The organism is Paludibacterium sp. (genome assembly GCF_019232825.1).
Taxonomy (GTDB): domain Bacteria; phylum Pseudomonadota; class Gammaproteobacteria; order Burkholderiales; family Chromobacteriaceae; genus Paludibacterium.
Window position 1 is genome coordinate 54,399 of the sequence record NZ_JAFAND010000043.1, and the last position, 47,910, is coordinate 102,308.

Here is a 47,910-nt window from a genome sequence, read left to right on the forward strand (position 1 = left end):
ACAGCAGCCATGCTATCGGCGCCGCTCATGGCGCGCACGCCGTCGGCGCGCAACGAATCCAGGCTGACGTTGAGCCGGCGCACGCCGGCTTGACGCAACGGTTCGGCGAACCGGCCCAGTTGCGTGCCGTTGGTGCTGATGGACAGATCGGCGATGCCCGGCAATGCCGCAAGGCGTGCGGCCAGATCGGGTAGTTGGTGGCGCAGTAGCGGCTCGCCGCCGGTTAGGCGTATGTGATGCGTCCCCATGCGCGCGAACAGTCCCACCACGCGGGTTATTTCATCAAAAGTCAGCCAGTGCGCCGGCGTCTCGAAGTCCTTGAAGCCTTTAGGGATGCAATACTGGCAGCGCAGATCGCAGCGATCAGTCACCGAGACACGCAGATAATCGATAGTGCGGCCAAAACGATCGCTCAGCATAAGGGGCACCATAAGTTTATCTGATGATATTTTAGATGATTAGCATTTGCAGTTGTATACGGCTAAGGCAAAATACAGATCCTGTCTGAAAAGGATGCGGGATGAAGCTATTCGAAGAATTCAAAACTTTCGCCATGCGGGGCAATGTGGTCGATCTGGCCGTCGGTGTCGTGGTCGGCGGCGCATTCGGTACGATCGTCAAATCGCTGGTCGACGACGTCATCATGCCGCCGATCGGCTTATTGATCGGCAATGTAGATTTCACCAACCTGTTTTTCGTACTCAAACAAGGCACGAAGCAAGCCGGCCCCTATGTATCGCTGGCCGCGGCCAAGCAAGCCGGCGCGGTCACGCTGAATATCGGCCTGTTCGTCAACGCGATGGTGAGCTTCACCATCGTGGCGTTTGCCATTTTTCTGCTGCTCAAGTTGATCAACCGGCTTAAGCGCGAAGAGGCGTCGCAGCAGGCCTTGCCGCAAACCAAAACGTGCGACTTCTGTAAATCCGAGGTGCACGTCGAGGCCTCGCGCTGTCCGCATTGCACCTCTCAGCTCGGCTGATGGCCTCTAGGGCCAGGCCCTAGGCGGCTCGCCGACGTAGTGCGCGCGCGGACGTATCGGCCCCCCGCTCGCGCGCTGTTCCAAGATGTGCGCAATCCAGCCGACACAACGACCGAGCGCGAATAAGCCAAAAGCCGCGCCACGGGGCAGGGCGAGCGCGCGGCTTAGCGCCACGAGCGCGAAATCCAGCGAAGGCGAGAGTCCCGTCAGGCTCGACATGGCGTTGACGATGGCCTCGGCGATCGGGTCGTGGGGCAGTCCCGCCAGGATTTGAGCGGCGCGCGGGTCGCCCTGCGGATAGAGCGGATGTCCGAATCCCTCAATGGCGTCGCCTCGCGCCAGGCGGGCGCGCAGCACCTCGGCGGCATCACTGGCCGATATCTCGTTGAACAGCGCCGCCACCCGTGCCGTGGCACCGCCGTGCCGTGGCCCGGACAACGTGGCGAGCGCCGCGATCAGTGCCGCTCGGGTGCTGGCGCCGGTTGCGGCGGTACAGCGGGCGGCAAAGCTTGACGGATTGAGCTCATGGTCGGCGCACAGCACCAGCGCCATCCGCAATCGATCCGCTTGCCATTCATCAAGTTGCCATGCCCGCGCGCACAGGTGATGGATGGGCAGGCCCGCGTCCTGTCGACCGCAAACGCCGAACGCCATGGCGCGCAATGCGGCACCGCTGCGTTCGGCCTGCCGCGCATCGCTTCCTGGCCCCACATCCTCTTCCAGCCGCTCGCTCACGTGAACAAAGCGGTTTAGCAGCCACTCGGGCGAGTCTTGCCGCGCCAAGCCCTCGTCCGGCCAAGGGCTGTCGCGGCGCAAGGCGCTCTGCGGCAGTTGCCACAGCAGGGCTGCCGTCTCCTCCAGGCTTGCCTCGCGCGCTAATGTCGCGGCGTTCTGGCCACGGTAATACAGCCGTCCTTGATCGATCAGCGTAATGGCCGAGGGCATCACTGGCAGGCCCCAGTCGAGCGTGGCCTGGGCCACCGCACGCGGCGCGCGCCCTTGTTGGCGCGAGGCTTTTAGCGCCATGACCTCGTGCGCCGGATAGCGCCGTTCGCGCGGGGTGTCCCCCGTCTCGGTGGTCAATAATCCGCGGCTGACATAGGCGTAGAGCGTCTGCCGCGTCACTCCCAGCAACTCGGCGGCTTCTTGAGCGGTTAACGTCTGCGCCATGGCGTGTCCCAATAGGTTGATTAATTCAATCAATATTGACTATATATCTGCAATGCATAAAGTGAAAGCATCTCGTCACGGAGTTTTTGCTATGCAGCATGTTTCTTCGACACGATTCGAGCAATCGGAATGGTTCTTGCAACAAGCCTGGGCGGCCTTGCGCGGCGCGTCCGCGCGCTGTGCCGCCGTGCGCTTTGGTGAAGACGGCGCGCTACCTTCGGTTTTTGCCACGAGCGACCTGGCTGCGGGCAGTGTCGCCGTCGCCGCGTTGGCGTTGGCGGAGTGGCGCGCGCAGGTCGTTGGCCTGCCCGAAGCGGTCGTGGTGGACCGCCGTTTAGCCTCCCTGTGGTTCGCCAGTTCGCTACGGCCGATAGGATGGGCCTTGCCGCCGGTTTGGGACGCCGTGGCGGGCGACTATCTCGCCCAGGACGGCTGGATTCGCTTGCATACCAACGCACCGCATCACCGGCAGGCGGCGTTGGCGGTACTGGGCGTCGCCGGGGAGCGCGAAGCCGTGGCGCGCGCGGTGCGAGGCTGGTCTGCCGACGCGCTGGAATCCGCGGTGGTGGCGGCCGGGGGATGTGCCGCCGTGATGCGCGACCACGCGGCGTGGCTGCGCCACCCTCAAGGGCGGGCGGTGGCTGACGCGCCGCTGGTGTCGGTGCGGCGCTTCGATGCCGCTGTCGCGCCGCGCCATCCGGCGGGGGATGTCTCGCGGCCATTGGCGGGGATACGGGTGCTGGATCTGACGCGCATCATTGCCGGGCCGGTGGCGACCCGTTTCCTGGCCGCAGCGGGCGCCGACGTGCTGCGCATCGATCCGCCGCGCTGGGAGGAGCCTGGCGCCGAACAGGAACTGACAGTCGGCAAGCGCACCGCACGGTTGGATTTGAAAACAACAGAGGGGTTGTCCACGCTCACCGCGTTGCTGGCCGACGCGGATGTGCTGATTCATGGTTACCGCAGCGATGCGCTCGATCGGCTCGGCTTGGACGAGGCGAGCCGGCGCGCAATCAACCCGTCTTTGGTCGAGGTGGCGCTGGATGCCTATGGCTGGGAGGGGCCTTGGGCGATGCGGCGAGGCTTCGATAGCTTGGTGCAAATGAGCTGCGGCATCGCCGAGGCCGGCATGCGCGTATGGGGGCGGGACCGTCCCACTCCTTTGCCGGTGCAGGCGCTGGACCATGCCGCCGGCTATCTGGTCGCAGCGGCGGCGCTGCGCGGCCTCACCGAGCAGCAGCGTGACGGACATGGGTGGCTGGCCCGCACGTCATTGGCGCGGGTGGCCGAGTGGTTGCAGTCGGCAGGGCAAAAAACGGGCGATCTGGCGGCATTTTCCAGCGAAACCGCATTGGATCTGACGCCGGCGCAAGAGATGACCGGCTGGGGGCCGGCGCGGCGATTACGCATGCCAGCGGCCCTGCCGGATATCCAATGGTGTGCCATGCCGCCGGCTCGCCCCTTGGGGAGCGATCAGCCAGTCTGGCCGGCCATGAGCCCCTGCAGCCAGTCGATGAATAGCTGAACGCGGCGCGGCACATGACGCCGATGCGGATAAACCGCCCAAATCGGCATCGGCGACGGATGCCAGTCGGCCAGGACTTCCACCAGCGCGCCAGTGGCAATCAATTTATCGACGTCGTGCGCCGGTATCTGGATGAGCCCCATGCCGGCCAGCGCGCAGGCGACATACATCTCGGCGCTATCGACCGTCACCCGCCCTGGCAGGTCGAGATGATGCTCGCGGCCCGCTTGCTGCCAGCTCCACGGGCTGACCTTGCCGGATGGCGATACGGCATAGTTGACCATCCAGTGCCGCGATAAGTCGCTGGGGTGCTGCGGTGTGCCATGCTGCGCCAAATAACCAGGGCTCGCGCAATTGATCATCGCCATTTCGCCCAGGGGCCGCGCGACCAGCGAGCTGTCGACCAGTGCGCCGACGCGTAACACGCAGTCGACGCCTTCGCGTACCAGGTCGACTTGCCGATCGCTGCTGCCTAGCTCCAGCGTCAGTTCGGGATGGTCGGCCAAAAAACTAGGCAGCGCAGGCGCCAGTACGTTGCGGGCAAATCGGCTGGGCGCTTCCACTTTCAACCGACCGGTTAGCGGCGCCTCGCCACTGGCGAAGTGGCCTTGAAGCTCGTCTAGTTCAACGAGCAACTGCCTGCACCGCTCCAGCGCCGTTTCGCCATCCCGCGATAATTGCACCCGGCGCGTGGTGCGGTGGAACAGCCGAGTGGCCCACTCAGCCTCCAGTTGTTGAATGGCGGCGGAGACGGTGGCGCGCGGCAGCGCCAGGCTATCCGCCGTGCGCGTGAAGCTCCCCGTTTCCGCCACGCGGACAAATACGCGCATGGCATCGAGTCGGTCCATGGGCTCCCTTCTTGTCTGACTGATTGTGTCGTTTATTTGGATTATTGTTGGTGATTTGAATATCTCATAAAGGTATTGTTACCTAAATGGGTTGCTTGCAACACTAAAACAGCAAGGAGGGCACGATGGGGCGAGGGCGATTGGAGGCGTTCAGCGATGGGGTGTTGGCCATCATCATCACCATCATGGTGCTGGCGCTCAAAGTGCCGGAGCAAAGCGGGTTGGCGGCGCTTAATGCCTTGTGGCCGGTATTGGCCAGCTATGTATTAAGTTTCGTCTACGTCGGCATCTACTGGAACAATCATCACCATTTGGTTCACGCCGTGCATCAGGTGAACGGCAGGATCATGTGGGCCAACCTGCACCTGCTGTTCTGGTTGTCGCTGTTGCCGTTCATGACGGCCTGGGCCGGGCAGAGCGGGTTCGCCGCCACGCCGATGATGCTGTATGGCCTCGTGTTGTTCATGGCGGGCGTGGCTTACTGGCTGTTGTTGCACAGCATTCTCGCCAGCGCAGGCTGCGACTCCGTCCTGGCGCGCGAAGTCGGTCACGACGGCAAGGGCATGGCTTCACAAGTGCTCTATCTGTTTGGGATAGGGTTGTCATGGCTGCATCCGTGGGCGGGCGGGCTGCTCTACGGCGCTGTGGCGTTGCTGTGGCTGGTGCCTGACCGGCGCATCGAGCGCGCTTTGGCGCGCGATGCCGGCACGGAACCCGCTGCGCGGAATGGGGGGCGCTCTGTCTAGGGGGGGGGCTATGGATGCATCTGGGCTGAATGCATATCAAGCGGTAGAATAAACGCGTATATAACTCGTTCTAGGCAAGGTGTATGCAAGGCTATCAGCTGACGTTTTTCAGTCCGGATGACCGATTGGTGCATGGCCGGCCGCTGGCGCAGTGGTTGCTCGAACAGGTGCGTGATGTCGGCGTGCGCGGCGCAACGCTGATCGGCGCCGACGAAGGCTTCGGTCGTGACGGCCGCATCCATGCCAGTCACTTTTTCGAACTTTCCGGCCGGCCGCAGGAGATTACCATGGCACTGTCGCAAGAGGAGGTGGATGCCGTTTTCGCCTTGCTGGCGGACCATGGCGTCGACGTGTTCTACGCACTGACGCCGATCGAGTACGGTATGTCGTCGCAACGCGGACAGTGAGCCTGCGCATGCATTTGGTCCATTACGCTCGGGCGATCCTTGCCGGCGAAATCGCGCATTGCGACAAAAAGACCGAAGCGTGGCGCGACCAGGGGTTTGATGTCGAGCGCGAGACCGCGTCGTACCGCTTCGACGATGGCGTGGTTATCCGCCGAACCGTGGAGCGCGACCGGTTTCCCAGCGAGTTGGCCTGCGCCGAATGTTGGATTACCTATGAAGTGCTGACGCAGGGCGCCGAGACGGTGATTCCGGCGAATAAAACATTCGGCAACGCCTGCCGCGAGACGTTTTGGCTACGGTACCATCTGGCCGGCGACTGACGGCTGACGCAAACGGATGAGGCGCTGATTGGCCGAGCCTCGCCAAGGCAGCGTCGTCGGCTGGTCTTGATGGAAGCGGCCGTCTATCAGCACATCCACCCATTGCAGAATCGGCAGGTCGCGCACCGCGGCATGCTCGTAACCGGTCCACAGCCAAATATCCTTGTCCGGGTAGCGCGCCTTGAACCGCTGGCAGAGATCCAGAATGGCCGGGCGATTGTGCGGAAAAAGCGGATCGCCGCCGCTCAAGCTCAAGCCGTCGTGACGAGCGCACAGATCCAGAATTTTGTCGCGCACCGCCTCGGTAAATGGCGAACCGGCCTTACGGTTCCAAGTCGAGCGGTTGTAGCAGCCCGGGCAGGCGTGCAGGCAGCCGGTGACGAACAGCGTCAACCGGATGCCTTCGCCGTTTACCAGGTCGTCGGTGTAGTAGCGGTCGTAATTCATGCCACCGAGGGGGTCGCCAAGTGTTTTACCCGGCGCATCACTTCTTTCTGCTTGCCGGCGTTGAAGGGGCGCGCGTTCGGACTGCCCAAGTAGCCGCACACCCGCCGCGTCACCGACAGCGAGGCGCTGTCGCGGTTGCCGCACTGCGGGCAGGTGAATCCTTCCGCCGTGGCCTGCGCTTCGCCCATGAAGCCGCATTCGCCGCAGGAGTCGACCGGCGTGTTGGTGCCAAAGTAGGGGACGTGCTCGACCGCGTAATCCCAAATCCGCTCCAAGGCCTTGAGGTTATGCTGCATATTGGGCAGCTCGACGTAGCTGATGTGGCCGCCGCTGGCGAGCTCGGCGTAGCCCTGCTCGAAATCGACTTTCTCGAACGGGTTGACCTTGCGTTGCACGTCCAGGTGGAACGAGTTGGTGTAATAGCCCTTGTCGGTGATCTCCGGCACCATGCCGAAGCGGGCCTGGTCGAGTTTGCAGAATCGGTGGCAGAGCGATTCGCTCGGCGTGGAGTAAAGCGAGAAACCAAATCCGGTTTCCTGGCGCCATGCTTTGGTCGCCTCGCTCATGCGGCGCACGACGCCATGCAGGAAGTCTTGCGACGCTTTGTCGTCGGCGGGGTGGCCGCCGAACAGCACTGTGCCGACTTCGTGCAGACCGATATAGCCGAGCGAAATCGAGGCGCGGCCGTCTTTAAACAGCATCATGATGTCGTCGTCCGGCGCGAGCCGGGTGCCGAAGGCGCCTTCGGTGTACAGAATCGGCGCGATGTTGGCTTTGACGCCTTCCAGTCGGGTGATGCGCGTCATCAGCGCACGGAAGCACAACGCCAACCGCTCGTCGAGCAAGCGCATGAAGTGCTCGCGGTCGCCTGCGCTTTCCAGCGCGATGCGAGGCAGGTTCAAACTCACCACGCCCAAGTTGTTACGGCCATCGAGCACTTCCTGCCCGGATGGGTCATGCCAAGCCGAGAGGAAGCTACGACACCCCATGGGCGATACCGGCACGCTCGAACCGGTGATCTGGCGATTGAGGCGGGCGGAGATGATATCCGGGTACATGCGTTTGGACGCGCACTCCAAGGCCAGTTGCTTGAGGTCGTAGTTGGGATCTTGCGGCCGCAGATTGATGCCTTCGTCCAGGAACATCACCAGCTTGGGGAATACCGGCGTCACGCCTTCCTTGCCCAGGCCGCGGATGCGCACGCGCAAAATAGCCTCCTGGATGGCGCGCGCCTGCCAGCTCGTGCCCATGCCGAAGGAGAACGTCACGAACGGCTGCTGGCCGTTGGAGCTGAAGAGCGTATTGATCTCGTATTCGCACGCCTGAATGCCGTCGTAGGTTTCCTTCTCGGTGCGCTCGCGCGCATAGCGTTCCGGCTCGGGAATCCGATACTGCTGGGCGATGACCAGATTCTTTTCGTAGCTTTTCTGAACGTACGGCGCCAGGGTCTGATCGATGTTGGGGATGGTGGTGCCGCCATACTGGTGGCTTGCCACCTGGGCGATGATCTGGGCGGTCACGGCGCAGGCCACGCCGACCGACTTCGGGCTCTCGATCTTGGCGTTGCCGAGACGGAAGCCATTTTGCAGCATGCCCTGCAGGTCGACGAGACAGCAGTTGGTGAACGGCAGAAAAGGCGAATAATCCAAGTCGTGATAGTGGATGTCGCCACTTTGATGTGCGCTCAGAATGTCCTTGGGCAGGAAGGTGCTGGCGAATTGCCGCGAGACGATCCCCGCCATCAGGTCGCGCATCACCGGGAAAACGTTGGCGTCCTTATTGGCGTTTTCGGTGGTGGCTTCCTCGTCGGTCTTATGAACGAGCCCCATCAGCTTGGCATGCAGCGCCGACCCTTGCGCGCGGATCGTGTCTCGTTCGTGACGATACTCGATGTAGACGCGGGCAACATCGGGATAGTGACGCATGAGCGCGTCTTCGACGCTTTGCTGCAAGGTGGGGATATCGATCAATGTGTGCGGCTGAGCACGGCAGGCGAGTTCGATTTCATCGGCGATACGACCGGCCAGTTCTCGCGGCGTCGGATACCCGGCGGCCTTGGCGGCACGCAGGCAGGCATCGGCAATTTTGCTGGCATCGTAGGGAACAATGGCGCCATCGCGCTTTTTGACCTGAAGCATGTACGGATTCTCTTGTTTTGCTGTTTTGTGCGCCGTTGGTCCGCCGCGGCGGTTGGCGCGGGATTCTGAGGCCGTACTCTAGGCCAAATCGTCGCCATGTGGGAAAGAAAATTTGCAAAATGTAGAGTCCATGTTTGCGTTCAATCAAGATATAGTGTTTTTCGCCGCGAGCGCCCGGCAGGTGCCTCAAACGAAAGAAATGAGGTGGCGCGTTTTGGGTATCATGAACACCTTAACTGCCCGCGTGCGGCGGGCGAGCCAATAGGAACAGCAAAATGTTTACCGGGATTGTGCAGGGCACGGGCGAGTTGGTCGCCCTGGAGGAAAAGCAAAATTTCCGCCGTCACGTCATCCGCATGGCGCCGGAAATGCTCGAGGGTTTGGTGCCGGGGGCGTCGGTGGCGCACAACGGCTGCTGCTTGACGGTGACTTCGGTCGAGGGCGACCGCGTCGCCTTCGACTTGATGCAGGAAACGCTGCGCGTCACCAATCTGGGCGCGTTGCGCCTGGGCGATCGCGTCAATCTTGAACGTGCCGCGCGCTTTGGCGACGAAATCGGCGGCCATGCCATGTCCGGCCATATCTTCTGCCAGGCGACGGTCGTCGACGTTGTGCGTTCGGCGGACAATCTCACCCTGTGGTTCGAGTTGCCGCTTGAGGCCATGAAATACGTATTGACCAAGGGGTATATCGGCGTCGATGGCGCCAGCCTGACGATCGGCGCGGTCGAGGCGCGGCGTTTTTGCGTGCATCTGATTCCCGAAACCCTGCAGCGCACCACGCTTGGCGCGCGTGCACCGGGAGAGCGGGTGAACATCGAAATCGACCCTCAAACCCAAGCGATTGTCGATACCGTCGAGCGGGTTTTGGCTCGGCAACAATCCCAAGAGAACGTATAAAAAAGGATAACTCGCATGGCAATCTCCATGGTGGAAGATATCGTCGCCGACATCAAAGCCGGCAAAATGGTCATCCTGGTCGATGCGGAGGATCGCGAGAACGAGGGCGATCTGGTCATGGCGGCCGAGTTCGTGACGCCCGAGGCGATCAATTTCATGGCCAAGTTCGGCCGCGGCCTCATTTGCCTGACACTAAGCGCCGAACGTTGCCAACAGCTGAACTTGCCGTTGATGGTCAGCCGCAACGGCGCCTCGCACGGCACGAACTTTACCGTATCCATCGAGGCGGCGACCGGCGTGACCACCGGCATTTCCGCCGCCGATCGCGCCCGCACGGTGCAGGTGGCGGTGGCGCACAACGCACGCCCCGCCGATCTCGTGCAGCCTGGACACATTTTCCCGCTGATGGCGCAGCCCGGCGGCGTGCTGGTGCGCGCCGGCCATACCGAAGCCGGCTGCGATCTGGCGCAACTGGCCGGTTTGACGCCGGCGTCGGTCATCTGCGAGATCATGAATGACGATGGCACCATGGCCCGCCTGCCGGAGCTCATGGCGTTCGCGGCCGAACATGGCATCCGCATCGGTACGATCTCCGATTTGATTCACTACCGCAGCCGCACCGAAAGCGTGGTCGAACGCGTTGGCCAACGCGCCGTCGACACCCCGTTCGGCAGTTTCGATCTGCATGTTTTCCGTGACGTGCTGACGCATGCCACGCATTTGGCGCTGGTGAAGGGGGAGCCCGCTTGCGCGCACGAGACGCCGGTGCGCGTGCACGAGCCGCTATCGGTCATGGATCTGCTCGATCCGCTGTCCGGCCCCCATTCCTGGACGGTGCCTAACGCGCTGGAATATATCGAAGAGCAGGGGTGCGGCGTGGTGATCTTGCTGCACCGCGCCGAAACCAGCGAGGATTTGCTTGCGCGCGCGTGGCCTCAGGGCACGCCGGACCCGCAGACCTGGGATAGCAAGACCTTTGGCATCGGCGCGCAAATTCTCAAAACGATCGGCGTGGGCAAGATGCGCCTGATGTCCTCGCCCCGTCCATTGCCGAGCATGGCCGGGTTCGATCTGGAAGTGACGGGCTTCTGTCAGCCGCAACACGGCATGACGGAAATGGATTAAAATGGATTGTTCTGCGCATAGAACACGAGGTTGAACATGCTGGAAAGCATCCATCGCATCGCCCCGAACCTGACCGGCAGCGGCCTGAAGGTCGGCATCGCCATGAGCCGCTTCAACGAAAACGTCTGCTGCGGACTGCGCGATGCCTGCCTGGATGAGTTGGCGGTATTGGGCGTCGCTCCGGCCGATGTGACGTTGGCGACGGTGCCGGGCGCGTTGGAAATCCCCCTGACGCTGCAGACCATGGCGAAGAGCGGCCGTTTTGACGCGCTCATCGCGCTAGGCGCGGTTATCCGCGGCGAAACGTATCATTTCGAGCTGGTCTCCAACGAAGCCGGCAGTGGACTCACCCGCATTGGCCTAGATAGCGGCATTCCCGTGGCCAACGCCGTGCTGACCACCGAAAATGACGAGCAAGCCGAAGTGCGCATGCTGGAAAAAGGCCGCGACGCCGCGCGCGTGGCGGTGGAAATGGCTCGGCTGCAGCAGGCGCTGCGCTGAGAACGTGTAGGTCATAGACAAGGCCGTCGGCGGGTAACGCGGACGGCTTCGTTCTTTACAAGGAATTGCATTGATGAAAACTGCCCGTCGCCGTGCGCGCGAATTCGTGGTCCAGGGGCTGTATGAATGGACGATGAATCCGGATCGTGCCGCCAGCACGATCGAAAAGCACTTGCGCGAAAATGAATATTTCGCCAAGGCGGACGAAACCCTGTTTCGCTCCCTGATGTACGGCGTTCTGAAAGATGCCGCTCAACTATCCGCTCTGGTTGCTCGTTACTATGAACGCGCCCCGGAGGATGTCAGCCCGATCGAACGCGCAGTATTGCTGATGGCGGCTTTCGAGCTGACGCAGCATTTGGAAACGCCTTATCCGGTCATCATCAACGAAGCGATCGAGATTACCAAGACATTCGGCGGCACCGATGGACATAAGTTCGTCAATGGCGTGCTGGACAAGCTGGCGGCCCAAGTCCGCGAAGAAGAGGCGGCACGCCGCTCGTAGTGATCGCGGTTCCGTCGCGCTGAGGGGCCGCCTGCAACCCTTTTAATGCCACCCGCCTTTGGGCGGGTGTTTTTACATCATCCTGGCCATGAACGAATTTGACTTGATTCGCCGCTATTTCACGACACCAGACCCCGATGGGCAAGTCGTGTTGGGCATCGGCGACGATGCGGCCATCCTGCGGCCAAGCCCGGGGGGCGACGTGCACGTCTCGGTCGACACCCTGGTCAGCGGGCGTCACTTCTTTGCCGATGTCGCGCCGGCGGCGCTGGGGCACAAGACGCTCGCCGTCAATCTGTCGGATATGGCCGCCATGGGAGCGCGCCCCCGGTGGGCGTTGCTGGCGTTGACGCTGCCGCAGGTGGATGAAGATTGGCTTTCGGCCTTTGCCTCCGGCCTGTTCGCCCTCGCGCGCGCGCATGATGTGGCATTGATTGGCGGGGATACCACGCGTGGTCCGTTGACCTTGTCGGTGACCGTGATGGGGGAGACCCCCGTAGGGACGGCCTTATGCCGCCACGGCGCACGCGCTGGCGACGATGTTTGGGTGAGCGGCCGGCTGGGGCTGGCCGCGCTGGCGTTGCGGCATCGGCGGCTGGACGAGCCGCCCCCCGCGGATGTGTTGGCCGATTGCCGCACACAACTGGAGTGGCCGCAGCCGCGCGTGGCGCTGGGGCAGGCGTTGCTGCCACTGGCACATGCCTGCATCGATGTTTCCGATGGCTTGATGGCGGACCTCGGCCACATTTTGACGCGCTCAGGGGTGAACGCTGAAATTTGGTTCGACACGCTGCCGACGCATCCGTGGATGGCTGCGCGGCGCTTGGCGCTGGCCGATTGCTTGGCAGCGGGCGGCGACGACTACGAGCTGTGCTTCACCGCCCCCGTCGCCGTGCGCGACGACATCGCCGCGCTGTCGGCCCTTTGTCCGGTGACGCGCATTGGCCGGGTGTTGCCCGAACCGGGGCCTGCTCGGCTCTTGGATGCGTCCGGTAACGACATTCATTTGGGGAGTAGTGGATTTGACCACTTTCAAGATCAAGCCTGACCTGAAGTTCATCACCAGCCACCCGGCTTATTTCATCGCCTTTGGTTTCGGCAGTGGGCTCATTCCCTGGGCACCGGGCACCTTCGGCACTTTGGCGGCGTACCCGTGCTACTGGCTGCTGCGGCTGGCGGGCATCGACGGCTTGTGGTTGGCATTGCTGTGCCTGCCGCTGTTTCTGCTCGGCGTCTATGTCAGCGAAAAAACCGATCGCGCGCTGGGCGTGCACGATCACGGCGGCGCCAACTTCGATGAAGTGGTGGCCATGCTGCTGATTCTATCGGTGACGCCGGCGAATTGGCTTGCCTGGATCATCGCGTTCGCGGCATTCCGCTTGTTCGACATCGCCAAACCCTGGCCGATTCGCTGGATTGACGAGCGCGTCCATGGCGGTTTGGGCGTGATGCTGGACGACATCGCCGCCGCGATACCTTGCATGTTGTTGATGTGGGGGCTCGGCTATTTCCATATAGTTTGAGCAATGACAAGTGACAAACTTGCTGGTGTGAATTAAAAACAAAACAGACAAGCGGGTGTTTCCCAGAGGCTGTCGTGGAAAAAACCGATTACAGCAATATCCCCGACTGGACACTTCACTTTGACCGTGCCAAAGACGCGTGGCTCGCGCTTTCCGTTGATGGCACGGTACGGCAATTCAACCCGCTGGTGCCGCCGCTGCTTGGCGTAACCCCGTCCCGGCTGGCCGGCAAAAAACTTTCCAAACTACTCAAACGTGCCGATTCGACGGTGCCACGCAGCGATGCCGTGTTCCGTGGCATGCTGTTTGTTCTGCAAAGCGGTCGCAAGGCCGGCGCGATCATTGCGCTGGAGGAGATGCCTTGTGCGTTGCCGAATTGGCACGGCCGCTTGCTGCGCTTGGCCGACGTCACCGAATTGATCGAAGCGGAAACCGGCCGGACGCGCAAACTCGACCGGTTAACCGCTCTGGCGGATATCATGACCCTGGCGGAATCGGACCGTCAGCGCTGGCTCGACGAGGCGATGGAACTGGGGGCGCGCACGCTGGGGCTCGAACTCGGCATGACGAGCCGCATCCATGACGATACTTTTGTGCTGCTGGCGCATAACGCGCCAGGCATTTTGCAGTATGGCCAAATGTGGCCATTGGGGCAGACCTATTGCAGCATCACCGTTCTCACGCACGACGTGCAGGCCCTATCCCCGTTCAAAGACTCCGAGTGGGGGAAACACCCCTGTTATCAGGTCTTCGGCTATCAATCCTATATTGGCGCCCCCTTGTGGGTGCATGGCGAGCTGTACGGCACGGTCTCTTTCTGCTCCAAAGTCTTGCGCCCCGACGGGTTCGATCATAACGACAAAGTGTTCGTCAAACTGTTGGCGCGCTGGATTGGCGGCGTCATCGAGCGCATGAACGTCGAGGGGCGGTTGCGCGAATCGCATGGCGAGCTGGAAGAGCAGGTGGAGCTGCTTGCCATGGCCGAGAAAGTGGCGAGACTGGGGCACTGGCGCCTGGATATGCAGCTGCGCACGCTATTGTTGTCGGAAGAGGCTCAAGGGTTTCTGGGCTTGCCGACGCGCCCCGATTGGGGGCTCGGCGAATTCGAGGCGCTGATCGCCGCCGACGATCGCGGCGCCTGGCGCGATCAAATCAACGCCTGCGCGCGCGACGGCGCTCAGATTGGGCTGGAGCTGCGCATGATCAATGCGGACGGCTACACCCGCTGGCTGTCGTTGCGCGGCATGCGCCTGGAGCAGCACGACCAGCATCAGCTATTCGGCGTCATGCTGGACATTACCGACACCAAACAGGCGCAAGAGACGATTCTGTTCCAGGCCAGCCACGATTCGCTGACCGGATTGATCAACCGGGTATTGTTGTTCGACCGGCTTGGGCAGGAAATCCGCCGCTGCCAGCGCAGCGATGGCCATTTTGCCGTGCTGTTCATCGATCTGGATTATTTTAAGCAGATCAACGACCGTTATGGCCATGAGGCCGGTGATCGCGTGCTGGTTCAGGTGGCCAAGCGCCTGGTCGCGGCGTTGCGTAAATCCGATACCGTCGGCCGTTTCGGCGGCGACGAGTTCATCGCCATTGTTCCCGGCCTCAATAGCGGCGAGACGGCGGCCCTTTTGGTGCGCAAGATCCTGCGCCGGCTGGAGGCGCCGATCTTGTTCGGCCGTGACGAGCTGTTTATTTCCGCAAGCATCGGTATCAGTTACTACCCCAGCGACGCCGCCTTGCCGCAAGACCTGATTCGCAAGGCCGACAACGACATGTATCGCGTCAAGGAGTCGCGCCGCGGCCTGCCCAACCCGTTATCCGCCGGCAAGCGGCGTTCTGGCCGCTAGCCGCCCACGTAGCGCCGAATCAGCACGTCCACCGCCGGCCCGACCTGTGTGCGCCATTGTTGGCGCAGCGTGGCCGGAAGCGGCGTGGCGGCATCGGTTGGCAGTGCAAGCAGGGCGGGCAGGTCCTGATCCAGTGTGTGCTGACCCTCCGTCGCCTGGCGCAGCAGCGCGTCGAGCTGATGCCAGAAGGTGGCGCCTTGGGTGTAGAACTGCGGATAAGCTGCCGCATCTCCCTCTTCGTGCCGCCGCTGCCAGTCCAATAGCGTGGCCGGCACGGGGCGGCTCGCGTCGATGAATTTGTCGCGCAGCGCCTGGATCTCGCGTTGCCGGCTTCCCAGTCGCGAGAGCGCCCGCAAAGCGTAAAACTGCGCCAGACTTTCGCCATACCACGCCGGATGATCGCCCGGACGGGTCAGCGCCGCGAGCTGATGAAACTGCTCATGCGCCAAGGTCATCAAGCTCAGACTGCTGCCACGAGGGTCGCCGGCGACATAACCGGAAACAAAGCTGCGATCGCCGGCGGCGCCCGAGGCGCGGCCACTTGCAGGGTTCATACCGAGCCAAACCACCAACAGGCGTCCCCCTCGCTCCACGCGCATCACTTCCGTCAGCCAAGCCATCGCCCGCCGCTGTAGCGCGATCAACCCCATGCGCCACACCGCTTCGGGGCGGTCGGCGACATGGGTGACGCGCACGCCTTGCGCCCCCACGGTGGTTCCCGCTACGTTGCCGAGCGCGAAGAACGCCGGCGGCGCGTCGCCATCCGGCAAGAACCAGGCGCTCGCCGCCGGCTCGCCGCCGCCCAGTACCGGCAAGTTGGCCGTCAGTCTGGCCAAGCCGGCATGCTTTGGCCGCAGCAGCGACGTCCCTTCCGATAATAGCCACCACGAACGGTCAGGAAAGTACAGGCTGCGCTGCCGCGCCGGGTCGGCCCCGTCGTCGCGCACCGTGTCGAAGCGGATCTGCCAATCCACACGGCGACAGCCGGCCGGTTTGACCCAGCCGCGATCCTGTTCGACGAGCGGCTCGGCGCCGCAACGCGGTTGAAGAATTTGATGGCTGAGCCCCCGTGTCACGCCCTGCGCGCCGAGCCACATCTCGCCGGCACCGTCCGCTGGCAATGTCAAACTCGCCTCAACCAAGTCTGGCGTGTCCGGATGAACCGCCAGCTGGTAAATCGCGGCAGGCGAGCCGGCGGCGGGCATGGCGCATGGCGCGGCGTCGAGCAGGGCAGGACACATAGGTGTGGCTTTCGAAAAAGGGATTTTGACCATCTCCGGTCCGATGAGGTTGCGCATGACCGCATCGGACCGTTCCGAAAGCGAAGGGTCCCTATGGCCGCGCAGAGGTGGGGTTTAGGGTCCGCTGGAAGAAGGCCAGCACTTCGGCATTGAACGTCGCGTGAAAGGCCGCACGGTCAAAGCCTGGCGCATCGGTGCAGATCTGCGGTATTTCCCGTGCCAGATCGGGTGGGCAGGGCGCCAGGAAGGCGAAATGCCCGCTACCGGGAACGTCGTGAAACTCGGGCGTCAACGGGAGATGGCTGCGCAGCGCGGCCACTTGCGCCGGCATCACGCCGTCGCCGCCATGCGCCGAAGCCCACAATTGCATGGGGATGCGCACGCCTTGCAACGTTTCGGGCGTGGGAAAGGCATTCAGCGGATCGGCCACGACCACGGCTTTGATGCGGGAGTCGTGCATCAGGCGTGGCGCCGCCCATTGCGGTTGGCTGGCCTCTGCGCAGATCGGCGCGCCGGGTTCGGGGCAAGGCAAATCGGCATGCAAAAAATCCGGGGAGCCGCCGGCGAGGACCAGCGCGGTATAGCCGCCGCGAGAAAAACCAAACATCCCAATGCGGCGGGAGTCGATCCTGGACGCGTCCGGAAAGGCGCCGAGCAGGTAATCGACCACCCGTTTGATATCCTCAGGCCGTTCGATCATCACGGAGATATCGCCTGAGCGACTGTGGTCGAGCGCATTGTCGCCGGGGTGATTGACGGCGGCCACGATGAAGCCGGCATTGGCCAGCGCCTCCGCCGTATCGTGGTGCCCGAGATTGGTGCCGGCGTGGCCGTGCGACATCACCACCAACGGCAGTGCCGAGCCCTCAATGGGACAATCGCGCACCGCCGGCAGCGAGAAGGGACCGACGACAATCCGATCTGCCGGCTGAGTGCAAGGACTCCATATCGCGACACGCATTGCCGGCCCATTGCCGTCCGCCGGCAAGGTGACAAAGCGCAGTCCGGCACCCAGCGCCGTGGCCGTCAGCACGGCAAGCCAGAGGAAAAGACCAAAGACAGCCAGGGATCGTTTCATCGCTTAATCCGCTTTGAAGCCGCCGCGCGCCATGCACTGGCGGTAATGGTCGTTCACGCGCGTGGCGAACCATTCGGTTGTCAGTCGGTGCGTGAATTTCGGACTGACGAGCACGATTTGCGGAATCATCTCGCGCGGCACGCGGCGGCCCGCCAACCGGTCGGCGGCGGCGAACACGCGTTGATAGAGCACGGTCTGCTCGAAGGTCGACAGTTTTTCCTGCTTCAAGTCGCGTACAATGTCGCCGCCGCTCATCTGCAACCGGCCGGTCATCGCCATGAGCGCCGTCTGGGTTTCGCTCGGCTGGCCGGAGAAGATGCGGTCCATCTTGTTCTTGTACAGCATCAAATCGCCGTCGAGCGCCAACTTGCGCCCGGCAAGACGCGCCACCGCAGCCTGGAAGGCGGCATTGCGACTGCTGTAGCGGCCGGCATTGTAATCGGCGAAGCGATAGATCATCTGATCGTACGGCGCGGCGTATTGCAACAGGATGGCCGTGCCGAAATACACGCTGCCACGCAGGCTGAATACTTCGTCGCGCAGGTTGCCGTAGCTGTACGGATAGGGCCACGCGCGGATCTGCGTTTGCGCGAACGCCACGCTCACCTGCATCGGACCGCCATCGCGAATCGGGTTTTTGTCCTGCAACATCTGTTGCCCATAAGGCAGCTCCCGCACCATGTCCTCGTACAGCTGGTTCATCTGCCGCTTGGTGCGCAGGCTGTTTACCCGCTCCTTGTAGCTGTGCCCGTCCGGCGAGGTTTTGAGCATGGCCGCGTCAATGACGAACTGCGGAATCATGTACTTCTTGCGGTGGTCGTCAATTTCCTTCCAAACGATGGCGGATAGGTTAGGCACCGGCGGGTCGGGATTGAAATCCGACTCTTGCTGCGCCACGGCCAGTACCGCGCAGAAATACTGCGGCGCATAAGGAATCTTTAGTTGGGTAAACGCTGCGAAAACGTTGTCGGACCAGGCTTTACGCGACGGAATACCGCGTGGCAGCAGGGTATCGAGCAACGCCCGTCCGGCTTGCGGGTTGTTGTAGTTCGGCTGGGGCGGCGTGGTGGGGCGGCTGGGTGCCGGCGGCGGCGTCACGGCGGGCTGTACCGGCACGGGGGCGGGTTCCACCGCCGGGGCGGAGGCGGGCAGTGGTGCGGCAACCGGCGCGGAGGCGCTGGGGGCCGGGGTTGGGGCGCTGGCGCAAGCGGTAAGAATCAGCGGGGCGGCAAGCAGGAAATAGGCGTGACGGAGCGACATGGCGGAGGCGATGAGTGCAAAACCCTATTTTACGTCCCCCTGTCCGGCTGTACAGCATAAGCCCTTGAGGCAAGACAATTCCACGGTCGTTATGCTATTGGCATTAATGTGGTGTTAAAATGTGTGTCTTATTGTGTACATTGATTAAGAAAACCGTTGACGTGTGAAATTTTCCCACGTATATTTGCTGCAACATTTAACTAATGTATTTAAAAGTCATATGACTTCGCATACTAACGAACCGGTTCAAGCCGAAGATTGCATCCACCTGGAAGGGGGACGCCATGCGGTATTGTTGTTGCATGGCCTGTCTGGCTCCGCCACCGAGGTGATGTTTGTCGCCAAGCACTTGAACCGCTGCGGCTATACCGTGCGTGTGCCGATTTTGCCCGGACATCAGACTTCGGTGCGCGATTTGGCCAACACGGCTTGGCAGGATTGGTATCGTACGGCTGAGGCGCATTTCGAGCAGCTGTCCAAACGCTATGCACGCGTTTCCGTGTCCGGCCTGTGCATGGGGTCCGTGCTTTCGCTCTATCTGGCGTCGCAGAAGGGTGAGCGCGTCGCCTCGGTGATCGCCATGTCCACCACGCTGGCCTACGATGGCTATTCGATGCCTTGGTACAGCTTCTTGTTGCCGCTGGTGCTGTACACGCCGCTGAAGCACGTCTGGTCTTATAAAGAGGGCGGCAACTACGGGGTCAAGAATCCGACCGTGCGCCGCCGCGTGGCCAATGCCATGGCGCAAAAATCGAAGACGTTCTATGACCGCACGCCGGCCACCAGCGTGTTGGAAATGCGTCGTTTGATTCGCGCCACCAAGAAGCGCCTGCCGCTCATCAGCGCGCCCGCGCTGATCCTGCACGCACAAGAGGACGAAGTCGCCAGTGTGCGCAATGCCGATTACCTTGAGCGGCACTTGGGCTCGGCCTATACCCGCAAGGTGGTGCTCGACGATTGCTACCATCTGATCACCGTCGACAACCAACGCGATGTGGTGGCGGACGAAGCCGTTAAATTCCTCTCCCAGCAGGATGAACATGCCCGCTGCGAGTCGCTGATTTCCCAAGCGCGCAGATCGCTGGGCGTGGGGGTGCGTCAAGCCTATCACATGGCGGCGTAAGCTGACGTAGCGGTTTATCGAAACAGCCCGATTGGCGATGCCAATCGGGCTGTTTCATTGTCGACTCAATCGTTGGTCGTATCGGCGCGATACATTCGCACGGGAATCGACTTCGACGTCGGCGTGTTGCTCAATACGCCGACGCTGTCGAGCGGCACCAGCGGATTGGCCTCCGGGAAGTAGGCGGCCAGGCTGCCTGGTGGAATGTCGTATTCCACCAAGAGAAAGCCATGCACGGTGCGTTCGATGCCGTCATCCCATATCGTGGATAAGTCGACCCGATCCCCTGGCGTCAAGCCCAGCCGGTCGATGTCCTGCCGGCTGGCGAACACCACATCCCGCTGGCCATAGACACCGCGATAGCGGTCGTCGAGCGCATAGATCGTGGTGTTGTATTGATCGTGTGCGCGCATGGTCATCAGGGTCAGCGCTTGTTCGCCGTGCTCTCGCCGGGCACGGTGGATCGGCGTATCCAGATCGAGTGGCTGGACGACGAATTGCGCCTTGCCCGATTCGGTTTTCCATACGCGATCGCGCGAGGCGACCCCCAAGTGGAAGCCGCCGGGCGCCGCTACCCGGCGGTTATAGTCTGCAAAGACATCGAACACGCGGCCGATATGGTCGCGAATCACCGCATAGTCGCCGGCGAGCTGTCGCCAATCGACTAGGCTGCTACCCACCGTAGCCTCGGCCAGCCGCGCGATAATCGCCACTTCCGATAAGAGACGCGGCGAGGCGGGCGGTTTGAAACCGCGCGACAGATGCACCATGCTCATCGAGTCCTCAACCGAAACGCTTTGCGCCACGCCGTTTTGCACATCGATCTCGCTGCGTCCCAGCGTGGGCAAAATCAGCGCCTCGGCGCCATGCACCAGATGACTGCGATTGAGTTTTGTGGTGATTTGCACCGTCAAGGCGCAACGCCGCATGGCATCGAAGGTGCGCGGCGTGTCCGGCGCGGCCATGACGAAATTGCCGCCCAGACCGATGAATACTTTCACTTTGCCTGCCAGCATGGCCTGGATGGTCGCCACCACGTCAAGACCGTGTCGCCGAGGCGGATTGAAACCGTAGACCTGCTCCAACCTGTCGAGGAAAGCAGCCGTCGGCCGCTCCTCGATGCCGACCGAACGGTTGCCCTGTACGTTGGAATGCCCCCTCACCGGGCAGAGCCCGGCGCCTGGCCGGCCGATTTGGCCGCGCAACATCATCAGGTTGGACAGCATTTGGATCGTCGCCACCGAGTGGCGGTGCTGGGTGATGCCCATGCCCCAGGTAACGATGGTCGCGCGCGATTGCACGAAAATCTGTGTCAGCTGTTCGATTTCCTCGCGGCGCACGCCGCTTTCCTCGACGAGCGTTGCCCAGTTTTCCCCGCGCACGTCGCTGGCAAACGCCTCGAAGCCGGTGGTGTGGGTGGCGATAAATGCAGTATCCAGCACGCGCTCATGGCCGGCCACGCGCGCGACATCGTCCAGCTCGATCACCCGCTTGGCCATCGCCTTGATCAGCGCGAAATCGCCTCCTGGATGGGGGCGGATAAACAACGAGGATAGCGCCATGCTACTGCCCGCCAGCACCTCGCCAGGATGCTGAGGATTGGAAAAACGCTCCAGCCCCCGTTCGCGCAGCGGGTTGATCGATACGATGGTCGCGCCGCGCCGCGCTGCCTCGCGCAATTCGCCCAGCATCCGCGGGTGATTGGTGCCGGGGTTCTGACCAAAGATCAGAATGGCGTCGGCCAGCTCGAAGTCCTCGAGCGTGACCGTGCCTTTACCGATGCCGACCGTACCGGGGAGGCCGCGGCTGGTGGCTTCGTGGCACATATTCGAACAGTCGGGGAAATTGTTGGTGCCGAAGAGACGGACAAATAATTGCAGCAGGTAGGCCGCTTCGTTGCTGGTACGGCCGGAAGCGTAAAAAGCCGCTTGATCCGGATGGGGCAGTGCCTGCAAATGCGCGGCGATCAAAGCCATGGCGGCATCCCAATCGATGGGACGGTAGGTGTCGCTCTTCGCGTCGTAACACATCGGTTCGGTCAAGCGCCCGTGCTGCTCCAGTTCGAAGTCGGATTGACGCATGAGTTCGGTTACCGTATGACGGGCAAAAAAGTCTGCCGTTACCACCCGGCTCGTGATTTCGGCCGCCACCGCTTTGACGCCATTTTCACAAAATTCGAAACGATTGGGATGGGCGCGTTCCGGCCAGGCGCAGCCCGGGCAATCAAAACCGCTCGGCTGGTTTTGCTTGAAAAAGGCTTTCAGGTTGCCGAGCGCCACCTGCTCCTGTCGTAGGCTGGCAGCGGAAAACCGGATGGCATCCCAGCCACCCGCCGCGCGGGAGTAGGGGGCAATGCGGCCAGGCTTGTCATCCTTGCTCAAAAAGCGCCTCTCTATGTTATGCAATCACGATAGAGGCACTATACTGGCGAATGCCAAGCCTGCCTATATGAAAATCATTATCATTGCGCGCATCGCGCTCGATCAGAAATCGCCGGCCAGGATGCGCGCCATGCGGTCTGGAACCAGATGTCTGCGCAATGCGTCGTTCACCTCGGCGAGCGACAGCGCGAGCAGGTTGTCGAAATCCTGCAAGCGTAAAACCCCTTCGCCCTCAATGCCCGCCAGCCAACGCGCCGCCTCCAGACAATCGCTTGCCGGCATCTGCCGCCGGGTCCAATCGCGCTTCCAACGAAGGTTGGTATAGCTTTGCTGGGCTTTGGCAAGCTCCTCCGACTCGAACCCGCCCTCGTGCGCCCGCAGCAGTTCCTCATCGAATGCCCGCTCCACGCGCGCCTGGTTTTGCGGCGCGAAAGTGGTGCGCGATTGCCATAGCGCATAGCCGGCCGGCCGTAGTTTGACGCTGCCGTGGGTGCCGTAGGTCAGCGCGTCCTGTTCGCGCAGGCGCTGCCATAGCCGCGAGCTGGCGGAGGTGGACAGCAGCCGGCTGGCCATGCATAGCGCGGGATAATCGGCATCCTCTTGGCCAAGCGGCAAAGGCAGCAGCACCGTCATACTGGCGTTGCGGTAACCCGGCCTGGCCGATACGCGCCGGTAGCCCGCCACGCTAAGCGTCGGTGTATACGGAATGGGAAGATAGGGTCGAACGGCGCGCCAGGCGCCGAAGCTCGTGGCCAGCATTTGCATTGCCTCGTCGACGTTAAAATCACCGCACGCGGCAATGTCGGCCGCGTCCGCACCCAGCAGGGTATGCATCATGGCACGAAGAAACGAAAAATCCAACGCCTCGGCTTCATTGGCGAGCCGCGCCGCGCTAGGTGGATGCAAGGGATGCTCGGGCGGGTAGGGCAGAAGGCCGAACTCCGGCATCGCTTCACTTTGAATACGCCGCTCCGGCGTCAGCAAACGGCTGCGAATACGTTCAAATAGTCCTGGGGACATCTCCGTGCCGCCACGCAACAACGTTGCTATGCGACGCAATGCCTGAAAGAGCGCATCGGCGGACTTTGCCTCGACTTCAATGCGAAGTTGCATCGCCGACATCACTGTGGCGCGGCATTTCCCGCCTGACGGTTTGATGTCCGCGCGCTCGATCATTTGTGCCAGGACATGCGCGAACAGGTGTTGACCGTAGAGAGAGGCAAGATCGCCAAAACGCAGCGTCAATACCGCCGCCGCACCCTCGGAGCATGCCAGCAGGGCATAGCGCATCCCATTGTCCAACATGCCGCGCGCCGCCAGAGCCTCCGCTTGTGCTTGGCTCGGTATGGGCTGCTCGCCCCCCGCATCGGACGGACGCCAAAGGCACTGATAATCCGCTAGTTGCGCGTCAAGGCCGATTCCCGCTAGCGGCCAGGCCAGCGGCGCCTGCGCGGCGGGGATGTAATGGCCGAGGGTGCGGTTTGGCGCGCGCAGCAGGCTTTGCGCAACGTCCTGCACATCCGCCAATGTTGTCGCCAAGACGCGGTCATGGAGCAAGAAATGCCAGCGCCAATCCCCGAGCGCGGACGCATCGGTCAGCGCGTGCCCAATCAAGTCGGGACGCCGCGTGCGCTGCGTCCAATCGTTCAACCAAACATCCCGCGCCAACTGAAACTCGGCGCGGGAAATCGGCTCGGCCGACTCCAGTGTCGACAAGAGGTTTCCCGTGGCGCGTTCGCTATCCGCCGATGTCGACAGCACGGCAAGGAATGCCGCCAGCCCCCCTTCGGCAAAATGCATGGAGGTATCCAAAAAGTCGTCGATCTGTCCGGACAACGCCTTGCGTAAACGCCAAGCCATGATCGTCTCCACCAGCATTGTCGCGGCCACGTCGGCGTGAATGGCGCTCGGCGCACGATATGCCGCAAGCAATGCCGCATCTCCGCCTACGCCTCGCAGTATCACTTGGCGCTCGCCTTGTTGCGGCGGCTCGACCGTACTTGTCGGCGCGACAGCGGGTTCGGACGTTTTGATGGCACCAAATTGCGCATGGATGGTGTTGAGCAGAAAGTCCCGGTCGAAGTGCCCGGCGATGATCAACGTGGCGTTATCGGGGCGGTAATGGCGCAGATAAAACGCTTTCAGGCGTTGGAGTTCTGCGTGCTCTATATCGCTGCGCGCGCCGGAAACGTCGTTGCCGTAGTTGTGCCACTTGAACATGGCGGCGCCGACTTCGTACAACAGCGCGCGCATCGGCTGATCGGCACGCATCTCCATCTCGTTGCGCACGACGATTTTTTCGCCATCCAAGTGATGCTGGGCGATGAAACTTTGCTGGCGCAGGGTATCGGCCAACCAGGACAGGAAATAGGTCTGGTTGTCGGCCAGCGTGTGATTGTCGGCGAACACCGCGTGATACTGGGTACTGTCCACCGAGGTCCTGGCATTCAGATCGCAGGCGCGTTGCTCCAGCTCGGCCAACAGATTGCCGCCAAGCCGAGGCGATCCTTTGAAGACCATATGTTCGAGTAGATGCGCCATGCCGGTCTCACCGTAGTTTTCGTGCCGGGAACCGACGCGATAGCAAAGCGATATGAAGGTGGGCGCGGAGGAGTAGGGCAGCAGCAGGCATTGCAGACCGTTGGCCAACCGGTACTCCGTGATGTTTTGCATCTCGCGGACGCGTTGCATGCCTGGAGGGAGGTGGACGTGCGGCATGGTTGACTCCTTTCGCCAGAAGTGAAAGCAGTCAGTCTATGAGCGTCTCGGTGTTCGCCATAGGGCGCGTGGTCGATGCCGAGACAAACGGCGGTGTGGACAGCGCAAGCCAATCGGCATAGCATGCGCATCGATTCAAAACGAACCGTAACGGAGTGTTTTTATGCAGAAAAAACAGCAGCGTATCAATCCCGTGGCCAAGGCCGCGCAACAGCTGCAGCGTTGCACCGCCTTCGTCGATCGAAAGAAAAGACAGCGGCAGGGATACAGCAAGCACAAGAAGGCGGGAGTTTTTACACTTCCGCCTTCTTATTTGAGCACCTCGGTACACTGCACCTGGCGTTTGTCGTATTTGACATAATATGTATTATACGAACTAAAGTAACTCGCCATGCGATATTGCGATACACTTGCGCGGATGATCCACTACTGCCAAGAAGATTACGCCAACGCGAGCCCGGCGTTATGGTTTGAAATCGACGACCTGCTCAATCGCGTCTGGCCGCCAGCCGAACCGCCGCGCACCCTCACGCTGACGCCGGTGCACCGTCTCGATTTACGCCCCCATTCCTTTTTTGCGCGCGTCGACGGCCGTCTGCTTGCCTACGCCGCCATTTTGCACAAGACCGCACGGCATGCCTCGGCCGACTGGCGCATTGCCGGACTGAGCTGCGTGTGCAGCGACCCCGCGCATCGTCGTCTCGGCCTCGGCGCCGGCGTGGTGAGCAAGGCGACGCGCTGGTTGCTGGCCAGCGATGTCGATCTGGGACTATTTACTTGCGATCCGGCGCTGGTGCCGTTTTATGTCCGGCGCGGCTGGCAACCGGCGCGCGATCTGGTCGTTGTCGGCAATGGCACCCTAGGCGCTATTCGTGGCGATGCCGCCGGCAAAGTGACCTTGCTTCGTTTGATATCGCCCCGAGCGCATGCGCATGCCGCTGACTTTTGCCGAGGCGAATTCAACCTGGCGTTGCCGGATCGGCAGTTTTGGTAGGAAGCTCAGCCGTTTTTTTCACTCAAGAATCGCCAGACACCTACGATAAACGGCTACACTCAATTTAGTGACTTGTTTTCATTAGAGATCGTTCATGTCCACCATCAGCCAAATCGCCCAGCAAACGCTGGCACTGAGCGCATACCAGAACGGCGGCACGCAGCCGTCGCTGGTCAATAGCGGCGCCACGGCATCGATGGCCACCGAGGCGGCCCAGTTGTCGGCGCAAGCCAACGACGTGGTGTTGCTTACTGGCGGGCAAAGCAGCGATGCGTCGCTCTACAACGCCGCTGGGCTGTTGAACAATCTCTCCGCCGCCGGCACGCTGCAAGGCAGCTTGCTGTCCACCAGCGGCACCAGCGCACAGCAATCGACCGACCAAGGCGTGATCAGCGCCACCCTGGGCGATGTCTCCGGCACCACCAGCGGCTTGTTGAGCGCCACGCTCGGCAGCACGCCCGCCACGCTCAATAGCGCCTGGTCCTCGGTACTGCAAAACAACCCCTCACTCGCAGGCGACGCTGCCAGTGCACTGACCACCGGCGGCATCGTCAATACCCTCGCCTGATTCTGATCTCATTCCTGGCTAGGTGGTCGTGAGTGTCAGATGCCCTACCGGCTCGGCGGCTGGTCGCACCTTGATTTCGATGTCGTAACCGAGGCGATTCAAGCAATCCATCAGCTTGCGTTCTGATAAATTGGTAAAATCCCCTCGCATCATGCCGGACACTTTGGGCTGAGGGATTCCCATTTGCCTGGCCGCCTCCTGTTGCGTCAAACCGAGGGCGCGCATGGCCTTCCTGATTTCAACCGCCAAGCCAGTCTTGATCTTGAGTTTTTCTGCATCGGGCAGCCCAAGGTCAGCAAAGACATTGCCAGAGCTGCGCAGCACCTCGACGTCTTCAATCACACGCTTTTGCATTTCGTTGCTCCTGTACCAACGCCTCGGCAACCTTCAGTCGAGCACGGATGATATGCATATCTGCCTTTGGCGTAGCGATTCCACGCTTGCTCTTTTTCTGGAAGCAATGCAGAACGAACACCGCTTCTGCGAACTTCACTGTATAAACGGCCCGGTATGTGCCGCCGGCACTATCCTCGATAACCTCTAGTACGCCAGCGCCACCGAAACCCTTGAGTACCTTTGCCGCGTCATCTTGGTCGCCCATCTGTGCCAAAGACAGCGCATAGCCGAAACGTTGACGTACATCGGCAGGTAGTGCCATCAGGTCTTTGTAGCTACTCGCGATCCATTCGAGCGGCTTTTCTTTATCAGTCATAGTGTAATTTATACCTGTTCAGGTAAATTAACAAACGTGAAAAAGCCAGCAAAAAGCCGCGCCCTGCCCTGACACGGCCCTAACCTCAAGCAAGTTCTTAGTGCAGCGTCGGCGTGGACAACAACCCCGTCACGCGCTCCGCCTGTTGGCGCAACGCCGCCGACGGCACCGACAGCAACGTGCATACGTCCGTGGCCGCCACGCGTTGTTCGCCGGCACTGGCCAACAGATCATGCGTTGCCTGCAGCATGCCGGCGGCGTTGGACAGATCGCGCGCGACACGGTCGAGCTGCGGCAGCACGGCCAGCGTGCAATCCAATAGCGGCAACAGTTCGTCCAGGCCGGAAGCCAGCAACAGCTCGTTGCCGGATTGGCGCATGCGCAGTAGACGGGAATACAGCATGGACAGTTGCGGGTGTAAGAGCTCGGTCGCCATAGGGCATCTCCTTGAAAAGGAAGAAGGAAGCCCGCCCAATCAGGGGCGGGAGGCTGACCTACGCTCTAGTCACTACAAGCGCCGGGACCTTACGGTTTCCCCGCAGCCTCCCCGGCGAAACAGCACGATCGGCCATGCGCTGGCCGACGGGGTACAGTGACTAGATTTAGGTGCCCACAGCCTAGCCACGCGCCGCGTGGCTGTCGAAGCAACGCGGCAGGGGTAATTCATTGGTTTTAAAGGTGATATTGGCGTAACCCAAAGAGATGACACCTGGCCCGATCGTGCCATGGCTTGGCGTATCAATCTTGATGAGCGCTAGGAGACGATGCCGGCCACGCCGGTAAACACGCCAAAGCCGACGGTAACCGCCATCACCGCGCCGGCGCCCCAGGCGTAGCCGCCCCGCAGCCGGTACGGCGCCGGCATGCCGCTGATATAAAAAGGCTTTCAATCGGCGGAAAGTATGGCCATCATCATGCGCCGCAACTCGGCGCGCAGCGCTTCGGTGCCGGCCCAGGGCGACTGCTCCAGAATGCCTGCGCGCAACGTGCCGATCAGGCCGCGCGAGGCGACATAGGCGGCCACCGGGGTCAAGGGGCGCATGCCGTCGGTTTGGCTCGCCATGAACAACGCGGCGAGATGGTTTTCCACGGCGGCGATAACACTGTAAAGGCTCGGCAGCGGCTGCTGCGAGAAGATGGCGCGTGCGATCGTGCGGCGAATGGCGCGACGCTGGTAGAACGTTTGCATCAAAAAATCGACCAGCGCCGTCACCCTCTCCGATAACGTCTGACCCTCGGTGCGGGCAAACAGCGCGTCGAGCTCGGCAATCATCAAATCCTTTTCGTGCGAGACCATCGCCAGCAGAATGGCCTCCTTGTTACGGAAGTACTGATATAAGGTGCCGACGCTGAATCCGGCGACTTCGGCGATACGGTTGGTGGTCAGGCGATCGATGCCCTCGCGCAAAATTATCTGAGCCGTCGACTCGAAAATCAGCCGCACCGTCAGCTTGGCGCGTTGCTGCTTTGGGCTTTTCAACATCAAATCAATGGGTTGTTCATTACCCGCCATCACAAGCCTTCCCGGGCAAAAAGCGAGTTCAAAAACTGAGCTGGTTTCATAATAATGAACACCCGGCCTGTTCGCTATGCTTTATGAATTTCTTAACCAAATGATCTATATAGGTACAAACAATGAGGGGTTGATATGAAAAATAGATCGAAGCCTCCCCTGTCGCACCGCTCTTCGCCTGCTATCCCCTTCGCCATGGCCGTGACCCTGGCGCTATCCGCCTGCGCCGTCGGGCCGGATTATCAACGCCCTCCCCTCCAGTTGCAGGAAACGTGGCAGTCCGGCGCCGGGCCCGCCGATCAGCAGCCGCTATCGGACTGGTGGCGCCAATTCGCCGATCCACGCCTGACGGCGCTACTGCAGACTGGCCGCGACAACAGCCCCACCCTGCAAAGCGCCGCAGTGCGCATCGCGCAGGCGCAGGCTCAATTGGGCATCGCCCAGAGCGGCGAATGGCCGACAGTGCAGCTGTCGCTGAGCCGCAGTTACAGCAAACCGGACTTGGCCAACCAGTTGCAGGGCAAGACCGGCGGCAGCACCACACAGCAGTTGAGCCTGCAAGCGTCGTGGGAGCCCGATCTTTGGGGGGCGGCACGACGCGGCGAGCAAAGCGCCGAGGCCAGCTGGCTGTCGACCGTGGCCGCGTATCAGGCGGCGATGGTCGCGCTCGAAGCCGATATCGCCACGGTGTATTTCAATGTGCGCACACTCGAACAACGGCTACAGGTGGCCAACGACAACCTGACGCAGCAGGCGGAAAACCTGCGCATCGCCAACGCCCGCTTCCGTGCCGGCGCCTCCAGCGAGCAGGACTTGCGCCAGGCGCAGGTGCTGTACGAGCAGACGCAAGCCAACATCCCGACGCTGCGCGCCGCGCTGGAGCAAAGCGAGCATGCGCTGTCGGTGCTATTGGGACAAACCCCCGATTACTATCAGCGCCAATTTGCCGCGCCGACGGCCGCGCCGACGGCCGCGCCGACGGTGCCCGCTGGGGTTCCGAGCGGCATTCCGCGCGACTTGCTGCAGCGCCGGCCCGACGTCCTGCAGGCCGAATACGCGGCCATCGCCCAGTCGGCGCGCATCGGCCAAGCCAAGGCCGCGCTATTCCCGTCGTTCTCGCTCGGCGGCAGTTTCGGTTATCAATCCTCCGATAGCGGCGGCAATCATCTCAGCGATCTGTTCAAGTGGCATAACCCGGTCACGAGCGCGAGCGCGGGCTTTTTGCTGCCGATATTCAATCACGGCCAACTGGTCGATCAGGTGCGCGTCGAGGATGCCGCCTTTCAGCAAGCGGTGCTCAATTATCAGAATCAGGTGTTGACCGCCCAGCAGCAAGTCGAGGACGCGCTCTCGGCGATCGGCGGCAACCGCGCCGCGCGCCAGAGTCTGCATGACGCGCGCGACGCCGCGCGGCGCAGTGCGGCGCTGGCGCTCGAACGTTACAAGGCCGGCGAAAGCGACTTCACCACCGTCACCACGGCCAATCAGGCGCAATTGCAAGTCGAGGACGGTCTAGCCCAAGCTGAAGGCAACCTGCTGCAGTCATTCGTCTCCGCCTACCGCGCGCTCGGCGGCGGCTGGGACGGCTCGCTCTCGGCCTCGCTGCCCGACGACATCACCCGGCAAATGCGCGCGCGCACCGATTGGGGCGACGCGCTCGATCTACCGCATTCCCAAAGGCCCGCACCATGATGCTCACGTCTCGAACCCTGTTCGCCCTGACGCTCGGCGCCCTTGCCTGCCTCGGCTGCTCCGGCAAGCCGGCCGCATCCGAGCCGCCGCTGCCGCAAGTCGCGGCGGCATCGCCGCAAGCGCGCGAGATCACCGACACGATCGATCTGGACGGTACCGTCGCGCCGTCCGCCACCGTGAATCTGGTCGCGCGCGTCAGCGGCTATCTGCAATCTGCGCCGTTTACCGAAGGTCAGATCGTAAAACAAGGGCAGCTGCTGTTTGTCATCGAACCCGAACCGTACCAGCAGGAAGTCAAACTCAATCAGGCGAAGCTTGAGCAAGCGCGGGCCGAGTACCAGCGCCAACAGGTGTTGATGAAGGAGAACGCCACCGCGCAATCGAGTGTGGAGACGGCGCAATCCAATCTGCAGCAGGCGGAAGCCAATCTGCGCCTGGCGCAAATCAACCTCGACTATGCCTCGGTGCGCGCGCCGTTCGATGGCGTCATCGGCAAACGCACGGTGGATGTCGGCAACTATGTCGGCGCCAGCGCCGGCGGCACGGTGCTAGCCACGCTGCAACGTTTGCGGCCGGTCTACGTGAACTTCTCCATCAATGAGCGCGACCTGCTGCGCCTGCGCACCGCGCAAGGCCGCCAGAGCGCCAGCGACCCCAAGGCCGGCGTCGGCAGTCTCCAGGTGGGCGTGGCGCTGCAAGGCGAAGCGACCGCGTCGGCGCACGGCACGCTCGACTTCATCGACAACAATCTGAGCGCCTCGACCGGCACGCTGTCGCTGCGCGCCACGTTCGAAAACCGTGACCTGCACCTGATTCCGGGTCTGTACGCCAAAGTCACCATCCCCATCAGCAAACCGCATCCGGCGCTACTGTTGCCGGCCACGGCCATTCTGAACGATCAGCTCGGCAGCTATGTGTTCGTGCTGGGCGACGACATGAAAGTGGCGCGTCGCGATGTCAAATTGGGCGCGGAAATCGATCAGGCGCGTGAAGTCACCCAAGGTCTGGCGGCGCAGGACCGTGTGGTGATCGCGGGGTTGAGCGGCATCGGCAATGGCCAGAAGGTCGCCGTTCAAACAGGAAGCACAAGCCAATGATCGCCAAGTTCTTCATCGAGCGCCCGGTCCTGGCCAACGTCATCGCCTGGATCATCGTGCTGGTCGGCGCCGTGGCGGTGTTCGGCCTGCCGGTGTCGCAGTATCCGCAGCTGACGCCGCCGACCGTCCAAGTCACCACCAGCTACCCGGGCGCCAGCGCGCTGACCGTCCAGCAGCAGGTGGCACAGACCATCGAGCAGCAGGTCAACGGCGTCGAAGGCATGCTTTATATGCAGTCGACCTCCTCCAACGACGGCCGCTACACGCTGACGGTCAGCTTTGCCGTCGGCACCGATGCCGACCAGGCGCAGGTGGCGGTGCAAAACCGCGTCGCCGCCGCCATACCGCTCTTGCCCAATGCCGTCCAGCAACAAGGCGTGGTAACCAAGAAAAAGTCCACCAGCATTCTGCAGATCGTCACCCTATCGTCCGACCGGCCTGAAATGGATGGGCTGTTTCTCAGTAATTTCGCCAGCCTGCGGCTGAAGGACCGCCTAACCCGGTTGCCCGGCGTGGCGGACGTCAACGTGTTCGGCGTTGGCCAATACAGCATGCGCGTCTGGCTCGACCCGCAGCAGATGAAACAGCGCGGCTTGGTGCCGGCCAACGTGATCGCGCTGCTCAACAAACAAAGCCAGCCGATCAGCGTCGGACAAGTTGGCGCGCCGCCGGCGCCCGCAGGCCAAGCACAACAACTGACGGTCAACCTGGCCGGCGCCCCCAACGACGCCGAGGATTTCGGCCGGATCATCCTCAAAACCGATGGCAACGGCGCCATCACTCGCTTGCGCGACGTCGCGCGCATCGAGCTCGGCAGCCAAAACTATGGCCAAACCTTCAAGCTGGACGGCCGGCCGGCGGCCGGGGTGGCGATCTATCAACTGCCTGACGCCAACGCGTTGGCCACCGCCCAGGCGGTCAAGACCGAAATGGCCCGGCTCGCCAAGGATTTCCCGCCCGGACTGCGCTACGACGTGCCGTTCGACACTACCGTGTTCGTCAAGGCGTCGATCGACGAGGTGTATCAGACCTTGTACGAAGCCGGGGTGCTGGTGCTGTTGGTGATCGTCATCTTTTTGCAGGACTGGCGTGCCACGCTGGTGCCGGCGACCACGGTGCCGATCACCATCATCGGCGCCTTCGCAGCCATGGCGGCCATGGGGTTTTCCATCAACCTGCTGACCTTGTTCGCCTTGGTGCTGTGTATCGGCATTGTGGTCGACGATGCCATCGTGGTGGTGGAAGGCGTGGCCAAGTACGTCGAAGCCGGCAAGGCGCCGCGCGAGGCCGCCGTCATCGCCATGAAGGAGCTGATGGGACCGATCATCGGCATCACTCTGGTGTTGATGTCGGTGTTTTTGCCGGCGGCCTTCATTCCCGGCATCACCGGGCAGATGTACCGCCAGTTCGCCCTGGTGATCGCCGCCACGGCGCTGATCAGCGGCATCAACGCCATCACGCTCAAACCAACCCAATCGGCCAAATATGTGCGCGCGCATGCCCAGGGCAAGCCGAAAAACGCGTTCTTCCGCGCGTTCGATAAGCTGTATTTCCCGCTGGAAGAGCGCTATGCCCGCCTGGTCGCGCGGCTGGTGGCCGCGCGCAAGATCAGCGCGCTGGTCGCGGCGGGCGTGATCGTGCTCGCCATCGTCGGCCTGGCGCGTCTGCCGACCGGTTTTATACCGACCGAGGACCAAGGCTACCTGATGGTGGCGGTGCAACTGCCGGACGCGGCATCGATTCAGCGCACCGACAAGGCGCTGGCCGACGTCACGCGCATTGCCCGCGCCTTGCCTGGCGTTGAACATGTCATCGCCATCGGCGGCATTTCCCCGCTCGACGGCAACGCGTCGCTCGCCAACGCGGGCCTGGTATATCTGACGCTCAAGGATTGGGATGAGCGCGCCAAACATAAGGGACAAGATCTGCGCACGATGTATGCCGAGCTGAATCGACAGCTGGCCGCGGTGCCGGATATCCAGCCGCTGGTGCTGGTGCCGCCGCCGATTCCCGGCCTCGGCATGTCGGGCGGCTTCCAGATGCAATTGGAGCTGACCGACGGCAGCGGCGATCTGAACAAGCTGGCCGAAGCCGCGCGCCGGCTCGTCGCGGCGGCCAAGGCGAGGCCGGAAATTCAAGCGGCGTTCACGCCGCTCCGTACCCAGGTGCCGCAGCTGCAGCTGACATTGAACCGGGCGCGGGCCGAAATGCTGGGCGTGGCGGTCAACGACGTCTATGACGTTCTTCAGAGCTATTTAGGTTCGGCTTATGTCGGGCAGTTTTCCAAATTCGGCCAGAACTACACGATCTATGTGCAGGCGGATCAATCGTTCCGCGCTCGCACCGACCAGATCGCGGCGCTGACGGTACGCAACAATCAGGGTGAAATGGTGCCGCTGGGATCGTTTCTGGCAGCCCGGCCGATCACCGGCCCGGCGCTGATTCCGCAATATCAGATGTACCCGACCGCCACGCTCAACGGCGCGGCGGCGCCGGGCTACAGCTCCGGTCAGGCGCTGGCGGCGATGGAGGACGTGGCGGCCGAGGTGCTGCCGCAGGGCGTCGGCTACGAATGGACCGCGTTGTCTTACCAAGAGAAATTGGTCGGCAGCTCGGTGATTGTGGTCTTTGGCCTGGCCATCTTGCTGGTTTACCTGGTGCTGGCGGGCCAGTACGAGAGCTGGTGGCTGCCGGTGCCGGTCATCCTGGCGGTGCCGATGTCGCTGGTTGGTACGGTCAGCGTCTTGTGGGTAGTGGGCCTCGCCAACAATATCTATGTGCAGATCGGTTTGGTGCTGCTCATTGCGCTCTCGGCGAAAAACGCCATTCTGATCGTCGAGGTGGCGCAGGAAATGCGCCATGAGGGGCATGACTTGGTACACGCCGCGCTCGAAGGGTCGCGCCGGCGTTTCAGGCCTATTTTGATGACCTCGTTCGCCTTCATCCTTGGGGTGGCGCCGCTGGTGCTGGCCAAAGGCGCCGGCGCGGCGGCGCGGGTATCGATCGGTTTGACGGTGTTCAGCGGCATGCTGGCCTCCACGGTGCTGGCGGTGGCCTTTGTGCCGGTACTGTACGTGGTGATCGTCTCCTGGCGCGAGCGGCGCGATGCCAGACGGTAGACTACCCGGAAGGAATGCCCCCTCCGGGTATACTTTCAAATGCGTTTGCCGCTACACTGTCGCCGTGAAAGCCCTGCGTCTCGCCTTCCTCTTTCTTGCGCTGCTGTTGCCGATCCGTGCCGTGCTGGCCGGCGGCACAGCGGCCGCGACCTCTCCCGCTGCCTTGATGGCGCAGACGGCGCATTGCCACGAGCGCGGCGCGACCGTCGCGGGCGCTTGCGCGGGCGATACGCATCATCTCCTCGGCGATCTGGCTTGCGATCAGCATTGTGCCATCCCGGTGTTTCTGCATGTCTCCTCGGTGGCGCCGATCGCCACCGGAGGCGGATGGCCGCTTGCCCCATACCCTTTGCCGGCCGGCGTGGCCTGGGCGCCGCCGAGACGGCCGCCTCGCGCCGTCTGAATGCCCTTCCAGCGCGCGCGCTTTCGCCCGCGCCGTTATTTTTCATTCAGACAGGTAACCCACGATGAAGACTCGTATCGTTAGTGCTCTCTTTGGCGCGCTCTTGGCCGCCTCTCTTTCGGTGCAGGCGCATGAGATGCGTCATTTCACGGTCGGCTCCCCGGGCAAGGCCGCCGAAGTCACCAAAATCATTCACGTTCAAGCCACCGATCAGATGCGCCTGGTGTTCGACCGCCAGGACATCCGCGAAGGCGATGTGGTGAAGTTCATTATTACCAATACCGGCGTCATGCTGCATGAATTCGGCATCGACGACGAAGCCGGTCAAAAGGCGCATCAGCAGGAAATGATGCAAATGCCGAACATGACGCACGACGATCCCAATGTCGTCAGCCTCAAACCAGGCGAAACCAGGACGCTGATCTGGCGCTTCAAGGGCATGCGCCAACATGATGTGATTTTTGCTTGCAACGTGCCGGGCCATTACCAAGCTGGCATGTCCGTGCGTCTGACGGTGCAGAAGTAATCCGCCGCCGCGTCCGCTTCGTTGGCGGGCGCGGCTTCCATTGACCCGGTGCGGGTCCTTACCTCTCGATCGCGCGGCGCCTGCGTTCATACTCTTCCTGATCGATTTCTCCACGCGCAAATCGTTTATTCAGGATGTCGAGCGCCGATTCGCCCCCCGTCCCGTGCGCTGACCGGCGAATCAGCGTCACAACGCCATACAAGGCGAATCCCCACAGTACCAGCATGAAGATCCACCCTAGCCCCATCCCCCAACCCGCGCCATGGTAGCCATACATCATCATCGCGCCCTCCTCGACCCGTCTTGACTCAATATAGCCGACGCGACGCGCACACCCATCGGACAGGCGGTTTGTGGCCGTTGGGGCGGTTTGGCCGAAGGCGATTATCCCTAGACTGGATGGTCCTTCCCGTACCGAAAGGACTACGTCGTGACTCTGCTGCGTCTCCTCGGCTTTTCGTTTTTAGCCGCGCTGTGCCTACCCGCCACCGCGGCCCAATCCGTCCCTCAACCCAAGAGCGCCATGCATGCCAACGGCAAGCATTTGGCGCCGCCACGCCTATGGGTCAAGCGTCCGCCGACGACCGATCAGGCAAAATTTCTGCTGCCGGACAACACGACCATCATCGGCCGTCCGCACCGCCCGCCGGTTCGCCACCTGGTCACCACGCAATGCCAGGACATGAACCAGCTGGCAACGCATCGCGGCGACGACTTGGTCAGTTATCTGATGGCACAGCCGGATGGCGAGTGTCTGTACCCGCTCTTTTCCGTGCCCTCCTCGTTGGCGGGCACCATTTATCAGCCGGCAAACATGGCGGCCGTAGCGAACCAATTCAGCGTCGAGGCGCAGCGCTATGACGCGAGCAACACCCGGCTCGTCATGTTGACGCTCTATCTGCGCGCGGGCTATTACTTGGCCGCCCAGGGCTCGTTACCGGCGGTTCCCGCCGATATCTGGCAAACGCTGCAGCCTAATCTGCATGCGCTGGCACAAGGCACGGCGCTATTCGCGCCCAATGCCCAGGACATGACCACGGCGGCGGAAGTCCTCTTGTTGATTTCCAATGGTCATGCCGAGCTCGATTTCCTCGACGACATGAAACAATTGGTCCAGCGCTATACCGTGAGCGCGGACAATCCCGGCGCGGCAACGTCCGTGCGGGAATCCACCGTCGCGCGCGGCATGATCTCGGTGTTCACCAACTTTTTCATGGCGCACGGTCGCGGCCAGTCGGCACTATCGACCGACCCGAGCTACTCCGCCGCGCTGTACCAGTTCGCCGTCAATAATCGCGCTGGTCTCGTCGGCACGGAAAGCGAGGCGCTGTTGGGCGACGCCGCGCGCGAAAGCATGCGCTTTCTACAGTATCCGGCGATCAAATCGAATGTGGCCGACGAGGCGCGCGGACTCTTGGCAGCAAGCGGCATGACCGGCCCGGGCAATGATCTATGGCTCGCCGCGGCAGAGGCCGTACGCGATTACGACAACGACAACTGCGCCAGTTACGGCACCTGCAATTATCAAAACAAGCTGGCCGACGCCGTGTTGACCCATGACTACACTTGCAGCAGCACCATCAAGATCCGCTCGCAGGAAATGACCACGCCGCAGTTCAAGACCGCGTGCCAGTTGATGGGGCAGGAAGAGAAATACTTCCATCAGATGCTGAAGACCAACCATCTGCCGGTGGCCAATGACAATAACAAAACGTTGGAAGTGGCGGTGTTCGACGATTACGACAATTACGCCAAGTACGCGGCGGCGATTTACGGCATCGACGTCAATAATGGCGGCATGTACGTCGAGGGCAATCCGGCCGATCCGCACAACCAGGCACGCTTCATCGCCTACGAAGCCTCGTGGCTGCGCCCGCAGTTCGTTATCTGGAACTTGACGCACGAGTATGTCCACTACCTGGACGGCCGTTTCGACATGTATGGCGACTTTGCGTTGAGCACCAGCAAACCGACCGTCTGGTGGATCGAGGGCTTGGCCGAATATCTATCCAAAAAGAACGACAATCAGCCGGCGATCGCCGCGGCCCAAACCGGGCAATACACGCTAAGCCAGATATTCGGCAATACCTACGACATGGCCGATTACGTCAACCGCGCCTATAGCTGGGGCTACATGGCCGTACGCTTCATGTTCGAGCAGCACCGGGGCGACGTCGACACCATCGTCGGACGCTTCCGCCAAGGGCAATACGACGACTACATGGCGTACATGAGCCGCATCGGCAGCAACTACGATGCGCCGTTCGCGCAATGGATCGCTTCGTTCAATGGCGGCAAGCCTCGCACGATGCCACCGATGAAACCGTAAGAAATACCCCGCGGCGGCGGGTGCTGGTTCCGACGCCCCCGCCGTTCTGCTACACTCTCGCGTTCTATTTTCGGAACTGTGAGCATGGCAAGGGATAACACCGGCCGTCACGCCTTTCTGGTTGGGATCGGCATTCTGTTGAGTCGCATCATGGGATTGGTGCGCCAGCGGGTGTTCTCTCACTACTTCGGCCTTTCCGACACCGCCGATGCCTTCAGTTCCGCGCTGCGCGTGCCCAACTTCCTGCAAAATCTGTTCGGCGAGGGCGTCCTGTCGGCATCGTTCATTCCCGTGTATGCGCGGCTATTGGCCGAGGGCAAGGAAAAGGAGGCCGATCACGTCGCCGGCGCGGTCGGCGCGCTGTTGGGGCTCGTGGTATCGCTGATCGTCCTGATCGGCATCGTGGCCACGCCATGGCTCTTGTGGGCGATCGCCCCGGGGTACGGCGGCGCCAAGCGCGAGTTGACGATTCTGCTGGTGCGCATCCTGTTCCCCGGCACCGGACTCCTGGTTTGCTCCGCCTGGTGCCTCGGCATCTTGAACAGCCATCGTAAATTTTTCCTGTCGTACTCGGCGCCGGTATTGTGGAACGCGGCGATGATCGCCGCGATGTTGATTTTCCGCCGCGCCGACCAGGCGCATCTGGCGATTTACCTGGCCTGGGGCACCGTGGCAGGCTGCGCGCTGCAATTCCTGATTCAGATCCCGCCAGTGCTGCATTACACCGACGAGCTGCGGCTTTCGCTCGATACGGCATCGCGCCACGTGCGCGAGGTGGTGCGCAATTTCGGCTCGGTAGCCATCAGTCGCGGCGTGGTGCAGATCAGCGCCTATGTCGATCAGGCGTTGTCGTCGCTGCTGGGTCAGGGTGCGATGGCGGCCATGACCACCGCGGCATCGATCAACATGCTGCCGGTCAGCCTGTTCGGCATGGCGGTATCCGCCGCCGAATTGCCGGCCATGTCGAGCGCCGTCGGCGCGCAACACGATCGCGACACCTATGCCGCGCTGGCCGAACGGCTGAACGGCGGCTTGCGCCGCATTGCCTTCTTCATCGTGCCGTCGGCCATCGCGTTTTTCGCGCTGGGCGACGTCATTACCGCAGCGCTATACCAGACCGGCAAATTCACCCACGCACATACCCTCTACGTCTGGGGCATCATCGCCGGTTCCGGCGTGGGACTCTTGGCCACCACACTGGGACGGCTGTACTCGTCCACCTATTACGCATTGCGCGATACGCGTTCGCCGCTGCGCTTCGCGCTGATCCGGCTGGCGCTGACCACCGCGCTGGGGGTGGCCTGTGTGCTGTTGGTGACGCCGGCGCTCGGCCTCGCGCCTCGCTGGGGCGCCGCCGGCTTGACCGCCACCGCCGGCATGGCCGGCTGGGTCGAGTTTCTGCTGCTTCGGCGCAAGCTCAATGCGCGCATTGGCCACACCGGGCTGCCAGCCGGGCTGATGGTCAACCTTTGGGGGCTGGCCGCGGCCAGCGCGGCCTTTGCCTGGGTCATCAAGCTGTTTTTCCACGGCGGACATCCGATCGCGTTGGCCGTGCTGGTGCTGGGCGCTTACGGCTGCCTATATTTCCTGCTGACGTGGTTGTTCGGCATCGAGGAGTGCCGGGCGCTCATCGCGCGCATCCTGCGGCGTTTCGTCCGTTAGGGACCCTCTGAACAAGTTATTTGCCGCGCGGACGCGCACGTCATGCCTGTTTCGGTTTGACGTCCAACAGTTCGTGCAACTGCCGCAGCGTCGACTCGTCCTTGATCACGTGCGCGAGCCATTCTTCCAGCGGCATCTCGGCCCAGCGCGCGGCACGCTCGGCGAGCCCCGCCACCGGACTGTGCGGCTCGTGCTGACGGAAGTAGCCCGCTACTTCGCGTAGCGCGCGCACAGCGTCGGCTCGACTTTGCAGCGACCCGATCGGCGCCACGGCCATGGGGGCGGAGGATGCGGGAACAGCGGGCGCGGCAGTGACGACCGGCGTAGTGGGAGTCATATCAGGTTCCTTTTCGGCCGTGTTCAAGCCAAACTGCTGCTGCATCAGCCGCTCGACCACCTCGCGGCAGTCGGAGAGTGCGCGCCACAGTTCGGCCAGGCTGGGAAAATCGTCGCCAAAGCGTTCCATCGATTGCTGGTCGAGCGTCTGGTAGCTCGACCACGCGCGCTGGATATCCGCCGCGAGCTGTTTGAACCATGGCAAGCCAGAAAGCGTGACGCTCTTATCGAAGGCGTCGCCGTCGAGCTTGCCTTCCGCCAGCGCGCGTTTGCGCGCATCAGCGTCTTTCAGCGCCTGATTTTCCACCTCGCGCGAGGTTTTCCAGTCGAGCCAGCTGTAACCGCCGTATTGAGGCGCGGTCAGCGGCGTCATGCGCAACGCGTGTGCCAATTGTGCCGCATACCATTCGATCTTGCTGACGCGCTCGTCCAGATCGTGCGGATCGAGCGGCGGAAAACCGCTTTCCCAATAGTGCGCGAGCCACCCTTCCAAGAGCTGCAGTCCCGCGGCAGCGCCGGCAAAGCCATCGAGCTTGGCGCGCGCCTCGCCGTACCACACCACCAGTTGCAGATCCTTGCCGCGTTCACGCAAGCCTTGCTCGCACAGCCGCGCCGCCCGGCGCCAATCGGCGTTCTTGATCTCCCGCTCCCACTCGCCTTGCGCCAGCGTCGGGTCATCGCTGCGGCGCGCCTCGCGGATCTCGTCGAAGAGCAGGTCATAGCTCAAATCCTCGCCGGCCGGCGCGGCATCGCTCACCGGCGCCAACAGCGCGTCGAGATGTTGTTGTGTCGCTTCCATCTTTTTCCTTAACCTTTGCCGACTTCACCCAGCGTGGCGATCAACACCGCCCCGCAACTGGTTTTGTGGCCGTCGAGCGCCACAGCCTTGCCACCGACGAACCACCCGTCGTCGCCTTCGACGATCACGCAGTTGTCGTGGCCGTCTTTGGGGCAAGTCACCTGATCGCCGACACAAGCCACCGGCTTGCCGAATAACGTGGTGGGCGCGCTCGCGCTCACCACCTTGCCGCCATGGCTGGTCGGGTCGCCCAATCGAATCGGGGGTTTCATGCGCTGTTCTCCTGTGACAGCGGCCGGGTCACGGCCACCGTAGTCTCCTGGTCGGCGAAGCGCGCAAGCAGCACCGGTGCTTGCAGCCGCACGGCGTGCAGCACGGCGCAGGTGTCGAGCGCCATATCGCCGGCACAGCCCAAGTCACCGAGATCGCGTATCAGACTGCTGGCATCGTCGATCGGGCTTAGCTCAACCTCATGGGCGTCAAGCACGTTGCCCAGCGCTGCCATGCGGCTCGCGGCCTCGCGAATGCCGCCGCCGTCGTGCACGAGCCAGGCAAGCGTGTGCGCCTGCTCACGCACGGGGTCGCGCGCCTCGTCGCCGAACGGCAAATCGCGCAGCCCGCCGTTGACCAACGCGGCATCCAACAACGGCCGCAACGCCTTGCTCATCGCGATGACACCGGGCGGCAAGGTTTCGCCCCGGGCGGCGCGGGCCAGGCCGGCCAGCGGCGGCTGCGCCAGCAAATCGTCGCGCGCCCATGGCGGCACGGCGCCCCACTCCACGCGCTCCTGCACGGCGGGCCTTTGCCAATAGGCCTGATAAGGCTCGTCATGGGGGGCGTCATGTTGCGCCGGCACCGTTTCATCTGTCGGTAGATTGGCACGCAAAAACAATAGGCCGGCAATGGCCGCGCTGGGTAATGGGGTGGTCGCATCATCCGCATCCTCGTCTGGCCACGCCGCGTCGAACGCCAGCGCAACCGCGCCAGGTTGCAATGTCTCGGATTCAAAAAAATGATGCACGCGCTCGGCCAGCAAGCCACGACCCGGCAAGAACCGACATACCGGTTCTTGCGGCCGTTGCCCCGCCTCGAACGCTGCCGCCAACACTTGCAACTGGACCGTGCGCACCCATCGCAGCTGCTCGCCGCCGGTCAGCGCCGCGCAAGGTTCGAGCAATAGCGGCAAAGCCGCCGCGCCGGGCACCTGTTGATAGAGCGCCTCGAACCACTCCGTTAAGGCGGGGGTCAGCCGCTCGGTCAAGCTATCGCCTTGCAGCTCATCCGGCGCGATCCAACGCACGTACCCCCACTCATCCAGGCCATCCAGCCAAGCCGGCGCCTTGGCGCCTTGCAGCGTCAAACCGCTCCAGCGGCATTCGATCACTCCCTGGCGCGCGGCAAGCGCCGCCTGGTGCTGGGCGCGCGCAGCGGCCCGTGCCGCCTGACGCTCGTCCTCGACGGCCTGCTCGCGCAGCGCCGCCTCTTCGGCCGCGCGCGCCTGGCGCTTGGCCAGCCATCCCTTGATCGCGGCGAAGATCAACACCGGCGGCACGACATGAATCAGCAGAATGGCCGACGGGCTGACGCGCTGCCAGCTTACCGGCAACCCCAGCCACAACAGCCCCCACCAGCCGAACAGCGAGGAGACGAACAGCAGCAACGACATCCACATCGTTGGCGCCTCCTTAACTCAGACGCAGCTTGAGCTGGTCGTCTTTGAGCGTGACGGCGATTTTTTTCACCGGCCGCCCTGCCGCCATGCGCTCAAGCACTTCGTCGGAGAGGCGCGCGAGCACGGTGCGCGTCAGGATGGCATCGGCGTCGCGCGCGCCGCTGTCCACGTCCAGGCAACGCGCGGCCAATAGATCGGCCAGGCCATCGGGGAAGGTCACTTGCGCACCATGATTGTCGGCGATACGGCGGCGCACCTTCTCCAGCTTGAGTGCCACAATGCTGCGCAGTACATCATCGCTGATCGGGAAGTACGGAATGATCGTCAAACGGCCAAGGAAGGCCGGTTTGAAAGTCTTTTGCAGTGTCGGACGCAAAATCTCCACCAAGTCGTCGGCCGTCGGTGCGCGCGTTTCGCCTTCCACGCTGACGCCATGTTCGCAGGCGCGCATCACCAGCTCGCTGCCCGCGTTGGAAGTCAGCAAGATGATGGTGTTTTTGAAATCGACCGCACGGCCCTCGCCGTCTTCCAGCACCCCCTTGTCGAACACTTGGAAGAACAGCTCGAGCACGTCCGGATGCGCTTTTTCCACCTCGTCGAGCAGTACCACCGAATAGGGTTTGCGTCGCACCGCCTCGGTCAATACGCCGCCTTCGCCGTAGCCGACGTATCCCGGCGGCGAGCCCTTGAGGCCGGACACGCTGTGGGCCTCCTGGTACTCGGACATGTTGATGGTGATCAGATTGCGCTCGCCGCCGTACAGCGCTTCGGCCAGCGCCAACGCGGTTTCGGTCTTGCCGACGCCGGAGGGGCCAACCAGCAAAAACACCCCCTTGGGCTTGCCGGGGTCGTCAAGATTGGCCTTGGCGATCTTCACGCGTTCGGCGATCTGCGTCAGCGCGTGGCCCTGGCCGATGACGCGCTCGGCCAAGAGCGCATCGAGCCGGCGCACTTGGCCCAATTCGTTGCTGACCATACGGCCGAGAGGAATGCCGGTCCAGCCGGCGATCACGTCGGCGATCACGTTCTCGTCGACGCACTCGAACGCCAACGGTTGGATTTTTTGCAACGCACGCAGCGCTTGGCGCTTTTCCTGCAACGGGCTCGCCTTTTTGCCGCGCGCCGGCGCGGCGGCGGATTCGCGCAAGGCATCGATCTCTGCCACCAGCGCGCGCTGCGCCGCCCAGTCGGCATGCAGCTGTTCAAGATCTTGCGCGAGCTCGCCACGCCGCGCCGCCAACTGATCCAGGCGTTCGCCATGACCCGCTTCCCGCGACAACGCGGCGATCTCACGCTCGATGTTGGCCATCAGCGCGCTCACATCCTCGATCGGCGCCGGCCGCGCCGCGCGCGACAACGCTACGCGGGCGCAGGCGGTGTCGAGCACGCTGATCGCCTTGTCCGGCAGCTGCCTGCCCGGCAAATAACGGCCGGACAGGTGAACGGCGGCGCTGATCGCCTCTTCGAGAATCGTGACCTGGTGGTGGCTCGACATGGCGTCGCGCAAGCCCCGCACCATTTGCACCGCCACTTCCGGATGCGGCTCTTCCACCTTGACGACCTGAAAGCGGCGCGCAAGCGCGGCGTCCTTCTCGAAGTACTTCTTGTACTCGGCCCAGGTGGTGGCGGCGATCGTGCGTAATTCGCCGCGCGCAAGCGCGGGCTTGAGCAGGTTGGCGGCGTCGTTTTGCCCGGCGGCGCCACCGGCGCCAATCAACGTGTGCGCCTCATCGATAAACAGAATGATCGGCACCGGGCTTGCCTTGACCTCGTCGATCACTTGGCGTAGACGATTTTCGAATTCACCCTTGACGCTGGCGCCGGCCTGCAACAGCCCCAAATCAAGCGTGCGCACGGTGACGCCCTTGAGCGGATCCGGTATCTCGCCTTGGGCGATCTTCAGCGCCAGGCCCTCGACCACGGCGGTCTTGCCTACGCCAGGCTCTCCGGTAAGGATCGGGTTGTTCTGACGCCGGCGCATCAGGATGTCGATCATCTGGCGGATCTCGCCGTCGCGGCCGAGAATCGTGTCGATCTTGCCGGCATGGGCTTGCGCGGTCAGATCGATCGTGTATTTGTCGAGGTTCGATGCGCGCTTGCCGCCGCCGGGCAGCGCCGTTTCCTCGCTATCCGATACCGGCATGCCGCCCTCGGCCGCTTCGTTGCCATGCCGGCGCAATGCGGCATAGCCGTCGCGCCAGCTGTGCGTATCGACACGCAACAGGCTCGGCACGGTCTGCTGCACGGTGGCGCGCAAGCCATCGTCGGTCAATAGCGCCATCAACAAGTCGAGCGTCGATACGCGTGTTTGACCGAATTCGGCGCTGGCGCCAAGCCACGCTTTTTCCAGCCATTTCGGCAACCAAGCCGATAGCACCGGATTGCGCGTGTTGCCGCAGCGAAAGCCGTCCAGCGCGTTATTCAGCTCGGTATCCATGCGGTCTAGCGGCGCCGCCACGGCCGTCAACGCGGCGCGCGCGGCGCTGACGTCGCCTTCGAACATGGCCGACAGTACGTGCTCGATTTCCACTTCGAAATGGCTGCGTGCCAAGGCACGGCTCGCCGCTTGTTCCACACATTGCCGGGCCACCGGCGTCAGTTTTTCCACTAGGGACTTAACCGAAATCGACATAGTTATCCATCGCAAAAAGAAAGAGATTCAATGCAGCAGTGTGTAAGCCATTTCGTCGGGGTCGCACGCTGGCGGCGCACCCACACCGTAGAGCCAGACGTTTCCGCCCAGGCGCAACCCCGCCCCGGCATCGAGCCTGGGCGGCGGCACGTCGCGCCGGTCGAGCACCAGCGTGACGTCAACCGCCAAGCCGTGCCCCAGCGCATGCTGCACCAGCGCTTTTAACGCGTCGGCCGCCGGACCGCCGGGTTGCAGCGCATCGAACGACGCGCGTCGCATCGGCCCAAGCCGTAGCGACAACTTGGTCTGACGGTCCCAGGCGCGTTGACCGGCAAACGCCGACAGCCCCAACTCGCACGCGGCGGCGCCCAACTGGCTTTGTTCGGCCGGGGGCAGGAGGATCCATTGCCCAACGAACTGTTCGAGCTCTGCCGGTACGGAGAAGAACCCCTGCACCAACGCGGCCAGTGCCTGAGCCGACAGCGGCTTCTGGCTCAGAAGACCCGCGTAATAGGCGAAAAGATTCTCGTCGAGCGTTTCCTGCGCGCGCATGCGGCCACGCAACTGCGACAGACCGACGCCGGCAAAGTCGAGCAGATTGCGGGTAAAACCGTCCGCCTCGCCCGCCTCGACGCCGACCCAAAAGCGGTATTTGCGCCAAGCGCCGTAAAACAACGAGAGCGCACGATGGCTGAACAGATCGAAAAAGGCATGCGCGGACGTGTCTTGGGCTTGGATACGCCGTTCGATCAGTAGCTCGGTGTAGGCCGTCGGCAACGCGCCGGAGGGGCCGGTCAGCCCCATGAAACTGACCATCAGTTCATCGTGCGTATCGTCCGCGGGTTCGTGGCGCTGCGGCTGGCGGTAAGACACCAGTTCGCTTGCCGGAAAAGAGAGCGTCGCCGGGGTGCGAAAGCGTAATCGCGCCGGCAGCCAACCGCCGCGCGGCGCGCGCTCGCGCGCAAACAGGCCCAGCAGCCGCGCGGCCTGGAAAAAGCCGAAACGCGGGGCCTGCTCGGCCAGCTCGGCGTCTAGATCACGAGTGCCTGACCGGCTCTGGCGGGCCATTGCGCGATTTCCTCCTGATTGGGTCCGGCATGCACATGCAGGCGGGTGAAGCTGTTCGGGGTGCAATACAGGGCGAAGAAGCGTTCCAGCAGCGAGGCGAACAAATAAGGGCTGCCGCCGACGTAATGGTCTTCGTCCAAGGTGAGATGGATGGCCGTGCCGCGTACGAAGCCGGAGAAATCGCGCCCGTTGACACGGGTCACCGCCGGCTCGCTCCGTACCGACAGAATGCCCTGGATCTGCCGCTGGTTGGCGGCCGACTCGCTGAGGTTGTAGAGCGCCAGCATTTCTTGCAGCGCCTGATGACCGGCATCGACGATCGACAAGTAGTTGAGCGACAGATGCGAAATCAGCCGCCATTGCAGGCCGCGTTTGCCTGGACAGCGCTGGCTTGGGCTCGGTTTGCGCAGCATGCGCACACGTTTGACCACCGAATGCCCCGGCAAAGTGAAATCCGCCCGCTGGCTGGCTTGCCCGCCGCCGAACGGCATCTGCTCGGGCAAATCGCGGTTGCTGCACAATAGTTCCAGGCTGAGCACTTCGCTCGCCGGCCGTACCGGATTAAACGCCAAATCGACCAGGTGAATGTCGACGTCGCTGCCGCGATCGCCGCCACGCGGCGACGCCTCGCGGCTGGCATGCCAATAGAAGCGCGGCGCATCCTCTCCCGTGCCGTGCCGCAACGCATAAAACGGCAGCACTTCCTCAGTCAGCTCGCCCTCTCCGCTCTTTTCCACCCGCGTCACCTTGCGAATCTGCACCACTTCAAAGGCTTGCGGACGGCGCGCGTCGACAGTCACCGGATAGGCGGCCTTGTGGTGCGTCACCCGGATCGGTTCGCCCGGATGAGGAAACAAATTGATCATCGGCGTGCAACCAAGCTTGAAATGCTGCGGCTGCAAACCAGTCAGCAGCCGATGGTGGCGTTCGGCATCGGGAAACGCGGACAAGAAGCAACGGATCTGTAGCCGGTCGCCATCCAGCATGCGCACCGCGCCGGCCAGCTGCTGGAAATCGACGAAAAGGAACTTGTCGGGAAAGCAGAAATACTCGGTCAGCAGCGCGTAGCCTTGGAACGATCGCTCGTCATAATCGAGCATGCGCTCGTCACGACCGAAGCCGACCGTTTGAATCGCGCTGGCCGGCAGCGTGGCGCTTTTCGCCGGGTCGGCGCGTCCGTCGCTGATTTGCAGCCGCAGCACCTTGGATAACAGCAGTTCGTACAGCAAGTGCATCGGCGCCGCTTCGCCATCGAGGAAAAAGCGCAAGCTTTGCAGATCGATGCCGTTGACCGGCAGACCGCCTTGAGTCTGGCATTCCAGCGTCAGCACGGCGGCGGCGTCCGGCGCCAGGCGGTGCAGATGTGGCGAAGCGCTGGTCAACTCAATGCGAGCGTCGGTCAACGTCAGCGGGTACAGATCGACTGGATAGCAACTGCGGAATTTGCAGGCGACGCCCGAGAGCGGTTGCGCGTGCGCGATCTGTCCGCGTTCGACGCGGTAACGCTTGGCGATTTCCGGCCGCGCCGCGTCACATTCGAATTGCACGATGGTGGCGGATGGGACCGGCTGCTGGTAATGCGGATAGAGCACATCCAGGAAGCTGGCGGCGATTTCAGGGTACTCGTCGTCCAACTTCTTATGGACGCGCGCCGCCAAAAAGGCAAATGACTCGATGAGCCGTTCGGTGTGCGGGTCCTCGCACTGTTCGCCTTCCAATTGCAGCCGGCCGGCAATTTTCGGGTAGCGGCGGGCAAACTCGCCGGACAACTCGCGTAAATGGCTTAACTCACGTTCGTAATACGGCAACAGGGTATCAAGCATGAGGTCGTTTTTCTTGACGTCAGGACCCAAACAAGCGTCCGCAGGCTTACATAGGCCAGCCTATTCGGGATAAGAGCCGACGGCGGCGCGACAACGAAATACCGAACAATGCCAATAAAGATTTACATTGTCAAAACAATGACAATCAACTATGACGATTTCTGATTTATACGAACAT

44 protein-coding genes (1 of these 44 cut by a window edge) are annotated in these 47,910 nt (G+C 62.5%); 23 read left to right on the plus strand and 21 right to left on the minus strand.

The features are described from left to right. Positions 1-419: the start of a GTP 3',8-cyclase MoaA gene (moaA, locus tag JOZ06_RS05120; RefSeq protein WP_293229512.1), read on the minus strand. Its footprint begins 556 nt before the window's first position; 419 of the gene's 975 nt are visible here — the first part of the coding sequence; it begins with the start codon at positions 417-419; its stop codon lies beyond the left edge, outside the window. 101 nt (positions 420-520) lie between these two features. Here moaA and mscL point away from each other — a divergent pair, with 101 nt between their 5' ends. After that, on the plus strand, positions 521-979 hold the full coding sequence (gene mscL, locus JOZ06_RS05125; RefSeq protein ID WP_293229514.1) for a large-conductance mechanosensitive channel protein MscL: 459 nt from the start codon (positions 521-523) through the stop codon (positions 977-979). A 6-nt stretch (positions 980-985) separates the two neighbouring features. Here mscL and JOZ06_RS05130 read toward each other — a convergent pair whose 3' ends face one another. Continuing rightward, on the minus strand, positions 986-2,149 hold the full coding sequence (locus JOZ06_RS05130; RefSeq protein ID WP_293229516.1) for a citrate synthase family protein: 1,164 nt from the start codon (positions 2,147-2,149) through the stop codon (positions 986-988). A gap of 91 nt (positions 2,150-2,240) precedes the next feature. Between JOZ06_RS05130 and JOZ06_RS05135 the strand changes: the two genes are divergently transcribed. Next, positions 2,241-3,674 (plus strand): CoA transferase, encoded by a 1,434-nt coding sequence (locus tag JOZ06_RS05135; RefSeq protein WP_293229519.1) that lies wholly within the window; start codon positions 2,241-2,243, stop codon positions 3,672-3,674. Here the strand turns inward: JOZ06_RS05135 and JOZ06_RS05140 are convergent. Further along, the gene (locus JOZ06_RS05140) at positions 3,623-4,522 is read right to left on the minus strand and encodes a LysR family transcriptional regulator (RefSeq protein WP_293229522.1); all 900 of its coding nucleotides are present in this window, start codon (positions 4,520-4,522) and stop codon (positions 3,623-3,625) included. The genes JOZ06_RS05135 and JOZ06_RS05140 overlap by 52 nt on opposite strands. 125 nt (positions 4,523-4,647) lie before the next feature. Between JOZ06_RS05140 and JOZ06_RS05145 the strand changes: the two genes are divergently transcribed. The 3 genes from JOZ06_RS05145 (at position 4,648) to JOZ06_RS05155 (ending at position 5,995) form a co-directional block, all read left to right on the plus strand. Beyond that, positions 4,648-5,268, plus strand: a complete 621-nt coding sequence (locus tag JOZ06_RS05145; protein WP_293229525.1) for a TMEM175 family protein — start codon at positions 4,648-4,650, stop codon at positions 5,266-5,268. A gap of 83 nt (positions 5,269-5,351) precedes the next feature. Beyond that, complete coding sequence (locus tag JOZ06_RS05150) at positions 5,352-5,675, plus strand: DUF190 domain-containing protein (protein WP_293229527.1); 324 nt, start codon at positions 5,352-5,354, stop codon at positions 5,673-5,675. An 8-nt stretch (positions 5,676-5,683) separates the two neighbouring features. Further along, on the plus strand, positions 5,684-5,995 hold the full coding sequence (locus JOZ06_RS05155) for a hypothetical protein (RefSeq protein ID WP_293229530.1): 312 nt from the start codon (positions 5,684-5,686) through the stop codon (positions 5,993-5,995). On the opposite strand, the gene nrdG is transcribed toward JOZ06_RS05155, so the two are convergent. Both nrdG and nrdD read right to left on the minus strand, forming a co-directional pair. Then, the gene (gene nrdG, locus JOZ06_RS05160) at positions 5,969-6,442 is read right to left on the minus strand and encodes an anaerobic ribonucleoside-triphosphate reductase activating protein (protein ID WP_293229533.1); all 474 of its coding nucleotides are present in this window, start codon (positions 6,440-6,442) and stop codon (positions 5,969-5,971) included. The two genes, JOZ06_RS05155 and nrdG, sit on opposite strands and share 27 nt — an antisense overlap. Next, positions 6,439-8,580: an anaerobic ribonucleoside-triphosphate reductase gene (gene nrdD, locus JOZ06_RS05165; protein WP_293229535.1), complete on the minus strand. Its 2,142-nt coding sequence runs from the start codon at positions 8,578-8,580 to the stop codon at positions 6,439-6,441. Before nrdD ends, nrdG begins: the two co-directional genes overlap by 4 nt. A gap of 275 nt (positions 8,581-8,855) precedes the next feature. Between nrdD and JOZ06_RS05170 the strand changes: the two genes are divergently transcribed. The 7 genes from JOZ06_RS05170 to JOZ06_RS05200 all read left to right on the plus strand — a co-directional run bounded on the left by JOZ06_RS05170 (position 8,856) and on the right by JOZ06_RS05200 (position 14,986). Beyond that, positions 8,856-9,479: a riboflavin synthase subunit alpha gene (locus tag JOZ06_RS05170; protein ID WP_293229538.1), complete on the plus strand. Its 624-nt coding sequence runs from the start codon at positions 8,856-8,858 to the stop codon at positions 9,477-9,479. Positions 9,480-9,494: 15 nt separating this feature from the next. After that, on the plus strand, positions 9,495-10,604 hold the full coding sequence (gene ribBA / locus JOZ06_RS05175; RefSeq protein ID WP_293229541.1) for a bifunctional 3,4-dihydroxy-2-butanone-4-phosphate synthase/GTP cyclohydrolase II: 1,110 nt from the start codon (positions 9,495-9,497) through the stop codon (positions 10,602-10,604). Positions 10,605-10,640: 36 nt separating this feature from the next. Beyond that, positions 10,641-11,105 (plus strand): 6,7-dimethyl-8-ribityllumazine synthase, encoded by a 465-nt coding sequence (gene ribH, locus JOZ06_RS05180; RefSeq protein WP_293229545.1) that lies wholly within the window; start codon positions 10,641-10,643, stop codon positions 11,103-11,105. A gap of 73 nt (positions 11,106-11,178) precedes the next feature. Then, positions 11,179-11,610 carry a transcription antitermination factor NusB gene (nusB, locus tag JOZ06_RS05185; protein WP_293229547.1) on the plus strand — a complete coding sequence of 144 codons (432 nt, stop codon included), beginning with the start codon at positions 11,179-11,181 and terminating at the stop codon, positions 11,608-11,610. 88 nt (positions 11,611-11,698) lie between these two features. Beyond that, entirely contained in the window at positions 11,699-12,658 is a 960-nt protein-coding gene (gene thiL / locus JOZ06_RS05190; protein WP_293229549.1) for a thiamine-phosphate kinase, read from the plus strand. Further along, positions 12,633-13,133: a phosphatidylglycerophosphatase A gene (locus tag JOZ06_RS05195; protein WP_293229552.1), complete on the plus strand. Its 501-nt coding sequence runs from the start codon at positions 12,633-12,635 to the stop codon at positions 13,131-13,133. Before thiL ends, JOZ06_RS05195 begins: the two co-directional genes overlap by 26 nt. Before the next feature lie 74 nt (positions 13,134-13,207). Further along, complete coding sequence (locus JOZ06_RS05200; RefSeq protein WP_293229555.1) at positions 13,208-14,986, plus strand: sensor domain-containing diguanylate cyclase; 1,779 nt, start codon at positions 13,208-13,210, stop codon at positions 14,984-14,986. On the opposite strand, the gene JOZ06_RS05205 is transcribed toward JOZ06_RS05200, so the two are convergent. The 3 genes from JOZ06_RS05205 to JOZ06_RS05215 form a co-directional block, all read right to left on the minus strand. After that, positions 14,983-16,227, minus strand: a complete 1,245-nt coding sequence (locus tag JOZ06_RS05205) for a hypothetical protein (protein WP_293229558.1) — start codon at positions 16,225-16,227, stop codon at positions 14,983-14,985. The genes JOZ06_RS05200 and JOZ06_RS05205 overlap by 4 nt on opposite strands. 91 nt (positions 16,228-16,318) lie before the next feature. Then, positions 16,319-17,305, minus strand: coding sequence for a prolyl oligopeptidase family serine peptidase (locus tag JOZ06_RS05210; protein ID WP_293229559.1), 987 nt, complete (start codon positions 17,303-17,305; stop codon positions 16,319-16,321). Between the two features lie 3 nt (positions 17,306-17,308). Beyond that, on the minus strand, positions 17,309-18,565 hold the full coding sequence (locus tag JOZ06_RS05215; RefSeq protein WP_293229561.1) for a DUF1615 domain-containing protein: 1,257 nt from the start codon (positions 18,563-18,565) through the stop codon (positions 17,309-17,311). Between the two features lie 220 nt (positions 18,566-18,785). On the opposite strand from JOZ06_RS05215, the gene JOZ06_RS05220 reads away from it, so the two are divergent. Further along, on the plus strand, positions 18,786-19,688 hold the full coding sequence (locus tag JOZ06_RS05220; RefSeq protein WP_293229563.1) for an alpha/beta fold hydrolase: 903 nt from the start codon (positions 18,786-18,788) through the stop codon (positions 19,686-19,688). 65 nt (positions 19,689-19,753) lie between these two features. On the opposite strand, the gene JOZ06_RS05225 is transcribed toward JOZ06_RS05220, so the two are convergent. Both JOZ06_RS05225 and JOZ06_RS05230 read right to left on the minus strand, forming a co-directional pair. Then, a complete protein-coding gene (locus JOZ06_RS05225) occupies positions 19,754-22,069 on the minus strand; it encodes an FdhF/YdeP family oxidoreductase (protein ID WP_293229566.1) in 2,316 nt (771 codons plus the stop codon). A 102-nt stretch (positions 22,070-22,171) separates the two neighbouring features. After that, positions 22,172-24,787, minus strand: coding sequence for a M16 family metallopeptidase (locus tag JOZ06_RS05230; RefSeq protein WP_293229569.1), 2,616 nt, complete (start codon positions 24,785-24,787; stop codon positions 22,172-22,174). 163 nt (positions 24,788-24,950) lie between these two features. Between JOZ06_RS05230 and JOZ06_RS05235 the strand changes: the two genes are divergently transcribed. The 3 genes from JOZ06_RS05235 (at position 24,951) to JOZ06_RS05245 (ending at position 26,349) form a co-directional block, all read left to right on the plus strand. Continuing rightward, positions 24,951-25,148, plus strand: a complete 198-nt coding sequence (locus tag JOZ06_RS05235) for a hypothetical protein (RefSeq protein ID WP_293229572.1) — start codon at positions 24,951-24,953, stop codon at positions 25,146-25,148. A gap of 30 nt (positions 25,149-25,178) precedes the next feature. Next, positions 25,179-25,781 (plus strand): GNAT family N-acetyltransferase, encoded by a 603-nt coding sequence (locus JOZ06_RS05240; RefSeq protein WP_293229575.1) that lies wholly within the window; start codon positions 25,179-25,181, stop codon positions 25,779-25,781. A gap of 94 nt (positions 25,782-25,875) precedes the next feature. Continuing rightward, positions 25,876-26,349: a hypothetical protein gene (locus JOZ06_RS05245; RefSeq protein WP_293229577.1), complete on the plus strand. Its 474-nt coding sequence runs from the start codon at positions 25,876-25,878 to the stop codon at positions 26,347-26,349. 18 nt (positions 26,350-26,367) lie between these two features. Here JOZ06_RS05245 and JOZ06_RS05250 read toward each other — a convergent pair whose 3' ends face one another. The 4 genes from JOZ06_RS05250 to JOZ06_RS05265 all read right to left on the minus strand — a co-directional run bounded on the left by JOZ06_RS05250 (position 26,368) and on the right by JOZ06_RS05265 (position 28,544). After that, on the minus strand, positions 26,368-26,703 hold the full coding sequence (locus JOZ06_RS05250; RefSeq protein WP_293229580.1) for a helix-turn-helix transcriptional regulator: 336 nt from the start codon (positions 26,701-26,703) through the stop codon (positions 26,368-26,370). Beyond that, entirely contained in the window at positions 26,684-27,061 is a 378-nt protein-coding gene (locus tag JOZ06_RS05255) for a type II toxin-antitoxin system RelE/ParE family toxin (RefSeq protein ID WP_293229583.1), read from the minus strand. Before JOZ06_RS05255 ends, JOZ06_RS05250 begins: the two co-directional genes overlap by 20 nt. Positions 27,062-27,158: 97 nt before the next feature. Next, positions 27,159-27,497: a hypothetical protein gene (locus JOZ06_RS05260; protein WP_293229586.1), complete on the minus strand. Its 339-nt coding sequence runs from the start codon at positions 27,495-27,497 to the stop codon at positions 27,159-27,161. A gap of 450 nt (positions 27,498-27,947) precedes the next feature. Beyond that, positions 27,948-28,544: a TetR/AcrR family transcriptional regulator gene (locus JOZ06_RS05265; protein WP_293229589.1), complete on the minus strand. Its 597-nt coding sequence runs from the start codon at positions 28,542-28,544 to the stop codon at positions 27,948-27,950. Between the two features lie 165 nt (positions 28,545-28,709). Between JOZ06_RS05265 and JOZ06_RS05270 the strand changes: the two genes are divergently transcribed. The 5 genes from JOZ06_RS05270 (at position 28,710) to JOZ06_RS05290 (ending at position 35,411) form a co-directional block, all read left to right on the plus strand. Beyond that, positions 28,710-30,266 (plus strand): efflux transporter outer membrane subunit, encoded by a 1,557-nt coding sequence (locus JOZ06_RS05270; RefSeq protein WP_293229592.1) that lies wholly within the window; start codon positions 28,710-28,712, stop codon positions 30,264-30,266. Beyond that, positions 30,263-31,363 (plus strand): efflux RND transporter periplasmic adaptor subunit, encoded by a 1,101-nt coding sequence (locus tag JOZ06_RS05275; RefSeq protein WP_293229594.1) that lies wholly within the window; start codon positions 30,263-30,265, stop codon positions 31,361-31,363. Before JOZ06_RS05270 ends, JOZ06_RS05275 begins: the two co-directional genes overlap by 4 nt. Next, complete coding sequence (locus tag JOZ06_RS05280; RefSeq protein ID WP_293229597.1) at positions 31,360-34,482, plus strand: efflux RND transporter permease subunit; 3,123 nt, start codon at positions 31,360-31,362, stop codon at positions 34,480-34,482. Before JOZ06_RS05275 ends, JOZ06_RS05280 begins: the two co-directional genes overlap by 4 nt. A 64-nt stretch (positions 34,483-34,546) precedes the next feature. Then, positions 34,547-34,885 (plus strand): hypothetical protein, encoded by a 339-nt coding sequence (locus JOZ06_RS05285; RefSeq protein ID WP_293229599.1) that lies wholly within the window; start codon positions 34,547-34,549, stop codon positions 34,883-34,885. Positions 34,886-34,949: 64 nt separating this feature from the next. After that, positions 34,950-35,411 (plus strand): hypothetical protein, encoded by a 462-nt coding sequence (locus JOZ06_RS05290; RefSeq protein ID WP_293229601.1) that lies wholly within the window; start codon positions 34,950-34,952, stop codon positions 35,409-35,411. Between the two features lie 58 nt (positions 35,412-35,469). Here JOZ06_RS05290 and JOZ06_RS05295 read toward each other — a convergent pair whose 3' ends face one another. Beyond that, positions 35,470-35,694: an SHOCT domain-containing protein gene (locus JOZ06_RS05295; RefSeq protein WP_293229603.1), complete on the minus strand. Its 225-nt coding sequence runs from the start codon at positions 35,692-35,694 to the stop codon at positions 35,470-35,472. 147 nt (positions 35,695-35,841) lie between these two features. On the opposite strand from JOZ06_RS05295, the gene JOZ06_RS05300 reads away from it, so the two are divergent. Both JOZ06_RS05300 and murJ read left to right on the plus strand, forming a co-directional pair. Beyond that, entirely contained in the window at positions 35,842-37,740 is a 1,899-nt protein-coding gene (locus JOZ06_RS05300) for a collagenase (protein ID WP_293229606.1), read from the plus strand. 84 nt (positions 37,741-37,824) lie between these two features. Further along, positions 37,825-39,402 carry a murein biosynthesis integral membrane protein MurJ gene (gene murJ, locus JOZ06_RS05305; protein ID WP_293229609.1) on the plus strand — a complete coding sequence of 526 codons (1,578 nt, stop codon included), beginning with the start codon at positions 37,825-37,827 and terminating at the stop codon, positions 39,400-39,402. A 40-nt stretch (positions 39,403-39,442) separates the two neighbouring features. Here murJ and tssA read toward each other — a convergent pair whose 3' ends face one another. Genes tssA through tssF form a run of 6 tightly spaced genes read right to left on the minus strand, consistent with a single transcriptional unit; the run spans position 39,443 to position 47,732 of the window. Then, positions 39,443-40,537: a type VI secretion system protein TssA gene (gene tssA / locus JOZ06_RS05310; protein ID WP_293229612.1), complete on the minus strand. Its 1,095-nt coding sequence runs from the start codon at positions 40,535-40,537 to the stop codon at positions 39,443-39,445. 8 nt (positions 40,538-40,545) lie between these two features. After that, positions 40,546-40,809 carry a PAAR domain-containing protein gene (locus JOZ06_RS05315; RefSeq protein ID WP_293229614.1) on the minus strand — a complete coding sequence of 88 codons (264 nt, stop codon included), beginning with the start codon at positions 40,807-40,809 and terminating at the stop codon, positions 40,546-40,548. Then, a complete protein-coding gene (locus JOZ06_RS05320) occupies positions 40,806-42,209 on the minus strand; it encodes a hypothetical protein (RefSeq protein ID WP_293229616.1) in 1,404 nt (467 codons plus the stop codon). Before JOZ06_RS05320 ends, JOZ06_RS05315 begins: the two co-directional genes overlap by 4 nt. 13 nt (positions 42,210-42,222) lie before the next feature. After that, positions 42,223-44,841 carry a type VI secretion system ATPase TssH gene (tssH, locus tag JOZ06_RS05325; protein WP_293229619.1) on the minus strand — a complete coding sequence of 873 codons (2,619 nt, stop codon included), beginning with the start codon at positions 44,839-44,841 and terminating at the stop codon, positions 42,223-42,225. Between the two features lie 27 nt (positions 44,842-44,868). Further along, positions 44,869-45,909, minus strand: coding sequence for a type VI secretion system baseplate subunit TssG (gene tssG, locus JOZ06_RS05330; protein ID WP_293229621.1), 1,041 nt, complete (start codon positions 45,907-45,909; stop codon positions 44,869-44,871). After that, a complete protein-coding gene (tssF, locus tag JOZ06_RS05335; RefSeq protein WP_293229624.1) occupies positions 45,873-47,732 on the minus strand; it encodes a type VI secretion system baseplate subunit TssF in 1,860 nt (619 codons plus the stop codon). Before tssF ends, tssG begins: the two co-directional genes overlap by 37 nt. Positions 47,733-47,910 lie beyond the last annotated feature (178 nt).

Excerpts from the sequence above, each read along its gene's own strand:
- mscL (WP_293229514.1), top strand. The coding sequence starts at position 521 with ATGAAGCTATTCGAAGAATTCAAAACTTTCGCCATGCGGGGCAATGTG.
- JOZ06_RS05130 (WP_293229516.1), bottom strand. The coding sequence starts at position 2,149 with ATGGCGCAGACGTTAACCGCTCAAGAAGCCGCCGAGTTGCTGGGAGTG.
- JOZ06_RS05135 (WP_293229519.1), top strand. The coding sequence starts at position 2,241 with ATGCAGCATGTTTCTTCGACACGATTCGAGCAATCGGAATGGTTCTTG.
- JOZ06_RS05140 (WP_293229522.1), bottom strand. The coding sequence starts at position 4,522 with ATGGACCGACTCGATGCCATGCGCGTATTTGTCCGCGTGGCGGAAACG.
- JOZ06_RS05145 (WP_293229525.1), top strand. The coding sequence starts at position 4,648 with ATGGGGCGAGGGCGATTGGAGGCGTTCAGCGATGGGGTGTTGGCCATC.
- JOZ06_RS05150 (WP_293229527.1), top strand. The coding sequence starts at position 5,352 with ATGCAAGGCTATCAGCTGACGTTTTTCAGTCCGGATGACCGATTGGTG.
- JOZ06_RS05155 (WP_293229530.1), top strand. The coding sequence starts at position 5,684 with ATGCATTTGGTCCATTACGCTCGGGCGATCCTTGCCGGCGAAATCGCG.
- nrdG (WP_293229533.1), bottom strand. The coding sequence starts at position 6,442 with ATGAATTACGACCGCTACTACACCGACGACCTGGTAAACGGCGAAGGC.
- nrdD (WP_293229535.1), bottom strand. The coding sequence starts at position 8,580 with ATGCTTCAGGTCAAAAAGCGCGATGGCGCCATTGTTCCCTACGATGCC.
- JOZ06_RS05170 (WP_293229538.1), top strand. The coding sequence starts at position 8,856 with ATGTTTACCGGGATTGTGCAGGGCACGGGCGAGTTGGTCGCCCTGGAG.
- ribBA (WP_293229541.1), top strand. The coding sequence starts at position 9,495 with ATGGCAATCTCCATGGTGGAAGATATCGTCGCCGACATCAAAGCCGGC.
- ribH (WP_293229545.1), top strand. The coding sequence starts at position 10,641 with ATGCTGGAAAGCATCCATCGCATCGCCCCGAACCTGACCGGCAGCGGC.
- nusB (WP_293229547.1), top strand. The coding sequence starts at position 11,179 with ATGAAAACTGCCCGTCGCCGTGCGCGCGAATTCGTGGTCCAGGGGCTG.
- thiL (WP_293229549.1), top strand. The coding sequence starts at position 11,699 with ATGAACGAATTTGACTTGATTCGCCGCTATTTCACGACACCAGACCCC.
- JOZ06_RS05205 (WP_293229558.1), bottom strand. The coding sequence starts at position 16,227 with ATGTGTCCTGCCCTGCTCGACGCCGCGCCATGCGCCATGCCCGCCGCC.
- JOZ06_RS05210 (WP_293229559.1), bottom strand. The coding sequence starts at position 17,305 with ATGAAACGATCCCTGGCTGTCTTTGGTCTTTTCCTCTGGCTTGCCGTG.
- JOZ06_RS05215 (WP_293229561.1), bottom strand. The coding sequence starts at position 18,565 with ATGTCGCTCCGTCACGCCTATTTCCTGCTTGCCGCCCCGCTGATTCTT.
- JOZ06_RS05220 (WP_293229563.1), top strand. The coding sequence starts at position 18,786 with ATGACTTCGCATACTAACGAACCGGTTCAAGCCGAAGATTGCATCCAC.
- JOZ06_RS05230 (WP_293229569.1), bottom strand. The coding sequence starts at position 24,787 with ATGCCGCACGTCCACCTCCCTCCAGGCATGCAACGCGTCCGCGAGATG.
- JOZ06_RS05235 (WP_293229572.1), top strand. The coding sequence starts at position 24,951 with ATGCAGAAAAAACAGCAGCGTATCAATCCCGTGGCCAAGGCCGCGCAA.
- JOZ06_RS05240 (WP_293229575.1), top strand. The coding sequence starts at position 25,179 with ATGCGATATTGCGATACACTTGCGCGGATGATCCACTACTGCCAAGAA.
- JOZ06_RS05245 (WP_293229577.1), top strand. The coding sequence starts at position 25,876 with ATGTCCACCATCAGCCAAATCGCCCAGCAAACGCTGGCACTGAGCGCA.
- JOZ06_RS05250 (WP_293229580.1), bottom strand. The coding sequence starts at position 26,703 with ATGCAAAAGCGTGTGATTGAAGACGTCGAGGTGCTGCGCAGCTCTGGC.
- JOZ06_RS05255 (WP_293229583.1), bottom strand. The coding sequence starts at position 27,061 with ATGACTGATAAAGAAAAGCCGCTCGAATGGATCGCGAGTAGCTACAAA.
- JOZ06_RS05260 (WP_293229586.1), bottom strand. The coding sequence starts at position 27,497 with ATGGCGACCGAGCTCTTACACCCGCAACTGTCCATGCTGTATTCCCGT.
- JOZ06_RS05265 (WP_293229589.1), bottom strand. The coding sequence starts at position 28,544 with ATGTTGAAAAGCCCAAAGCAGCAACGCGCCAAGCTGACGGTGCGGCTG.
- JOZ06_RS05270 (WP_293229592.1), top strand. The coding sequence starts at position 28,710 with ATGAAAAATAGATCGAAGCCTCCCCTGTCGCACCGCTCTTCGCCTGCT.
- JOZ06_RS05275 (WP_293229594.1), top strand. The coding sequence starts at position 30,263 with ATGATGCTCACGTCTCGAACCCTGTTCGCCCTGACGCTCGGCGCCCTT.
- JOZ06_RS05280 (WP_293229597.1), top strand. The coding sequence starts at position 31,360 with ATGATCGCCAAGTTCTTCATCGAGCGCCCGGTCCTGGCCAACGTCATC.
- JOZ06_RS05290 (WP_293229601.1), top strand. The coding sequence starts at position 34,950 with ATGAAGACTCGTATCGTTAGTGCTCTCTTTGGCGCGCTCTTGGCCGCC.
- JOZ06_RS05295 (WP_293229603.1), bottom strand. The coding sequence starts at position 35,694 with ATGATGATGTATGGCTACCATGGCGCGGGTTGGGGGATGGGGCTAGGG.
- murJ (WP_293229609.1), top strand. The coding sequence starts at position 37,825 with ATGGCAAGGGATAACACCGGCCGTCACGCCTTTCTGGTTGGGATCGGC.
- tssA (WP_293229612.1), bottom strand. The coding sequence starts at position 40,537 with ATGGAAGCGACACAACAACATCTCGACGCGCTGTTGGCGCCGGTGAGC.
- JOZ06_RS05315 (WP_293229614.1), bottom strand. The coding sequence starts at position 40,809 with ATGAAACCCCCGATTCGATTGGGCGACCCGACCAGCCATGGCGGCAAG.
- JOZ06_RS05320 (WP_293229616.1), bottom strand. The coding sequence starts at position 42,209 with ATGTGGATGTCGTTGCTGCTGTTCGTCTCCTCGCTGTTCGGCTGGTGG.
- tssH (WP_293229619.1), bottom strand. The coding sequence starts at position 44,841 with ATGTCGATTTCGGTTAAGTCCCTAGTGGAAAAACTGACGCCGGTGGCC.
- tssG (WP_293229621.1), bottom strand. The coding sequence starts at position 45,909 with ATGGCCCGCCAGAGCCGGTCAGGCACTCGTGATCTAGACGCCGAGCTG.
- tssF (WP_293229624.1), bottom strand. The coding sequence starts at position 47,732 with ATGCTTGATACCCTGTTGCCGTATTACGAACGTGAGTTAAGCCATTTA.